Genomic DNA, 56,115 nt, shown 5'->3' on the forward strand with positions numbered 1-56,115 from the left:
GGGCTCGGGCGTCACCGCGGTCAGCTCGGTCAGGATCAGGCGCGCGCCACGGACCGGGAACTCGTCGAGCACCCCGCCCACCAGGCGCGCGACGCCGAAACCGATGCCGACCGAACCGATATAGGCCAGGCGCCGCCCCTCCACCGAGTCGGTGGGCATGTCGCTGCGGTACACCGGCAGGCGCAGCGCCAGGCCGTTCTGGTTGGGGCCCGAAAACAGCTCGATGCGGGTGCCCGAGGCGCTCGGCAAGCCGGAATCGCGCGCGCTGGCCAGCACGCGCCGGGTCGTGCCGCGTGCTTCCAGGTCCATGCCCAGCTTGGTGAGCGAGAGCGGGAGCAGGGGTTCGATATAGACCAGCACCGTATAGGTATTACGGTCGGGCTGGGCCACCAGCGGCTCGTAGTGGTGCACGCCGCGCCGCGCCAGGCGTCCACGCAGCTCCTCGTTCAGCGCCGGCAGGCCTGGCGTGTGGATGGCGCGCGCGTAATTGATGACTTCGATGCCCGGGAAGTTGCGCTTGGTGTCCAGCTGCTGCACGTACTGGCGGAACTGGTCGGCCGTGGTGTCGGGCGCGGCGCGGAACAGTCCGGCGGCGCCGCGCAACACATCGCTATAGCTCTTGATGCGGGCGTCGATCGTGTATTGGGAGGCGCGCGCCATGCTGCGAAAACGCGCGTGGGCATCGCTCTCGATCGCCTCGGAGGTGGCGAGCCAGGCGCCGGCGCCGAATGCCAGCGACAGCAGCAACCCCGTCACAAGGGTTGCCGGCGCGAACATTCCGGGAGGACGATCTGGAGGCATGCGGTGGTCTCGAAAATGCAGGGCGGCGCGTGAGCGTGCTCGACGTCAATACGGTAGGTTATTACGCTAAGCAATGTATGACGAGACAGTAGCTATCAGGTTTACTAGGTTTTACAAAAACACGACGTCTGGTGGTGAGGCTACAGATGAAAAAAAGGGGGCGCTGTCATCGTTAAATATGGATGAGCATTGAACTGCTGAGCTTACTGGCGGTCCAATCCCGGTCGCCATCGATCGGGAGCGCGCCATGAAAGCGCCGAAGTTCGCCAAGATGTTCGCCCAGCTGCCTCAGCTGAACCAGCCGCAGCGTCAGCAGGTGCTTGCCGCCCTGCATCCGGCAGCTGGGCTCGACCGGGTGGTCGCCCTCATTGGCGAGATCCGGTCAAAGGGACGGCGCTGCCCCGATTGCGCCTGCGAGCGTTGCCACCGCCATGGCCAGGCCAACGACCTGCAACGCTTTCGCTGCTGCGCGTGCGGCCGCACCTTCAACGACCTCACCGGCACGCCGCTGGCGCGGCTCAGGCACAAGGGCAAGTGGCTCGATTATCTCGACACGGTGCTCGATTCACGCACAGTCCGCTCTGCGGCCAAGCGTGTCGGCGTGCACCCCAACACCACGTTTCGCTGGCGCCATCGCTTTCTCGACCGGGTCAAGGACGACCGGCCCGAGCGCCTGGTCGGCATCGTCGAGGCCGACGAAATGTTCCTGCTCGAATCGCAGAAGGGTTCACGCAAGCTCGATCGCAAGCCCCGCAAGCGCGGCGGCAGGGCCGCCCTGCGTGGGATTTCGCATCACCTCGACTGCATCCTGGTGGCGCGAGACCGCAGCGGGCAAACCATCGACGCCGTGACCGGTCGCGGCGCCTTGAAGGTGACCCAACTGGTCAGGCACCTGCTGCCGAAACTCGATCCGCAGGCGCTGCTGGTCACCGATGCCAACGCCGCCTATCCGGCCTTCGCCCGTGCCCATGGCATTGCGCACCAGGCCGTCAATCTCAGCGCCGGGGAACGCGTCCGCAATGGCGTCGAAGGCGCCATCCATGTGCAGAACGTGAACGCCTACCATCAGCGCTTCAAAGAATGGCTGGCGCGCTTTCATGGTGTGGCGTCACGCTGGCTCCCCAACTACCTGGGCTGGCATTGGGCGCTCGATGGCGGCCGAGTCACTTCTGTCGAACAATTTCTGCGTCTTGTATTCAGGGTCATCAACAGGTAACGATGACAGCGCCAAAAAGGGCGCCGCGACCATGGGCCGGGGCACCTTCGGGCTGGTCAGTGACCAGCGGGCGATCAGTTGAAGCTCAGGCCGTTATTGCTGGCGTTGCTGACCTTCTTGCCTTGCAGGTCGACCGTGAAATGGTCGCTCGGCTTGGCCGAGCCCAGGCCCTTGAGGATGGCGAACACCTGCTTGAACTGGTTCTGGAACGGCACGTGCACCGGGTTCTGGTCGGATGGCTTGTCGCCCACTTTGACGATGGCTGCCGGGGTGGCGGGGAAGGCGGCCATCAAGACCTTGTACTGGTTCACGCGCTGCTGGCCCATGTCGCGCAGGGCCAGTTCGCCCGCATACACGGTGCGGTGGAAGTCGCCATAGAAATCGTAGGCCGAGATGCTGGCGAAGTCGTCCAGGCGCAGACCGGCGGCGCTGGCCAGCTTGTCGGCGCGCGCGGTGGCGTCAGCCCAGTCGGTCGCCAGGGTCGAGGCCGGCGCCGCGGTGCCGGCTGCGGTACCCGGTGCGGCGCAGGCGGCCGTCAATGGAACGACGCCGGGCGCGTCCTTCAGCTGGGCCAGCGTCACCTTCGTCTGCAGCTGCGACAGGATCAGCATCTGCTTGCCGTTCAGGGCCATCGCCGCTTCCTTCATCTCGCATGGCCAGTATTCGTCCATGAAGCGCAGGCGCGACAGTTCACCGAAGTACTGATGGGTGTACTCGCCGTAGGAACGGGTCTCGAGGATGTCGCGGTCCCAGCGCTTGGCGGCGTCGGCGGGCGCCGAGCTGCCCTTCAGGTAGTCGTTCTCGACCACGTAGTGCGGGAACAGCTCGGCAAAGCGCGGCACCGTGTTCAGGGGCATGGTCTGGACGTCGATCGTGTCCTGGTTCTTGTAGGTGACGATCTTGTAGGCCGCGCCATACACCGCCAGCGACGGCGACTGCACGTTGACCAGGTAATTGCCGCCGGCATCCTGGTGGTCGTTGGTGCCGTTGAAGTGCATGTGGCCGCCGACGTGCAGGCGCAGGCCGGTCGCGGCCACGGCGTTGGCGACGGTCTGGTCCGGCACGCGCGCGGTCTGGAAGGCGCCCGACTTGAATACGGCCTTCATGGCCCCGGTCTGGTTGGCGTAGAAGTCCATGGTCGGGTAGTGCGAGAAGGCCATCAGCTGCTTGCCTTGCGCCTTGGCGCGGGCGGCAACCGACTTGATGTAGTCCATCAGGAACATCTTGTGGGTGATGACCTTGTTCCAGCCGGCGTTGCCGGCGCCATCGTAGCCCTTGAAGTCGTGCGGCTTGGCCGGATCGAATTTCGCGTTCGGGACGAAGACGTTGGCGTCGATCGAGAGCAGCCACAGGCCCTTGACCGGCTCCACCAGATAGGTGCTGTCGATCATCTCGGTGCACTTGGTGAAGGCCTTGCCCAGCTTGGCTTCGCCGGCCGCCTTGTAGGCGCCGCCCGAACCCTCGAGGCAGATCTCGAACTGGCGGTTCTTCACCGCGGCCTGGGCCAGCGCTTCGTCATACGTGTATTTGCCGCCGCTGTACTTGCTGAACGGGGTTTCCCACAGCAGGTCGGCCTTGTTCGGCATGAAGCCGAATTCCGCCATCTTGGTCATCAGGCGTTCGGTGCCTTGTTCCATGATCTGGTCGGTGCAGATCACGGTCGGGTCCTTGGCGACGCAGGCTGGATTGCCGGTGGCGAAGATCTTCTGTTCCTTGCCATCCTTGGTCAGGAAGTCGTTCTTGCCGGCTTCGTTGTCGTCGTAGGGCTCGACCGGATCGTGGTTGCCCGGCGCCAGGAAGAAGCGCATGCCCTTGGCCTGATAGGTCTTCATGATCTCGGCGATGCCGTCGACGTTCATCGGCTGGGCGTCGTCGGTATAGTCGCCCGGCAGCGCCACCACGCGGATGCCCTTGGCGTAGGCGTCGTCCAGCGCGGCGAAGAAGGCGAAGTAATTCTCGTTGAACAGGCGGGTCGAGGTCAGCTGCGCGTACATGGTGCGGATGGTCGCGTGCTTGCCGTCCTTGGTCGGGATGCCGGCGAACTGGCTGTTCTTGAAGTCGCCGTAGACGTTCTGGAAGTGCACGTCGCTCATGAAGGCGACCGGCGTCGGGACCGGAGGGGTTGGTGTCGGGTCCGGCGTCTGCACTGGCGGAGGCGTGGTCACCGGCGGTGCGGCGGGATCGCTGGGACTGCAACCGGCCAGCACGGCCAGGGAAAGGGCGGCGGCGCAGGAGGCAGCGCGGGTCAAACGATAGCGGGTCGAGCGTAAGGGGGACATGCAAGGCTCCGGACAGAAAGATGGCCGGGATGATTGCATTCTTGCATGACCGCTTTGTTACAACATCCGTGCAACGGCGTCACTCTTGTCGGCCATGCGAGCAAAAGCCGGACCATCTCAAAACGTCGTTCCCGCGGAGGCGGGAACCCAAGTCCTTTGCGCTGCCACTACGCTCGACGCGAGTGATGCGATCAGAAACTTGGGTTCCCGCCTGCGCGCACTGGTGTCCAGAATATTTATACGCAAAGTATGCATCGTCATCCCCGCGAAGGCGGGGATCCATGCTGAATCAAAGAATGTTCATGCTTTAGCGTAGTCTTGTCGCTTGTCGAAGGCGATTTTTGAGCCGCTGGTCGGTCGAACTTAGGTTCCCGCCTGCGCGGGAACGACGTGGTTTCTCCTATGAGGCGGCCTTTTTCAAGCGCCCGAAATTATTCCGGACACCAGTGCGCCTGCGCGGGAACGACGGTTTTGCGGCTAACGAGCGTGGTGGCGTCGGCGCTTGGCCGGCTTACTTGCCCCAGCTATCCTTCAAGGTGGTCACGCGATTGAACACCGGCTTGCCGGGTTGCGAATCGACGCGATCGGCCACGAAATAACCGTGACGCTCGAACTGGAAGCGCTGGTCGGCCACGGCATCCTTGAGCCCCGGTTCCAGGTAGGCAGTGATGGTCTCCAGGGCATTCGGGTTGAGCACCGACTTGAAGTCCTTGCCGCCCGCGTCCGGCTGCGGATCGGTAAACAGGCGGTCGTACAGGCGCACCTCGGCTTCAAGCGCACCTGCCGCGCTGACCCAGGTGATATTGCCCTTGACCTTGTAGTTATCGGCGCCCGGCGTGCCCGACTTCGAATCCTCGAAGTATTTCACGTGCACGGCGATCACCTTGCCGTCGGCATCCTTGTCGAAACCGGTGCACTCGACCACATAGCCGTACTTCAGGCGCACGCGGCTGCCCGGCTGGTCGCCCACTGGCGGGGTGAAGCGGAAATAACCCTTGGTCGGGGTTTCCATGAAGTCTTCCTGCTCGATCCACAGCTCGCGCGTGAACGGAAAGGTGCGCTTGCCCATGTCCGGATGATGCGGGTGGACCGGCGACGAGCATTCCACCGACTCGCCTTCAGGGAAGTTATCCACGATCAGTTTCAACGGACGCAGCACGGCGATGGCGCGCGGCGCCTTCGGATCCAGGTCGTCGCGCAGCGCGCCTTCCAGCGTGCCCATGTCGATCCAGCCGTCGGCCTTCGAGACGCCGATGCGCTCGCAGAACAGCTGGATCGATTCCGGCGTGTAGCCGCGGCGGCGCAGGCCGACGATGGTCGGCATGCGCGGGTCGTCCCAGCCGGTCACGGTGCCGTCGTCGACCAGTGCGCGCAGCTTGCGCTTGGAGGTGACAACGTACGTCAAGTTCAGCCGCGCGAATTCGTACTGGCGCGGCACCGGCTTGTTGAAGAAGCCGCCTTCGGCCAGGGTCGCGACCAGCCAGTCGTAGAACGGACGGTGGTCCTGGAATTCCAGGGTGCACAGCGAATGGGTGATGTTCTCGATCGCATCCGAAATCGGGTGCGTGTAGTCGTACATCGGGTAGATGCACCAGGCGTCGCCCGTGCGGTGGTGGTGCGCATGGCGGATGCGGTACAGGGCCGGGTCGCGGTTGGTCATGACCGGGGACGCCATCGCATCCTCGCTCATCCTGGCGCGCAGAATGTGCTCGCCGTCCTTGTACTTGCCGGCACGCATGTCACGGAACAGCTGCAGCGATTCCGCGGCCGGGCGGTCGCGGAACGGCGAGTTGGTGCCGGGCGTGCCGAAGTTGCCGCGGTTCTTCGCCATGTCTTCGGCGCTCTGGCTGTCGACGTAGGCATACCCCTTCTCGATCAGGTACTCGGCCATCTTGTACAGCTGCTCGAAATAGTCGCTGGCGTAGTACAGGTGTTGCTGGCCTTCGCGCTCCCACGAGAAGCCGAGCCACTTGACGCTATCCATGATGGTGTCGACGTATTCCTGGTCTTCCTTCTCCGGATTGGTGTCGTCGAAGCGCAGGTGGCACAGGCCGGCGTAGTCGCGCGCCAGGCCGAAGTTCAGGCAGATCGATTTCGCGTGGCCGATGTGCAGGTAGCCATTCGGTTCCGGCGGGAAGCGGGTAATGACCGGCGGCAGGCCGCCGCGCTGGTGGGTGCCTGCGGCCAGGTCGGATTCGACGATCGCACGGATGAAATTCGACGACGGTGCATTGCCCGGCGCCGGGGTATTCTTGTCGTTGCTCATGAAATAGTTCTGGAAGGGTAAGTTGGAGGGCATTTTACCGTACCCGGAGGCGGCTGAGGTTGCCCGCGTCGCGGGCCGGACATCGGCCCTCGCGCCACGTCCGGCGTTTTCTATAGGATAATCTCTATTTACGCATTCTTAAGATAGTTGCCGGGAGAGTTTCTGTTGGAAAATTTATATGCGATCCTCGGCGTCGCGCCGAATGCCACCGACGACGAGATCAAGAAGGTCTACCGTTCGCTGGCCATGCGCTACCACCCGGACCGCAACGGGGCGCCAGGCGCGGAAGCGCGTTTCAAGGCCGTCACCAAGGCCTACGAGATCCTCTCGGACCGTGCCAAACGCGAGGAATACAACCAGAGCGTGAACCACCGCATCGTGCTCGATGCCGAGGCCGAGGCTTTCGAACTGTGGCGCTCGCTGTTCGCGCTCAACGGCGTGAACCTGCCGGCGAACTGACCCGGCGCCCCACGGCGCCCTACGCACACATGGCAAGCACCGGATGCGGCCCACACTGCCGCGTCCCATCAACAGGATAGAACATGAAGAACGTACATCCCGAATTCTCTTTCCAGTCGCGTGAACTGGAAGGCCAGATCGAGGGCACCCTGGGCGACCCGCCCAATCGCAAGAACTACGACATGATGGTCGGCGCGCTGGTGTCCGAATACGCCGACGGCGGCGGCATCGACGACGTCAATATGATGGCGTTCGCGCTGGTCGACAAGATCCGCTTCCTGGATCCGAAGGGCCTGATGCGCGAAGCGGCCGACTACGCCGACGGCGACCCGGCGCGCGTGTTCGCCATGGCCGAGTGCAGTGGCGACGACGGCAAGGCGATGTACGAGGGCATGACCGCCAACTACCCGGAACTGGCGCGCCAGGCCATCATCACCGCCTTCCTGTTCAAGAACCAGAACCGCTGGGACGACGAAGACCAGTCGCTCGAGCAGCTCGGCCGCAACGACGACGGCGACGACGTCGACGACAACGGCGACGCCACCGACGACTTCACCGGCCTGTTCGACGAAGGAGACCGCGATGAGCGATGAGAGCAGCAAATCCAATCTGCCGGCCCTGATCAGCCAAGTCGGTGAGCTGGTGCTGGCCGGTTCGCTGGATCACGCCGAAGAGGTGTTTTCCAAGGCCGCCGACGAGCATGGCGACTACGCCGTGGCCCAGGTCCTGACCGAGCTGCCGCCGCAAGTGACCGCGCTGCACCTGTCGGGCTTCGACGGCGGCAAGACCTCGCTGGCCACCATGCTGGTGCCGCCCAAGGCCTGGGCCGACAGCCTGGCCTTCATCGCCGCCACCTGGCCCGACAACCTGATCGAGGACGATCCCGAGCGCATCGCCGAGAACCTGTTCAACCACGTGCACGGCGTGGTCTACGCCCAGGACGACGAAGAGCGCCGTAACGAGCTGCTCGAAGCCGCCTCGGCCACCGACCATGGCGCCACCGTGTTCGCCATCCTGTGGTCGCTGGCGCCGAAGGAAATCCTGGAGGTGGCGGGCGAGATCCTGTCGAAAGGCCGCTACGTCAGCGGCCAGACCAGCGCCGACAGCGACATCGTGCCGCTGGCGGTCGACCTGGCCAAGGCCACCGAAGACGGCTGGGAGCGTTCGCTGCTCGAGCTGTTCCCCGAGTTCCGCCACAGCGCCGAGATGGCCGAGATCGAGCTGCCAGACGATCCGGACGAAGAGTCCGAATTCATGCAGCGCTCGACGCGCGACCTCCTGCTGCGCCTAAGGAAGCAAGTGCCGTCGGTGCGCAGCATGCCGCGCCGCAGCCCGCGCCGCAGCATGGGCTCGGACATCTTCTCGTGACGGGAGCCGCCGCTGATATGCTGCCAGCCATCGTCATCGAACAACCGCCGCGCCTGATCCGCGCGATCAGGCTGCTGCCGGGCGAAGCCACGCCGGAAGAAGCGGCGATCCTGGCCGACGAGCTGTCCGGGATCACCGCCATGGTGGCCGAGAAGTTCACCAACGACCGCACCGCCGAAGGGATCGCGCGCGCGCTGCTGCTGACCGTGGGTGGCGTGTCCCTGGGTCTCGAGCACCTGATCCAGAGTGTGGACGAGGGCGACCTGGACGCGCTCGACATCCTGGTGGGGGAGGGCGCCGAACACGCCTTCCAGGCCGGTTTCCGCATGATCCGCGAGCTGGCCGCGCTGCCCGAGGACAGCCTGGTGAGCGAATACGACAACGACCCGGTGTATGCCCAGCGCCGCCTGAAGGAGCTGTTCGTCGACATCTGCACCGCCGATCCGGGCGAATCGTGGTCGGGCTACGAGCGCTTCCTGGGCCAGGTCCAGCAGCGCCAGCAGGTCCAGGCGACCGTCAAGGCCGCCGAGTGGCTGCGCAAGAACCACTACGAGGGCCCGGTCAAGGATCCGGACCTGAACTCGGAGGGCGTGATCGCGCTGGCCATCATCTTCGCGGCCGAGGGCGGCGCGCGCATCACGGCGCGCACCGGCCAGAGCGAGTTCGAGCGCTTCGTGAAGGCGCTGCGCAAGCACCAGCCGGACTTCGAGCAGGGCTGGGCCGAATTCCTGGCGCGCATCCCGCCGGCCCACCAGGCCGTCGTCGCCGAGCGCATCGACATCTACCGCAAGCATTGCACGGTGCTGGAACAGATCGGTACGAAAGCGACGATCGCGCAGCTGATGACCGAGCTCGAGAACTACGCCGGTTCCGAAGTGGATCCGGAATATCCTTGAACATGCCTGCATGAGCACCCCCGGCGCACGCATCGCCGCCGGCAGCCCGGCATTCCGGCGCATCAACCGTGCGATGGCGTTCGGGGGCTTTTCCATCTTCGCCCTGCTGTACTGCGTCCAGCCGCTGATGCCGCTGTTGGGTCACGACTTCGCGCTGTCGCCGGCCCAGAGCAGCCTGGTGCTGTCGGTGTCCACCGCCACCCTGGCGCTGGCGCTGCTGGGTTCTTCCAGCGTTGCCGAGCGCTTCGGCCGCAAGCCGGTCATGGTGGCCTCGATGATCAGCGGCGCGGTGCTGACCCTGGCTTGCGCGTTCGCCGCCAGCTATACGCAACTGGTCGCCGTGCGTGGCCTGATGGGCCTCATGCTGGGCGGCTTGCCGGCCGTGGCCATGGCCTACCTGAGCGACGAGATCGAGCCGACTTCGCTCGGCCTGTCGATGGGCATGTACATCAGCGGCAGCGCCTTCGGCGGCATGAGCGGGCGGGTGATCTCGGCCTTCGTCAGCGATGTCGCGTCCTGGCGCGTGGCGGTGGGCCTGCTCGGCGCGGCCGGACTGTACGCGGCCTGGGAATTCTCGCGCAGCCTGCCGCCGTCGCGTCATGGCGGCGCGCTGCCGGCGCGCGGGCCCGGCTTCGTCGACGGCCTGCGCATCCATCTGCGCGATCCGGGCCTGCCCTGGCTGTTCGCGCTGCCGTTTCTGCTGATGGGGGCGTTCGTGAGCCTGTATAACTACATCGGCTATCGTCTCTTGGGTCCGCCGTTCGGCCTGCGCCAGAGCGCGGTGGGGCTGCTGTCGCTGCTCTACCTGCTGGGCGTCTATAGCTCGATGTGGGCCGGCAAGCTGGCCGACCGCCTGGGCCGGCGCAATGTGCTGTGGCTGGTGATGGGGGTGATGATCGTGGGGCTGCTGGTGACCCTGGTCGATTCGGTCGTCGCCGTGGTGCTTGGCGTGGGCCTGGCCACTTTCGGTTTCTTCGCCGCCCACTCGGTAGCCAGCAGCTGGGTCGGACGGCGCGCCCAGCCGCCGCAGGCGCTGGCCTCGGGCATCTACCTGTTCTCCTATTATCTCGGATCGAGCGTGGTGGGGTGGTTCACCGGCTATGTGTACGAGCACTGGGCCTGGCCCGGGGTGGTGGCGCTGCTGGGCGCGATCCTCGGCATCGGCCTGCTGATCGCGCTGCGCCTGCGCACGCTGGCGCCGGTAGCGCCGCGCTGAGCATCGGCGGCTGACGCGGCTGATGCGGCTGCCGCCTGTTTCCGCCAGCCGGGTCCGAACAGCGCGCACAAATGAAAACGCCACGCTGGGCGTGGCGTTTGTTACCGATGGGCGGTGCGTCGATCAGCGACGCGCCGCGCGGTTCACTGGAGGGCGCGGGCCGGTGCCGGTCTTGCCGAGGTGGCGGAAGGTGATCCGGCCCTTGCTCAGGTCGTAGGGCGACAGCTCCAGGCTGACCTGGTCGCCGGCGATGATGCGGATGTGGTTCTTGCGCATCTTGCCGGAAGTGTAGGCGATCAGCTTGTGGCCGTTTTCGCAATCGACGCGATAACGCGAATCGGGCAGCACTTCAGAGACGACGCCATTCATTTCGATGAGTTCTTCTTTTGCCATGATTGGGCTCCTGTTAGATTGAATACGAGTATATCTGGCCGGCCTGGCGCGAAGGCGCCCGGGCCGGCGGGTGAGGCGGCCCGCGCAAGCAGGCTATGTAAGGTGACCGTGGCGGCGCGGCGCAGGCGCCATGCCGGGGAATGAGAAAGCCCGCACACGCGGCCGGCTTCAATTCGATGTCAGGTATGACGGTTACTTCGTTGGGTGCGACGGCCCGCGTTCCGCGTCGCGCTTCAGGGCTGCGCTGCTGGCGCAGTATTCGTCCGCAGGAACACGATATGGGGACGGAATCAGGAATTACCAGAGGCAATCTCGTGTCGCCAGCCCAACGCAAGAAGCGCAAGAGGCTTGATCGATGCCGCACAAGCGATAGTGTAGCACGGTTGGCGCTGTGCTGTCCCGGCCCAGCCTTGATGAGGATATAATCCCAGCAATATCCGTTGCGCCTTAGCTGCATCGCGCACGACACTTTCCATCCAGGCCATCCCCATCCCGTCCCTCGTGCGCAGGCGCGGATGCGCGTGAACCGGCCTACAGCCAGGGCTGTATTTCATGAACGACCGCACTTCGACCGGCATTCCCGGTCTCGACGACATCCTGGGCGGCGGCCTTACGCCGAAACGCCTGTACCTGGTCGAGGGTTCGCCCGGCGCCGGCAAGACCACCCTCGGCCTGCAATTCCTGCTCGACGGCGTCGCCCGTGGCGAGAGCGGGATGTACATCACGCTGTCCGAGACCACCGACGAGCTGGTCGCAGTGGGCCACAGCCATGGTTGGGACCTGGGCGCCCTGGCGATCGTCGAGCTGGCCGGGGACGACGACCTCGACCCCGACTCGCAGCAGTCGGTGTTTCATCCGTCCGAAGTCGAGCTGGGTGAGACGACGCGCAAGGTGATGGACCAGGTCGACGCCCAGCGGCCGGCGCGCATCGTGTTCGACAGCCTGTCCGAGGTGCGCCTGCTGGCCCAGAACCCGCTGCGCTACCGGCGCCAGATCCTTGCCCTCAAGCAGTTCTTCTCGGCGCGCGACTGCACCGTGCTGCTGCTCGACGACAAGACCGCCGAGTCCGACCAGCATCTGCACAGCCTGGCCCATGGCGTCATCAGCCTGGAGCAGATCACCAGGGAGTACGGCAAGGAGCGGCGCCGGGTCAACGTCATCAAGATGCGCGGCATCCGCTTCCGGGGCGGCTTCCACGACTACACGCTCGACACCGGCGGCATTGTGATGTATCCGCGCCTGGTCGCCGCCGAACACGTACGCGATTTCTCGCCGCAGGTCGACTCAAGCGGTTCCGATGACCTCGATGCGCTGCTCGGCGGCGGACTGGTGCGTGGCACGAATACCCTGCTGGTGGGGCCGTCCGGCATCGGCAAGACAACGCTGTCGACGCGCTGCCTGCTGTCGGCGCTGCAGCGCGGCGAGAAGGCTTCGTATTACCTGTTCGACGAAGGGCTCGGCACCTTCTTCGCCCGCAGCACCCAGCTCGGCCTCGACCTGCGTCCCTATCTCGACAACGGCCAGCTCACCATCGACCACTTCGATCCGGCCGAGCTGTCACCCGGCGAATTCGCCCAGAAGCTGCGCGACGCGGTCGACCAGCGTCGCAGCCGCTTCATCGTCATCGACAGCCTGAACGCCTATCTGCAGGCGATGCCGGGCGAGCACTTCCTGATCCTGCAGATGCACGAACTGTTGTCTTACCTGAACCAGCAGGGCGTGACCACGGTGATGATCCTCGGCCAGCACGGCTTGATGGCCGATGCGCGCACCGACGTCGACCTGAGCTACCTGAGCGACAGCACGGTGCTGCTGCGTTTCTTCGAGGCGGGCGGCAAGGTGCGGCGCGCGATCAGCGTGATCAAGAGCCGCACCACGGAACATGCCACGACCATCCACGAGCTGCTGCTGGGCCAGGGCGGGGTGGTCATCGGCGCGGCGCTGGATGGGTTCGAGGGCGTACTGTCGGGCATGCCAACCTACCGCGGGGACACGCCGCTGATGGCGCAGGCCGGGCATGCACCGGAGTAGCCTGCACGAAGAACGGATACTGATCTTCGCGCCCCTCGGGCGCGATGCCGAGGTCATGGCCTCGGTGCTGGAGCGCGACGGGCTCGGATGCGAGGTCGCCACCGATTTCGGCGCCCTGGCGAGCGCCATCGGCGAGGGCGCGGGCGCGGCCATCCTGGCCGAGGAAGCCCTGCACGGGGCCGATGTCGCGGCATTGCACGCCTGGCTGGGCCGCCAGGCGCCGTGGTCGGACTTTCCCTTCGTTGTGTTGCTTGGCAAGACGATCGGCCTGCAGCAGGGCGCGGCGCGCGCGCGCCTGGGCGACCTGGGCAACGTGATCCTGCTCGAGCGTCCGCTCAACGTCCAGACCCTGCGCAGCGCCACCGTGTCGGCGCTGCGCGCGCGGCGCCGCCAGTACCAGGCGCGCGACGTGCTGGCCGACCGCGAGCGCACCGCCGCCAGCCTGCAGCACAGCCGCCAGGAGCTGGTGGCGCTGAACGAAACACTGGAGTCGCGCATCGAGGAGCGCACCCGCGCCCTGGCCCAGGCCAACGACCGCCTGATGAACGAGATCATCGAGCGCGAACGGGTGCAGCAAGCGATGGCGCAGTACCAGAAGATGGAAGCGGTGGGGCGCCTGACCGGCGGCATCGCCCACGACTTCAACAACCTGCTCAACGTGGTCCAGGGCAGCATGGACCTGATCCTCCTGATGTCGAAGGACGAGGTGGCCAAGGGCCGCGCGGAGATCGCGCGCAAGGCCTGCCAGCGCGGCGGCAAGCTCACGCGCCAGCTGCTGGCCTTCGCCCGCAACCAGAGCCTGGACCTGCGCGAGACCGATATCGGCGCCCTGTTCGACGGCGTGCGCGAACTGGTCTCCACCTCGCTCGGTTCACGCATCCGGCTGCGCTTCGATGTCGATACCGCCTGCCCGCCGGTGCTGGCCGACGCCAACCAGATGGAGATGGCGCTGCTGAACCTGGCCATCAACGCGCGCGACGCGATGCAGGATGGCGGTGAACTGGTGTTCGTCGCCGCCTGCGGCGAACCGCCGCCGGGCTTCCTGCCGGCGGGCGACTACGTGCGCATCGCCGTCGCCGACAGCGGCGAAGGCATGGCGCCCGACCTGGTGGCCAAGGTGTTCGAGCCATTCTTCACGACCAAGGGCGTGAAGGGCACCGGCCTGGGCCTGAGCCAGGTGTACGGCATGGCGCAGCAGTCGGGCGGCGCCGCGCGCATCCTCAGCGAGCCGGGCGTGGGCACCACGGTGGAAATCTGGCTGCGCACGGCGGGCGGCAAGGAAGACGCCGAGCCGGCGCCGCCGGCGCGCATGCCGGCCGTCAGGCGGGCGGCGCGCATCCTGATCGTCGAGGACGACGACTTCGTGCGCGAGTCGATGGTGTCCTCGCTCGAAGCCCTCGGCCATACGGTGCGCCAGGCGCCCGACGGCGAGGCGGGCCTCTGTGCGCTGCACGACGAGCGGCCCGACCTGCTCATCACCGACTACCTGATGCCGGGCATGACCGGCGCCGAACTGGTGCAGCGCACGCGCGCGATGTTCCCCGGCCTGCCGACGATTATCGCCACCGGCTACGCCGACATGAAGGCGATCGAGCAGGTGATCGGCGATGGCGTGGTGTTGCGCAAACCCTTCCAGCTGGCCGAGCTGGCGATCAGCGTCGGCCAGGCGCTCGATCGCCAGCGCCAGGGAGACGGCGGGGCGACGGCTGTCCACTGACGGGCAAGCGTGCAAGCCACTTTCACCTGCCCAACTATAATTGCCGTTCATCGGGAGCCGGCAGGTCCCGGACCATCCACCCGAGAACGGCCCGCCGTGACAACTGCACCCGACCAGTTCGACTATGAAGCGCACCTCGCCGCCTGCGCGCGCGGCGACCGGCAAGCCCTGCGCCGCCTGTATGACCAGGAAAGCCCGCGCCTGATGGGCGTCGCCTTGCGCATCGTGCGCGAGCGCCAGGCGGCCGAGGATGTGCTGCACGACGCCTTCGTGAACATCTGGACCCGCGCCGCCGGCTTCGACGCCACCCGCGGTTCGGGCCGCGGCTGGATGTACACGGTCGTGCGCCATGCGGCGCTCGATGCGGTGCGCGACGGCGCCCGCGAAATCAAGGTCGATGAGGAAGCGTTCGACGCCTTGGGCACGGATGCCTTCGATCCCGGCATGCAGGACGCCTTCGAACTGCGCCAGGACATGGGGCGCCTGCACGACTGCCTGAACCGGCTCGACGTCGCCAAGCGCAACAGCATCCTGCATGCCTATGTCGACGGCTTCTCGCACAGCGAGATCGCCGAACGCCTCAAGTCGCCGCTGGGCACGGTCAAGGCCTGGATCAAGCGCGGCCTGAGTGCGCTGCGGGAGTGCATGGTATGAATCCGGTCCACGACCCCTACGAGCTGGCCGGCGAATACGTGCTGGGCACGCTGTCGCGCGAACGGCGCCGCGAGGTGGACGCCATGCTGCCGAACGACGCCACGCTGCGCGCCGCCGTCGCCTATTGGGAAGAACGGCTGCTGCCCCTGAACGCGCTGGTCGGGCCGGTGGCGCCGTCAGGCGCGCTGTGGCCGCGCATCGAGCGTAGTGTGACGACAGTGGGGCCGGTGGCCGCACCAGCGGCCGCCCGTCCGGGCTGGTGGGAACGCCTGGGCCTGTGGCGCGCACTGGCCGCCGGCGGCTTCGCTGCCGCGGCGATCATGGCGGCCGTGGTCGGCGTGCGCCAGTTCGAGGTCGAGGTCAAGCAGCCGCGCTATATGGTGGTGCTGGCCGCGCCGCAGAACGCGGGGCCGGGCTGGGTGCTGGAGCTGGTGGCCGACGACACGCTGCGCCTGGAGCCGCTGGTCACGACCGAGGTGCCCGCGGATCGCGCGCTGCAGCTGTGGACCAAGGCCGACGACTGGGAAGGTCCGGTCTCGCTGGGCCTGGTCAAGCCGGGAGAGTCGGTCGAGGTCAAGCTCGCCAACCTGCCGAAGGTGGTGCCGAACCAGCTGTTCGAAATCACATTGGAACCGGCCGCCGGATCACCGATCGGCCGTCCGACCGGGCCCATACTCTATATCGGGCGCGCGGTCAGGATCTGATCAGCAGCCCGCATGCTGCCGATCAGATTATCAGCGTAGCCAGATCGCGATATCACGCAGACCTGGCGTGCCACTGCCGATCACCGAAGTCGCCGGCGTCGCCGCGCCGTTCACCAGGGTTGCCGCACCGGTGGTGACATTGACCCGGTACAGCGAGCTTGGACCGCCGGCCGTGGTGCGCAGCGCCGCCAGCACCAGGCCGTTCTCGCCGCCGCCGATGTCCATGCCCCCATCGCCCGCCACCGTCACGCCCAGCGCTCCGACGTTGACCAGCGTGCCATCGTTCGGCGGATTCTGCAGCGCCAGCACGGAGCTCGCGCCGTCGACGTCGAACAACTGGGTCGATGCCCCATTCGGGATGCTGTTGGTGTAGGCGGCCGCCACGACGCGTGGGGCCACGCCGGCGCGGTTGATAGTGCCGTCGGTGGTGGTGGCGCCGGTGTCGACGTTGATGCGCAGGCTCTGGCCGCTGTCGCTGATCACGCGCAGGCGGTCGGCGGCCGGGTTGAAGTCGACCGCATACGACGTTCCCTGCATGGCGGTGTAGGGCGCGGTCGTGTCGCCGGCGTCGGCGCTGAGGGTCGCCTTGACGGTCGCGGCGCCGGTGGCCGGATCGATGGTGACCAGGCGCCCATTGCTCGTCAGACCGTACAGCATGCTGTCCTTCGGCCGCACGTCGATGCCGACCAGGGTTTCGCCGCCGGCCAGGCCGGTGATGGCGACATTGGTGTCGATGGTGTTGGGCGAAGCGACCTTGAAGCCCAGCAGGCGATTGTCGTCCGCCAGGCCCAGGATCACCGGCGCCGCCACGGCGCGCAGCGCGATGCCGCGGATGTCTTCGGTCAAGCCGAGCGCGCCGATCAGGTTGGTCGGGGCGCTGGTGGCGGCCAGGTTCACGCCATACAGGTTGCGTGCGCCGCCGACGGTGGCGACCATGTATCCCATATTCGTGCGCGCATCGATGTCGAAGCCGTTCGCCGCGCCGATGGTGACGCCCAGCGGCACCGGCTTGGCCAGGGTGCCGTCGTTCGGCGGGTTCTGCGTGTACAGGGTCGAATTGGCGCTGTCGATGCCGTACAGCGTGGTCGAGCCGGTGCCGGCGAACGAGTTGGTGTAGGCCGAGGCCGAGATCGCGGTATTGGCGGCGCCGCCATTGATGCTGCCGTCGGTGGTGGTGGCGCCGGTGTCGACGTTGATGCGCAGGCTCTGGCCGGTATTGCTGACGATGCGCAGGCGGTCGGCCATCGGATTGAAATCGACGCCGAAGCTGGCGCCGGCCAGGGCGCTGAACGGTTCCGTGGTGTCGGCGGCATCGGCGGCGAGGCGCGATTTATTGGTGGCGGCGCCGGTGGCGGCGTCCAGCGTGTACAGACGGCCGGTCGAGCCGACGCCGTACAGCTTGCCGTCTGCTGGACGCACGTCGATGCCGATCAGGTTCTCGCCGCTCTGGAGGCCCGTCACCAGCACATTGCTGCGGATGGTGCCCGGCGTGGCGCGGTCGAACGAGACCAGGCGGTTGCTGGCGGTCAGGGCGACCACGTCGCCGACCGTCGCGGCCGGCGGCGGCGGGGTGGTCGGGGTCGTGTCGGCGTGGTGGTCGTCGCTGCTGCTGCCGCAGGCGGCCAGCGCCAGGGCGATCGAGGAAACGAGAACGAGTTTGGAAAATTGTGGTTGGGTCATGATGTGTCCTCAGTAAGAATTGCTTGTTTGAATTCGTCAGGAGCGCATCGCGGCCGGGTCGGCCTGCAATGTTGGCGCTTGTACTACTCGCCAGATGCAGGAATGGATGCACCTTGTGAAAAAAATATTTTCACAAGGTGTGCGGCGTGGTGGACGTCACGCAATTCATGTCGGCGGGCATGCCGTCACGCTGTAGAGATGCCTCAATTCCGGCGCAGGCGCGCCACCAGCGGCGTCAGCAGCACGGCCAGCAGCGCGAAGCCCGCCGCGATATAGCCGATCTTGTCCAGGCCAAGCAGCGGAATCGCCGCGCCGCCCACCATGGCGCCGATGCCGATGCCGGCATTCGCGGCCGATACATTGGTGGTGCCGGCCAGCGCCTGCGAGTGGGTGGCCGATTTCATCACCCGTACCTGGCAGATGGGGAACAGCGCCGTGTACGCGATGCCCCACAGCGCCAGCACCGCGCAGAACAGGATCGTCGAGCCGGCGGTGGGCACCGCCAGCGCCATCGCCAGCGCCAAGAGGCCCGAGAACAGTGCCGTGGCCTTCAATGGCGCGCGGTCGACCACCTTGCCGCCCACCCAGTTGCCGATCAGGCCGATCGCACCGAAGCCCATCAGCCACCAGCCGACGTCGAGCGGCGCCACGCCGGCCACCCGCTCGAGAATGTCGGCCAGGTAGGTGTAGGCGGCGAACATGGCGGTAAATACCAGGATCGACAGGCCGACGTTGGCCAGGAAGTAGGGCTCGCGGAACAGGCGCGCCTGGGAACGGAAGTCCACGCGCTTGGCGCGCGCCACGGCCGGCATCAGGAACAGCAATGCGAGCGCCATCGCCAGCGACAGCGCGGTCAGGATCCAGAACGCATTACGCCAGCCGATGCTGTTGGCGGCGATGGTGCCGAGCGGGATGCCGAACAGCAGGGCAGCCGAGATGCCGAGGTAGACCCGCGCCACGCCTTGCCCGGCCTTGTCGGGGCCGGCCAGTTCGGCCGCGGTCTCGCTGGCGGTGCCCCAGAACACCGGCAGCGCCAGCGCCGGAATGAAGCGCGCCAGCGCCAGCACCCAGATGTTGGGCGCCAGCGCGGCCAGGGCATTGGACAGCGCGAACACGACCAGCACGCCGATAAACAGGGCCTTGCGGTCCAGGTGCGACAGCCAGGCCGTCAGCGGTGGACCGAACAGCATCACGGTGAAAGCGAACAAGGTCACCAGCTGGCCGGCGAGCGAGATCGAGATGCCGAGGTCGCGCGACAGGGCCGGCAGCAGGCCGACGATCAGGAATTCGGTGGTGACGATGACGAAGGCGGCGATCGCCAGGATCAATATGGACAGCGCGCCGGACGACGAGGATGCTGGAGCCGGTTGCGCGAGCGCGGAGGGTGAATGGGACATGGTTTTCTTATTGGAGATTGAGCAGGATCGCCATCGTATTTGAAAAATCATTTCCTATCTCGGGCATTTTTTCTATACTTGACGGAATATTTTTCCGTAATCAAGTATGCAAAACAGTGAACGCCTGAAAGGGGTCGATGTGTTTGTGGCTGTGGCCCAGGCCGGCAGCTTCATCCGCGCAGCCCAGCGCCTCAACCTGACCGGATCGGCCGTCGGCAAGGCCATCGCCCGCCTCGAGGCGCGCCTGAACGCGCGCCTGTTCGAGCGCAGCACGCGCAGGCTGGCGCTGACCGATGCCGGGACCCGTTTCCTGGCGGCCTGCACCCGGGTGCTGGGCGAGCTCGAGGAAGCCGAGCATGCATTGCACGCCGAGGGCGAGTTGTTGGCCGGGCGGCTGCGGGTCGACCTGCCGGCCACCTACGGACGCCTGGTCGTGCTGCCGGTATTGACGGCTTTCCTGCAGCGCTATCCGCGCATCAAGCCGGTGCTGTCCTTCACCGACCGCTATGTCGATCTCGAGGACGAAGGCATCGATGTGACGGTCCGCATCGGCAGCCCCGAGGCCTGGTCGCCCGCGCTCGGCCATTGCCTGCTGGGCCAGGACCGCAAGGTGTTCTGCGCGGCGCCTTCCTACCTCGCGGCGCACGGCGCGCCGGCCTCGGTCGAAGATCTGGGGGAGCACGCGGTCATCATGTACGGCAAGGCCGACAGCCGCGTCAGTCCCTTGCTGATCCGGCGCGGCAACGCCCTGGTCGAGCAGCGCGCATTCGACGCGCGGATCGTCACTGGCGACGCCGAAGTCCAGGCCGGACTCACCGTGGCGGGGCTTGGCATTGCCCAGATGTCGACATGGCTGATCGAGCGTCATCTGGCGGACGGCAGCCTGGTCGAGGTGCTGCCGGACTATGCCACGCCCGGCCTGACGATGCACGTGGTGTGGCCAAAGGCGAAACAGGACGTGCCGCGCGTGCGTGAGCTGGTCGACGTCTTGCGCGCGGCGCTGTCGGAGCCGATGGCGTAAAAGTGCGAATGGGAACGCACCGCCATTGTCCCGCGGAACAGGCGAAATCCATGCTTGATAAACCAGGGATCCATCCTAAGCTGGAAGGCTCCAGTGGTTTTTTCCACATCTTTTTCAGGAGGGCATCATGCTGCAAACCGCCGAAATCCAGCAACGTTTTAAAAGCGTCCAGCAAGTCGTGAACCAGGCCGAGCAGGTCTGCCAGAGCGATCAGAGCGTCCCCAGCGAAATCCGCGACTGTATCCACAAGATCGCCGAGGAAGCCGGGCGTGCGCAAAGTGTCATGCAATCGAACGACCAGTCGAGCATGATCCAGGCCATCGACGACCTGGAAGCCATGGGCGACGAGGCCAAGCGCGTCTGCACCTCGACCCGTCCGTCACCGCAAGTGCAATCCGTGATCGTGCGCGTGCACGACGAGCTGTCGAACCTGAAGCACCAGCTGCACTAAGCTTTAAACGATACCCCGTTCGCGCAAGGCCGCGATCTCTTCCTCGCTCCTGCCCAGCACGTCGCGCAATACTTCCGTCGTGTGCTGGCCCAGCAGGGGCGGGGCCATCCCGCTCGTTGCCGGCGTGGCCGACATCCGGATCGGATTGCGCACCAGCTTGATCTGGCCCGCGCTCGGATGCGGCAGGTCGATCGCCATCGCGCGTGCTTGCACCTGCTCGTTGGCGAACACTTCGCCGACGTCGTTGATCGGCCCGCAGGGGACGCCTTTTTCTTCCAGCAGCGCGATCCAGTCGTCGCGTTTTTTCAGCTTGACCATCTCGGCCAGCAGCGGCACCAGCAGCTCGCGGTTGTGCACGCGCAGCGGATTGGTGGTGAAGCGCGGATCGCTTGCCAGTTCAGGCCGGCCGCCGGCTTCGACGAATTTCTGGTACTGGCCGTCGTTACCGGTGGCGACGATGATGTGGCCATCGAGGCAGGCGAAGGTCTGGTAAGGCACGATATTGGCGTGGGCATTGCCCCAGCGCTTGGGCGGCTTGCCGCTGTTGAGGTAATTGCTGCCGACATTGGCCAGCATCGCCACCTGCGTATCGAGCAGCGCCATGTCGATGTGCTGGCCTTCTCCCGTGCGGTCGCGGTGGGTGAGGGCGGCCAGCACGGCCACCGTGGCATACATGCCTGTCATGAGGTCGGTGAGGGCGACGCCGGCCTTTTGCGGACCGCCGCCGGGCAGGTCGTCGCGCTCGCCGGTGACCGACATCAGGCCGCCCATGCCCTGGATCAGGAAGTCATAGCCGGCGCGGTGGGCATAGGGGCCGTCCTGGCCGAAGCCGGTGATCGAGCAGTACACCAGGTCGGGCCTGATTTGCTTGAGAGAGTCGTAGTCGAGGCCAAAGCGCTTGAGGTGGCCGACCTTGAAGTTCTCGAGCACCACGTCGCAATGGACCACCAGCTCGCGCAGCAGGGCCTGGCCTTCGCTGCTCGCGATATCGACCGTGAGCGAGCGCTTGCCGCGGTTGGCCGACAGGTAGTAGGCCGCCTCCAGCGTATCGTTACCCTGCGCATCCTTCGCATACGGCGGCCCCCAGGCGCGGGTGTCGTCGCCGGCGCCGGGGCGCTCGATCTTGATCACGTCGGCGCCGAGATCGGCCAGGTTCTGCGAGCACCAGGGGCCGGCCAGCACGCGCGAGAGGTCGAGCACGCGGATGTGGCCGAGGGCTTTCGGCAAGGAAGGGGAAGGTGGGCTGGATTGCGTCATGTCTCGATATTTTTTGTGCTATCGGAAAGCGTTGATTATAGCTATCCAGAAGCACGGCGCTTGCCAGCCGTATCCCGATGAGGCGCCGCGGCGCCTCATCCGTTGGCGATCAGGTCCCGGACTGTGCCGCAGCGATCGTGTCCGCCTCGGCCTGGGTATCCCCACCGGCCACCTGCTGCCGGCCTTCGGCCTCAGCCTGCAGCGCGCAGCGTTCGGCCTTGTCGGCAGTGCGCAGCTCAACGTAACGCCGCAGCGCGTCGTCCAGCGCAGGCAGCAGCGCGCCGCGCTCGCTGTGCAGCGAGGAATAGGCAGGCCGCGCCGCCGTGAAGCCGAATTCGGCTGCGGGTTTCGCTTCCAGCGTCGCCGCATCGACGCCGGCCAGTTCGGCCGCGCGCCGCGCCAGTTCGGCCCAGGTCAGCGCGCCCTGGTTGGCCAGGTGCCAGATGCCGGCTTCGCGGTCCACGGCCAGGTCGAGGCAGGCGTGCACCAGGTCGGGCACATAGGTCGGCGAGATGGTGAGGTCGCTGGCCGCCACGAAGGCGTTGCCGCGCTCCAGGGCATCGAGGGCCAGGGTCACGAAGTTGTAGCCGTCCCATGGGCCGAAGAAGGCGCTGGTGCGCACCACCAGCGCGCCCGGATGGTTTTCGAGCACGGCGCGTTCGGCATCGAGCTTGCTGCGGCCGTAGACGTTGAGCGGATTGGGCGTATCGGATTCGACATAGGGACGCTCGTTGCGGCCATCGAACACCAGGTCGCTCGAGAAGGTGGTCAGGTGGATGTCGTGACGCGCGCAGGCGGCGGCCAGGATGGCGGCGCCGTGCGTGTTCTCGCGCTGGCAGCGCTCCATCTCGTGCTCGGCGTCGTCCACCCGCACGTAGCCGCAGGTATTGACCACGGCCCAGGGCTTGTGCTGCGCCAGCGCGCGCTCCACCGAGTCGGCATCGGCGATGTCCATGTCCTGGCGCGTCAGCAGACGGTAGGCCAGGTTGCGCTTGTCGCAGATGCGGGCAAAGGCGCGGCCCAGGGTGCCGGTGGCGCCCAGGATCAGGATCGGCGCGGCGTCGCTACCCACCAGGCGGTGGCCGTCGGCCGCGATCGAGGTGAGGGCGGCGGGCGTGGCCACCGGCTGCTGGCACAGGAAGCGGCCCGGCCGGCGCCACCAGCCCTGGGCGCGCAGCACCGGGTGCGACAGCGGCGCGCCGTCCGACAGCTCGCGCATCATCTTCGCCAGCGCGGTCGGCCGCGGCAGTGGCGAGCGCACGTCGAGCGGGCCGGGTTCGTAGTAGCCGCGCTCGACCGTCACCAGGCTGTTCCAGTCGAACGAGCCGAGCAGGGCCCATACCGTCACCGCACGCACGTCGACGCCGTTGTCGCGCGACTGCTGGGCCGCTTCCCAGATCTCGAGCAGCCAGCGCATCTGGTCTTCGCGGTTCGCGTCGATGTGGGCTTCGGTGATGGCCAGCGGGATGCCATAGCGCTCCCAGATCTCGGACAGCAGCGGGGCGATGCCTGGCGTCGGCGTGGCCAGCACGCGCGAGGCTTCGATGTCGGCGCAGGGAATGCCGTCGGCGGTGCCGCGGTGGTTTTCGGGGAAGCGCTCGGGACGGTGATCCAGCCAGCGCTCGCTGGTGACGTAGTAATTGACGCCGATGAGGTCGGGCGGGCATGGATTGTCTCGGAACCACAGCAGGTCGTCAGCCGTGGCGCCGCTCTTGATCAGGTAGTTCCACAGCTTGTGCCCGGGGCCGACCATGCCGCAGAGCAGGTCCCAGCCCAGCCAGCGGCGCTCGTTGTAGAACTCGGCCACGTGGCTGAGCTCCGGCGTGCTGTAGGTCTTGCCGAGGTCGTCGGTCTGCACCAGTTTCGCGTCCGGGTTGACGGCGCGGATGGCGCGCATCGACAGCACGGTGGCGCGGCACTGGTTGAGCAGGGCCTGGATGAAGGTGCGGTCGTCGCGGCCGTGCGGATACCAGACACCGTACAGGCCGGCGAAGCGCGCCGTGGTGCAGATCTCGTTGACCGGGGTGTAGAACTCGAGCCAGGGGTAGCGCGCGGCGACGGCGCCGGCGTAGTCGGCCAGTTCTTGCGCGAAACCGGGATCGACCAGGCTCGTGTGGCGCGGACCGCTGCCATGGTGGATCAGCCCGGCGATTGGGGTGACGCCAGCCTCGCGCAGGGCGGCCAGGCGCTCGTCCGGCCAGCGCCAGTCGGCTTGATCGATGCCGTCGGGGGCGGTGCGTTCCCACAGGATGGGGTAGCGGATGGCGCGGATGCCGAGCGCGGCGAAGCGCTCGATGTCGCAGGCGCGCCCGCTGTGGCCGTTGCGGTCCAGCTGGCTGAAATAGCTGTCTTGCACGCGGTTGACCGTGCATTCGAGGCCGCCCCAGAGTTCGAGGGGCTGTGCTGGGCTGTTCGTGCTCTTGTTCATGGCTATTCTAATTCCTTAATTTTATGGCAACAAAATTTCGACAATGCGGCGCTACCGACGTTGACGCTGCGTGGGGAGAGCCTTGCCTGCCGAGTCACGGTACCGGTGGCGGTAGCGGTTGACAGCGGCGCGCCAACCTGCAACCATGCGGTCCATGATCTTTCCGAAAGCACATCTCATTCTTGCCTGGTGGCGCCGCTCCTAGCGCGCGGCCCCGGAAATGATGTGCATTTCAGCTAACGCCGCCTCGATTCGGGTGGCGTTCATTCATTGACGCAGGACGATCGAGGCATCTACCAAGGAATCTCGATGACCCTGCAACAAAACACTTCTTCCGATTCTGCTCCAATGAGCCAGATCATCCTGACCGGCGACCGTCCGACAGGTCCGCTTCACCTCGGCCACTTCGTGGGCAGCCTGCGCGATCGCGTGACCTACCAGCACCAGTATCGCCAATTCGTCATGCTGGCCGACTCGCAGGCGCTGACCGACAATATGGATGACTTGAGTAAGGTACACCGGAACGTGCTGGAAGTGGCGCTCGATTACCTTGCCGTAGGGATCGACCCGACCAAGACCACGATCTTCATCCAGTCGCAGATCCCGGAACTGACCGAGCTGACCTTCTATTACCTGAACCTGGTGACCGTCGCGCGCCTCGAGCGCAACCCGACCGTGAAGGCGGAAATCGTGCTGCGCGGCTTCGAGCGCGACATCCCGGCGGGCTTTCTGACCTATCCGGCCAGCCAGGCCGCCGACATCACCGCCTTCAAGGCCGGCGTGGTTCCGGTGGGCGAAGACCAGATCCCGATGATCGAGCAGTGCAACGAGATTGTGCGCCGCTTCAACCGCATCGTCGGCCGCGACGTGCTGGTCGAGGCCAAGGCCTTCGTGCCGGAAGTCGGCCGCCTGCCGGGCATCGACGGCAAGGCCAAGATGAGCAAGTCGCTCGGCAACACCATCAACCTGGGCGCCAGCGCCGACGAGATCCGCGCCGCGGTCAAGAACGTGTACACCGACCCGCTGCACCTGAAGGTATCGGATCCGGGCCATATCGAGGGTAATGTCGCCTTCACCTACCTGGACGCTTTTGACACCGACAAGGAAGGCCTGGCCGAGATGAAGGCGCACTACCAGCGCGGCGGCCTGGGCGACAGCATCGTCAAGAAGCGCCTGGAAGGCATCCTGCAAGACCTGCTGGCGCCGATCCGCGCCCGCCGCGAAGAGTTCGCCAAGGACCCGGCCCAGGTGATGAAGATGCTGCAGGAAGGCACCCTCAAGGCGCGCGAAGTGGCGGCCGCGACCACCGACGAAGTCAAGAAGGCGCTGGGCCTGTCCTACTTCTGATGAGGGTGGGGGTATCGCTGAGCGATACCTGCGGTAGCGCAACCCGTGCCTCTGATAACTATCAGTAGCACGGAGCTTGCGACGATGGCAAGCTGCGGGCTTGTCCATCGCCGAGGAGCGCTTCATGAGCAAAGGCTTGCGCCTGACCGAACAATGGATGCAGCGGGCCTTGTGGCTCGTCGCCTTCGTCTTCGCCGGTTTCCTGATCGGCCTGGGCGGCCTGGTCGTGCAGCAGTTGCGCGACGTCGAGGCGCCGCTGACGGTCGAGGAGTTCATGAACCCGGCCCAGGTCGGCAAGCTGCGTACCGAGATGGCCAGCGAGCAGGCGCGCATCGAAGGCGCGCGCACGCGCCTCGAGCAGGCCAGCCAGAAGCACACGGTGGCGCAGTCGAATACGCGCTCGGCGCGCTCGACCTTCGACAACTGGCTCGCGACCCGGCAGGCGACCGCGCGGCCAGAGCAAGACCCCGAACTGATCAAGCGTACCCAGGGCCTGGAGGCCCTGGAGCGCGCTGAACGCGCCGCCCTCGCGGCGGTGGAACGCGAACAGCAGACGATGCTGGACGCCACCCAGGCCTACGAGCGCGCCAAGCTGCGCTGGGACGCCCTGCAAGAACCGGCGCAGCAGGCCTTCGCCGACGAAGTCGAGGCGCGCGAGCTGCGCGTCTTTCTCTACCGCCTGGCATTGACCCTGCCGCTGCTGCTGGCGGCCGGCTGGCTGTTCAGGCACAAGCGCAAGACGGCCGACTGGCCGTTCGCCTGGGGCTTCATCATCTTTGCCCTGTTCACCTTCTTCTTCGAGCTGGTGCCCTATCTGCCGAGCTATGGCGGCTACGTGCGCTACATCGTCGGCATCATCCTGACGGTGGTCGCAGGGCGTTACGCCATCGTCTGGCTGCAGGGCTACCTGGCGCGCCAGAAACAGGCCGAGGCGCTGCCCGATGCCGAACGGCGCCAGGGCATGCGCTACGACCTCGTCCAGGCGCGCCTGGCGAAAGGCGTGTGTCCCGGTTGCGAGCGCGCCGTCGACCTCAAGGATGGCAAGACCGACTTTTGCCCGCACTGCGGCATCGGCCTGTTCAACCGGTGCGGCGCTTGCACGACACGCAAGAATGCGTTCGCGCGCTTTTGCTTTGCGTGCGGGACGGCGGCCAATACGACGCTGGCGGACTAGCCGGCCAGCGCCTTACAGCGGTATCAGTCGCGCAGGTCGGCCGGCACCTTGCCGCCATTCGCGGCCAGCTTGTTCATCACCTGGCGGTGCAGCCAGATATTCATCTTGGCCGAGTCACTGGTATCGCCGGTGTAGTTGAGTTCGGCGGCCAGTTCCTTGCGCGACGCCAGGCTGCTGTCCAGGCCGAGCAGCTTGAGCAGGTCGACGATCGAAGTGCGCCAGTTCAGTTGCTGGCCGGACGACTTCTGCATATCGTTCAGGATCTGCTCGACGTCGACCTGCTGGACCGGGGCAGCGGCGGCCGGAGCAGCGGCTGGCGCTGCGGCCGGTGCGCTCGGCGCCGGCGCGGCTTGCGGCTGGGCCGGAGCGGCGGGAGCCGCAGCCGGAGCGGCGGCAGGCGCCGCATCTTTCTTACCTGGGAAAATTTTGTGGAAAATATTGCTCAGGATACCCACGGGACCCTCCTTTTCTGGTGATTGTTTACGGATATTGTTTGCCATGTAGCCGAGCGCGACCGCCAGCGCGGCGCCGCCGGCAGCCTTGATCAAGGTTGGATGCTCGGCATAGAAGTCACTCATACGGTCGACAATGCCGGGATTCTCTTGTTGCGCCTTTTCGGCCAGTTCTTGCACTTGCTCAGGCGAGACTTGCGCCGCCTGTTCCGGCGTTACCTTCGATGGCGCGTTGCCGCCGAAGATCTTGCCCAATGCGCCGCCAGCGACGGAGCCGAGCAAGCCGCCACCGGCGCCGCCCAACAGGCTGTTGAGCATGCCGGCGCGCTGGTCGGGATTGCTCTGCCCGAACAACTGGCTGACCATCTGGGGGAAGGGCGGGGTCTGGTCTGAACGCAGGGCGCTGGCAATGCCCTGGGCGATGCTGGCGCGGGGCGCGTTCTGCGCCACCTGGTCGAAGTCGTCGGACGCCTTGCCATTGTTGGCAGTAGCGCCGGCACCGCCGATATACTGCTGCAGTAAGTTTCCTAAATCAAAAGCCATGTCATCTCCCACTTGATGTGATACCTGTGAAAGTTCAGGGTAGGCGTTCGGTATCACCTGCTCTGTTCGATGACGAACCCAGGGCGGGTATCCGCGCACGCTCGACCCGCATTTGCCCAGTGGACATTCGCGAGCCTTGAACGGTAAGCTGTCGTCATGCGCTATCTACCGCTCGCCCTCTTCCTCGCCATTTACCTGTTCGCCAGCGTGGCCTGGGACATGTCCCAGCTGGTCGGCGCCGCCTACCTGACGACCAGCCTGACCTGCTTCGTCGCCTACGCCATCGACAAGTCGGCAGCGCGTTCGCAGTCCTGGCGCACGCCTGAGTCGACGCTGCTGATCCTCGGCCTGGTCGGCGGCTGGCCGGGCGCCCTGCTGGCCCAGCAATGGCTGCGCCACAAGACCAGCAAGCAGTCGTTCCAGCGCAAGTTCCAGCTGACGGTGGCGCTGAACCTGGGCGCCTTCGCCTGGCTGGCCTGGCGCCTTGGCGTGCCGGCCTGACTGTCGAGAGGCGGCGCACATGTGGCCCTATCCCCGCATCCTGGCCCACCGCGGCGGCGGCGCCCTGGCGCCCGAGAACACCTATGCCGGCCTGCGCTGCGGGATGCAGGCGGGCTTTCGCGCGGTCGAGTTCGACGTCATGCTGGCGCGCGATGGCATTCCCGTGGTGGTGCACGATCCCGGCCTGGGCCGCACGGTCAAGGGCATGGGCAGCGTGTTCGAGTACGATGCAGCCGATCTGGCGGCGATGGATGCCGGCGCCTGGTTCGCTCCGGCGTTTGCCGATGAGCCGGTGCCGCTGTTTACCGAATTCGCGCGCCTGTGCAAGGAGCAGGGCGTGTGGATGAATATCGAGATCAAGCCGGCGCCCGGCTTTGAGGCGGAAACTGGCGCGGTCGTGGCGGCGCTGGCCGCCGAGCTGTTCGTCGCCGAACTCGCGGCCGGGGACATGGCCCGGGTCCCGCTGCTGTCTTCGTTCAGCGACGTGGCGCTGGCCAGCGCGCGCCTGACCGCGCCGCAGCTTCCCCGCGCCTGCCTGATCAGCGCGCTGGGGCCGGACTGGGCGGTACGTGCGCGGGCGCTGGACGCGGTTGCCATCCACACCAATCATCAGCACCTCGGGCCGGAGATGGCGCGGGCGGTGAAGGACGGCGGCTTCGGCCTGTTCTGCTATACCGTCAACGATCCCGGCCGTGCGCGCACCTTGTTGGAGTGGGGCGTAGACGCCTTCTGCACCGATCGCATCGACCTGATCGGGCCGGATTTCGCCTGAGGGACTTTCGGCTCAGCAATATATTTGTCTGGCGGCCTCAAGAATGGTTGCCCGGGAGACGTTAAGTAAAGACGATCTCTTTGAAGCAGCTAGCATGGCACCCTCGACCACCATCATTCCGTTGTCCCCGCACGCCGAAGGCGCCCAGGCCGCTATCAGCCATTGGCTCGACCTCGTCGGCAAGTCGGTGCAGGCCGGCGCGCGCCGCCGCGATACCGATCCGACCGGCGAGGCCCGTGCGCGCATCCTGCAGGGAGCTGCCAGGACGATGTTGGCTCCAGTCGAGCCAAGGACCCGCGCGATCTCGAACCTGCTGCGCTGAATCCATTGTTGCTGGCAAGTTGTCAATATCAGTCGGACTAATATTGACGGCGGCGGCTAGGCTATAATCGTTCCTTTATTGGCACGCTGCCTCATTCCGCCCTTCCAACAGACATGAAATCCTCAGACATTCGCGAAAAGTTCCTGAAGTTCTTTGAATCCAAAGGCCATTCCATCGTGCGTTCCAGCCCGCTGGTGCCTGGCAATGACCCGACCATGCTGTTGACCAATAGCGGGATGGTGCAGTTCAAGGATGTGTTCCTGGGTCTGGATTCGCGCCCGTATTCGCGCGCGACCTCGGTCCAGCGCTGCGTGCGCGCCGGCGGCAAGCACAACGACCTGGAAAACGTCGGCTACACCGCGCGTCACCACACCTTCTTTGAAATGCTGGGCAACTTCAGCTTCGGCGACTATTTCAAGCGCGATGCGATCCAGTATGCCTGGGAACTGCTGACGAAGGTCTATGGCCTGCCGGCCGAGAAGCTGACCGTCACCGTCTATTTCGAGGACGACGAAGCCTACGACATCTGGGCCAACGAGATCGGCGTGCCGAAAGAGCGCATCATCCGCATCGGCGACAACAAGGGCGCGCGCTACGCCTCGGATAACTTCTGGCAGATGGCCGACACCGGCCCATGCGGCCCGTGCACCGAGATCTTCTTCGACCACGGCGCCGACATCTGGGGCGGCCCTCCAGGTTCGGCCGAAGAAGACGGCGACCGTTTCATCGAGATCTGGAACCTGGTGTTCATGCAGTTCAACCGCGACGAAGCGGGCAATATGACCCCGCTGCCGAAGCCGTCGATCGACACCGGCATGGGCATGGAGCGCCTGGCCGCCGTGCTGCAGCACGTGCACAGCAACTACGAGATCGACCTGTTCCAGAACCTGATCAAGGCAGCGGCGCGCGAGACCGGCATCGACGACCTGGGCAATAACTCGCTCAAGGTCATCGCCGACCACATCCGCTCGGCCTCGTTCATGATCGTCGACGGCATCATTCCGAGCAGCGAAGGCCACGGCTACGTCCTGCGCCGCATCATCCGCCGCGCGCTGCGCCACGGCCATAAGCTGGGCCAGACGAAACCGTTCTTCTACAAGCTGGTGGCCGACCTGGACCTCGAGATGGGCGAAGCCTATCCGGAACTGCGCAACGTGAAAGACCGCGTGGCGTCGGTGCTGAAGGCCGAAGAAGAGCGTTTTGGCGAGACCCTGGAAAACGGCATGAAGATCCTGGAAGCCCAGCTGGCCAAGGATCCGAAGAACCTCGATGGCGCCACCGCCTTTACCTTGTACGACACCTACGGCTTCCCGCTCGACCTGACCGCCGATATCTGCCGCGAGCGTAACGTCACGCTCGACGAGGCAGGCTTCGCCGCCGCCATGGAACAGCAGAAGAAGACCGCGCGCGCCGCCGGCAAGTTCAAGATGGCCGCCAACGTCGAGTACGCGGGCGAGAAGACCAAGTTCGTCGGCTACGACGCGCTGGCCCACAATACCCACGTGCTGGCGCTGTACGCCGACGGCGTGAAGGTCGACGAACTCAAGGCCGGCCAGGCCGGCATCGTCGTGCTCGACACCACCCCGTTCTATGCCGAATCGGGCGGCCAGGTGGGCGACCAGGGCGTCATCGGCACTGCCGGCGTGCAGTTCGATGTGGAAGACACGCTCAAGATCCAGGCCGACGTGTTCGGCCACCACGGCGTGCTGCGCGAGGGTTCGCTGAAGGTCGGCGCCACCGTCGACGCGCAGGTCGACACCGTCAAGCGCGGCCGCACCATCCGCAACCACTCGGCCACCCACCTGATGCACAAGGCCTTGCGCGAAGTGCTGGGCAGCCACGTGCAGCAAAAAGGCTCGCTGGTCGATCCAGACAAGACCCGCTTCGACTTCAGCCACCCGCAAGCCCTGACCGCCGACGAGATCGCGCAAGTGGAAGCCATCGTCAACCGCGAAATCCTGGAAAACCATCCAACCCAGTCGCACAATATGTCCTTCGACGACGCCGTCAAGCATGGCGCGATGGCGCTGTTCGGCGAGAAGTATGGCGATACCGTGCGCGTGCTGGACATCGGCACCTCGAAGGAGCTGTGCGGCGGCGTCCACGTGACCCGCACCGGCGACATCGGCCTGTTCAAGATCGTGTCGGAAGGCGGCGTTGCCGCCGGCATCCGCCGCGTGGAAGCGGTGACGGGCGAGGGCGCCCTGGCGCTGGTGCAGTCGATCAACCGCAAGCTGATCGAAGCGGCCGGTGCGCTCAAGACCAGCCCGGACGAGCTGACCGCCCGCATCGCCCAGGTGCAGGACCAGGTCAAGACGCTGGAGAAGGAAGTCGCCGCGCTGAAATCGAAGCTGGCGGCCGGCCAGGGCGACGAGCTGCTGGGCAAGGCAGTCGACGTCAACGGCATCAAGGTGCTGGCGGCAACGATGGAAGGCGCCGACGTCGCCACCCTGCGCGAAGCCATGGACAAGCTGAAGGACAAGCTGGGCACGGCCGCCATCGTGCTGGCCAGTGTCGTCGATGGCAAGGTCAGCCTGATCGCTGGCGTGACCAAGGATGCCACCGGTAAAGTCAAAGCCGGCGAGCTGGTGAACTTTGTCGCCCAGCAGGTGGGCGGCAAGGGCGGCGGTCGCCCTGATATGGCGCAAGCAGGTGGTACCGACCCATCGGGCCTGCCGGCGGCGCTGGCCGGCGTGGCTGGCTGGGTTGGCGAACGCGCCTGATCTTCCGCAAACGCTACCTTTAGAATTTAGCCTCAACACGTCGTCCCCGCGCAGGCGGGGACCCAAGTCCTTTGCGCAGCCACTACGATTTACGTAGACACAGCGCATGAAACCTTGGGTCCCCGCCTGCGCGGGGACGACGCGTTTGGGGTGGTAGGAAGGTGTAGCCCCGATCCCGACCGAAAGTCGTAACACTTTGTTTTCATGGTCATTCGGACTATTGCGTGCCTCATTTCGGACCGCATCTAAGGATCATGCTGCACCGCTGCAGTGCCGATTCGTGAGCATCCAGTACACACTCAATGTAATACGGTCAAGCAATTCACATTGCGGTTGCAATCTTGCAACAATGTGTGACTATTTTGGTGCGGTGCGTCATACTGCCCGAATTGGAGTAGTATGCGACTGAAGTTGGACCACTTAATCAAAGCAGGTAATGCGATGAGCGATATCACTTTTGAAACCGACACCATGGAATTCCAGAGAGACCTGGATGCACGCGGACTGAACTGTCCGCTGCCCATCCTCAAAGCCAAGAAGGCGCTCGCCGAGATGGAAACCGGCCAGGTGCTGCGCATCGTTGCCACCGACACCGGCTCCGTGCGCGATTTCCAGGCATTTGCCAAGCAAACTGGCAATGCCTTGCTGGCACATACCCACGAGAACGGCGAGTTCACCTTCCTGATGCGCCGCAAATGATGCGACAGGCTGCAGCCGATGTTGCAGCCGCATCCTTACCCTGAGACGGGGCGTCCAGCCCCGTCCGCTCCCCCTGTAAAAACCGAGATAGGCCGATTAGGTGTTTTCCTCTAACTAAAAATCGCACGATCGTGCTTTAATTTGGTCCGGAGCGTCGATTTCTCATATAATCTATGCCACTTATTTCGATCCATCCCATTTTTAAAGGCACCCTATGAAAGTCCTGGTACCCGTCAAACGCGTGGTCGACTACAACGTCAAGGTTCGCGTCAAGTCCGACAATAGCGGCGTCGATGTCGCCAACGTCAAGATGTCGATGAACCCGTTCGACGAGATCGCACTCGAAGAGGCAACGCGCCTGAAAGAGGGCGGCAAGGTCACCGAGGTGGTGGCGGTCTCGGTGGGCGTGGCCCAGTGCCAGGAAACCCTGCGTACCGGCATGGCGATCGGCGCCGACCGCGGCATCCTGGTGGAAACCGCCGGCGACACCGAGCCGCTGGCCGTGGCCAAGATCGTCAAGGCGCTGGCCGACAAGGAGCAGCCGCAACTGATCATCCTGGGCAAGCAGGCGATCGACGACGATTCGAACCAGACCGGCCAGATGCTGGCTGCGCTGCTGGGCTGGCCGCAAGCCACCTTCGCCTCGAAAGTCGTGCTGGAAGACGGCAAGGTCACCGTGACCCGCGAAGTCGACGGCGGCCTGGAAACCGTTGCCCTGACCCTGCCTGCGATCATCACCACCGACCTGCGCCTGAACGAGCCGCGCTACGTGACGCTGCCGAACATCATGAAGGCGAAGAAGAAGCCGCTCGAGACCATCAAGCCAGAAGATTTGGGCGTCGACGTCGCGCCGCGCCTGAAGACCCTGAAGGTCGTCGAGCCGGCCAAGCGCTCGGCCGGCGTCAAGGTGCCGGACGTGGCGACCCTGGTGCAGAAACTGCGCACCGAAGCCAAGGTCATCTGAGTCGTCTGTCGTTACTTAATACATAGGAATCAATATGGTCGCATTAGTCATTGCTGAACACGACAACGGCTCCCTGAAGGGCGCTACCCACCACACCGTGACGGCTGCCGCCCAATGCGGCGCTGGTGGTGCAAATGAGGTCCACATCCTGGTCGCTGGTTCGAACTGCGGCGCCGCCGCCGAAGCCGCCGCCCAGATCGCCGGTGTGGCCAAGGTGCTGGTCGCCGACGCGCCGCACTTCGCCGACGGCCTGGCCGAGAACGTGGCCGAGCAGATCCTGGCCATCGCCGGCGAGTACTCGCACATCCTGGCCCCGGCTACCGCCTACGGCAAGAACATCCTGCCGCGCGTGGCCGCCAAGCTGGACGTGGCGCAGATCTCCGAGATCACCAAGGTCGACTCGCCCGACACCTTCGAGCGTCCGATCTACGCCGGCAACGCGATCGCCACGGTGCAGTCGAGCGACAAGGTCAAGGTCATCACCGTGCGCGGCACGGCCTTCGATTCGGCAGCCACCGGTGGTTCGGCGGCCATCGAGAGCGTGACCGCCGTCGCCGACTCGGGCACCTCGACCTTCGTGGGTCGCGAGCTGGCCAAGTCGGACCGTCCCGAGCTGACCGCCGCCAAGGTGATCGTCTCGGGCGGCCGCGGCATCGGCTCGGCCGACAACTTCAAGATCCTGGAGCCGCTGGCCGACAAGCTGGGCGCCGCCATGGGCGCTTCGCGCGCCGCGGTCGACGCCGGCTTCGTGCCGAACGACTGGCAAGTGGGCCAGACCGGCAAGATCGTCGCCCCGACCCTGTACATCGCGGTCGGCATCTCGGGCGCGATCCAGCACCTGGCCGGCATGAAGGATTCGAAGACCATCGTCGCCATCAACAAGGACCCTGAAGCGCCGATCTTCTCGGTCGCCGACTACGGCCTGGTGGGCGACCTGTTCGAGGTCGTGCCGGAGCTGGTCAAGGAACTGGGCTAATTTCTGACTGGGGCGGAGCGTGCAAACTTGCAGCGCCTGCCCCGCCAACCTACTTTGGAACGTCGTTCCCGCGCAGGCGGGAACCCAAGTTTTCATGCGCTGCCTGGATGGCAAGCGTTCGTGGCTGTCCGATGAACTGAGGTTCCCGCCTGCGCGGGAACGACGGTTCAGCGTGTGCGGCTGACGATTGAAGACGCGGGTTCTCTTCTTGCCGCGGGAGCGGCGTTTTTTTATCGGCAAACGACATATTCTAGGAGACACAGGTGAGCTACAAAGCCCCGCTGAAAGACATGCAGTTCGTCCTCAATGAACTGGCCAACCTCGCCGAGGTCAATGCGCTGCCCGGCTGCGAGGACGCGACGCCCGATACCGTGGAAGCGGTGTTGGAAGAAAACGCGAAATTCTGCGGCGAAGTGATCGCTCCGCTGAACCATGCCGGCGACAAGGAACCCAGCTTCTGGAAGGATGGCGCGGTCACCACGACCAAGGGCTTCAAGGAAGCCTTCCGCGCCTACGCCGACGCCGGCTGGCAGGGCGTGCAGCACCCGCAGGAATTCGGCGGCCAGGGCTTGCCCAAGCTGGTGGCCACGCCGTGCATGGAGATGCTGCATGGCGCGAACCTAGCGTTCGCGCTGGTCGCGCTGCTGTCCGACGGCGCCATCGAGGCGCTGCTCACCGCAGGTTCCGACGCGCAGAAAGCGCGCTTCCTCGAGCCGCTGATCTCGGGCCAGTGGACCGGCACCATGAACCTGACCGAGCCGCAGGCCGGCTCCGACCTGGCCGCCGTGCGCACCCGCGCCGAGCCGCAGGGCGACGGCACCTATAAAATCTTTGGCACCAAGATCTTCATCACCTATGGCGATCACGACATGACCGAGAACATCGTCCACCTGGTGCTGGCGAGGACGCCCGATGCGCCGCCGGGCGTGAAGGGCATCTCGCTGTTCATCGTGCCCAAGTTCCTGATCAATGACGATGGTTCATTAGGGAGCCGCAACGACGTGCACTGTGTCTCGATCGAGCACAAGCTGGGCATCAAGGCCAGCCCGACCGCCGTGCTGCAGTTCGGCGACGGCGGCGGCGCGATCGGCACCCTGGTGGGTGAAGAGAATCGCGGCCTGGAATACATGTTCATCATGATGAACGCGGCCCGCTTCGGCGTGGGCATGCAGGGCGTCGGCCTGGCCGAACACGCCTATCAGCAGGCGGTGACGTTTGCAAAAGACCGCATCCAGTCGCGCGAAGTGTCGGGATCAAGCGGTCCCGTGGCGATCATCAACCACCCGGACGTGCGCCGCATGCTGATGTCGATGCGCGCGCAGACCGAGGCCGCGCGTGCGCTGGCCTATGTCGGCGCCGGCATCTCGGACCTGGCCCATCACCATCCCGATGCGGCGACCCGCCAGGCGAACCTGGCCGTATATGAATACCTCGTTCCGGTGATCAAGGGCTGGTCGACCGAGATGAGCGAGAATGTCGCGCGCGACGGCGTGCAGGTGCATGGCGGCATGGGGTTTATCGAAGAAACCGGCGCGGCCCAGCATTACCGCGACGCCAAGATCCTCACCATTTATGAGGGTACGACGGCGATCCAGGCCAACGACCTGGTGGGGCGCAAGACGGTGCGCGACGGCGGTGCGGTGGCCAGGTCGCTGGTCGCGCAGATCCGCGCGGTCGAGGCGCAGCTGGGCGATGCACAGGGCGAGGATCATGCTGCGATCGCGCGCAGCCTGCGGGAAGGCGCGACCGCGCTGGAGCAGGTCGTCGATTACGTGGTCGCCAATGTCAAATCGGACGTGCGCGCCGTGTTTGCCGGCAGCGTGACGTACCTGAAGCTGGCCGGTATCGTCCTGGGCGGCTGGCAGATGGCGCGCGCGGCGCTGGTGGCGCAAGGCAAGCTCGATGCGGGCGAGGGCGACGCCGCCTTCTATCGCGCCAAGATCGCCACCGCGCGCTTCTTCGCCGATCACATCCTGTCGCAGGCGCCGGGGCTGCGCACGTCGATCGTCGACGGCGCGGCGGGCGTGCTGGCGCTGGACGTCGAGCAGTTCTAACCGTAGGCGCCGCCGGTAAACAGGATGTCGAACAGCCGCGCCATCGTCCCGATCAGGACGATGGCGCCGGTCAGCATCGTGATCACCAGCAGCACCGGCAAGATCCAGTTCGAGCGCGATTGCCGGCCGCTGCCGGCGTTGTATGTCGCATCCCACTTCTCGTCGGGTGTCAGCCCGATCACCAGCGCTTCGATGAAGCCGGCAATGCACGACACCAGCAGCGGCAGGATCACATAGAAGGGGTGCGGCTTGACCGCGCCATACAGGATGCCGGTGATGGGCAGCGCGCACAGGTGCAATAGCCCGAGTCGGTCGGCGCCGCCCTTCAGGTAGAAGCGATGGGCGCCGAATCCACCCAGCAGCAGGGCGAGCAGGGTGGCGACGGTCTTGTTGTTGTGCGTAGCGGCCATGTCATGTTGTTCATTAGTTCAGGACAGCAAGAGTATGGTCGAGATTTGCAGGAATGGCACGTTTCACGCGACAAGCTGCGGATTTGGGCGGATGGCCGGTGGCGGTGTGGTGAAAAATCAGCGATAATGGCTGATTCTTCTGGGACTGCGCGCCCGTTGTCATTAACGCTTGCTGCTGTTCGGTGTCGCGCGCTATAATCGTCGACTTTCTCCGTCCAGAACAACTTTTTCGGAAATATTATGGTCGTTATTCGTTTGGCTCGTGGTGGCGCTAAAAAGCGTCCGTTCTTCAATATCGTTGCAACCGATTCGCGCAACCGTCGCGATGGTCGTTTCATCGAGCGCATCGGTTTCTACAACCCGATGGCTTCGGGCGCCGAAGTCGGCCTGCGTATCGCTGCTGACCGTCTGGCTCACTGGCAAGGCGTTGGCGCACAACTGTCGCCAACCGTCGCTCGCCTGGTCGCCCAGCAAAAGCCAGCTGCTTAATTTTAAGCAGGCAAGCTTGTAGTGAACGATTCAGCAGTAGCGAGCGGGGTGCAAATCCCCGATGACCTGACTCCGGTCGGTTATGTTTCCGGTGCGTATGGCATTGTGGGCGGCATCCGTGTCTCCCCGCATTCGCCCGAGGCCGATGCGCTGCTGAGCGTGAAAACCTGGTGGCTCGACAAGCCGACCCTGCACGCCGTCTCGGTACGGAGTGCAAAGCTGCACGGTGGCGATGTTGTCGCTACCCTGGTCGGCATGCGTGACCGCGATGAAGCCGAGGCGCTCAAGGGTGCAACGGTGCAGGTCGCGCGCAGCGAGTTTCCAGCGCTCGAAGAGGGCGAGTATTACTGGTCCGACCTGATCGGCCTGGATGTGGTCAACCTGCAGGGCGAAGCCCTGGGCAAGGTGACCGACATGATGCACAACGGCGCGCAATCGATTTTGCGCATCACTCCGGTCGCTGATCCAGCGTCCGAAGGCAAGGCGCAAGAGCGCCTCGTGCCGTTCGTGGACCAGTTTGTCAAGACCGTCAGCCTCGAGCAACAACTGATTACGCTGGATTGGGGTCTCGATTTTTGAGCCCGTCCGTGAGAGGAGCAAGTCGCGATGCAGTTTGACGTCGTCAGCTTGTTCCCTGAAATGTTCGCCGCATTGACGCAGTCGGGAGTCACCCGACGCGCCTTCGAGCAGCAACGCTGGGGCCTGCAGATCTGGAATCCCCGTGATTTCACGCAGGACCGCCACCGCACCGTGGACGATCGCCCTTATGGCGGCGGCCCCGGCATGGTGATGATGGCCAAGCCGCTCGAAGCGACGATCAATGCAGCGAAGCAAAGACAAATCGAGCTCGGCCTGCCAAGTCCGCGCGTGGTGTTCATGTCGCCGCAAGGCAAGCCATTGACCCACGAGCGCGCGATGGCGCTCAAGGACGAGCCCGGCCTGGTGATCCTGTGCGGCCGCTACGAAGCGGTGGACCAGCGCCTGCTGGACCGCTGCGTCGATGAGGAAATTTCTCTCGGCGACTTCGTGCTGTCGGGCGGTGAATTGCCGGCCATGGCCTTGATGGATGCGGTGGTGCGCCTGATTCCCGGCGTGCTGGGCGACGATGCCTCGGCGGTCGAAGACAGCTTCGTCAACGGCCTGCTCGATTCGCCGCATTACACGCGGCCGGAAGTGTACGAAGACATGCCGGTGCCGCCGGTCCTGATGGGCGGCAACCACGCCGAGATCGTCAAGTGGCGCCGCCAGCGCATGCTGGAAGCGACCGCAGCGAAGCGGCCCGATCTGCTGGACAAGGCGCGCGCCGCCGGTCAGCTGAGCGAGAAGGACGAGCGCTTTTTGGCAGGTTTGGAAAAACCTGCCTTGTAAGATACTGGCAGGGTTGGTCGAACCTGCAGGTTAAAGAATATGTGCCGGCAATAAAGGCACATGCAACGGCGGACGCGTTGTCCGTCGTTCAACCCCATCCTCTACTGGGCGAAGGTAGTGCCAGCAAGATGGTTTTTGGAGTCATAAAAAAATGAATCTGATTCAACAACTCGAGCAAGAAGAAATCGCGCGCCTCGGCCGCGAGATCCCTGATTTCGCACCTGGCGATACCGTTATCGTCAGCGTCAACGTCGTCGAAGGCAACCGCAAGCGCGCCCAGGCATACGAAGGCGTCGTGATTTCGCGTCGTAACCGTGGCCTGAACTCGAACTTCATCGTTCGCAAGATCTCGTCCGGCGAAGGCGTCGAGCGTACGTTCCAGCTGTACTCGCCGCTGATCGCTTCGATCGAAGTCAAGCGTCGTGGTGACGTCCGTCGTGCGAAGCTGTACTACCTGCGCGAACGTTCGGGCAAGTCGGCACGTATCAAAGAAAAACTGCCACAGCGTCGCGTCAAGACCGTCGCTGCTGCCGAGTAATCGTACTCGTGCTCAGAAAAAGGCATCCGCAAGGATGCCTTTTTCTATTCTGGCGCAGTATTGCAAAGGATTCAGTTTGGCCAAATTCGTTTTCGATCCGACCCAGTTGCCGGTGACCAGCCTTGCCGGCGAGGCGCCGGTGGCGCCTGCGCGCCTGATCCCGGCCGCGCTGCGCGCACGCTTTGCGCAAACCCTGCCATGGGAAGAGGAAGCGTCGGACGAAGGCCGCGGCATGACGGGCGCCACGCTGCGCCGTGCATCCGTGCTGGTGCCGCTGGTGGCGCGCCCCGAGGGCGTGACCGTGCTGCTGACCTTGCGGACCGACCATTTGTCCAGCCATGCCGGCCAGATCAGTTTTCCCGGCGGCCGGGCCGAAGAACTCGATTCGTCCCCGATCGAGACGGCGCTGCGCGAAACCGAGGAAGAAGTCGGCCTGCACCGCCGGCATATCGAGATCATCGGCGTGCTGCCTGATTACACCACTGTCAGCGCCTATCGCGTGACGCCGGTGGTGGCCCTGGTCCAGCCGCCATTCGAGCTGCAGCCCGATCCGGGCGAAGTGGCCGAAGCGTTCGAAGTGCCCCTCAGCTTCCTGATGGATGGCCTGAACCATCAGCGCCGGGTATTCGAATTGCCGCAAGGGGCGGGCAGGCGCGCCTTTTATACGATGCCTTACGAACAATATTTTATCTGGGGCGCGACTGCCGCCATGCTGCGCAACCTCTTCCATTTCTTGCGTGCGTAATCTTTTATTACAGGTCCGGATTTGATTCTGGCGGGCTTCTCCGTTATCGTAACGGGGCAGTCGTATTGCCATAACAAAAAAGGGTTCCTGAATGACATTCTTTTCCATCCTGTGCGCACTGCTCATCGAGCAACTGAAACCGCTGCGCGCCGATAACCAGGTGTATGGCGGCGTCAAGTCGCTCGCCGTGCGTATCGAGACCTGGTTCAATGCCGGTGAGCAAAAGAATGGGCGCATGGGCTGGATCCTGATGATGAGCGCGCTGATGCTGCCGACCTGGCTCGTCTACTGGTTCTTCATGCACTACAACCTGGTGTTCCTGGCCTTTGCCTGGAATGTCCTGATCGTCTACCTGACCCTCGGTTTCCGTCACTACAGCCATTACTTCACCTCGATCCAGTTCGCGCTCAATTCCGGGGATGAGCCGAGGGCGCGCGCCCTCCTGGCCGAATGGACGAGGCTGGACACGGTCGGGATGGATAGCACCGAAATCACCCGCATCGCGGTCGAGAAGGCATTGATCACCACGCACCGCAATGTGTTCGGCGTGTTCTTCTGGTTCCTGATGCCGCTGGGGCCGGCGGGCGCCGTGATGTACCGCGTGTCCGAATACCTGTCGCGCGCCTGGAACGAGCCCGACCATATGCGCAACGAAGCCTTCGGCCAGTTCGCCGCCAAGGCCTTCTATTGGATCGACTGGGTACCGGTGCGTCTGACGGCGGTGGCATTTGCCGTGGTCGGCAATTTCGAGGACGCCGTCTATGCCTGGCGCAACTTCGCCAACCGCTGGACCGACGAGGCGCGCGGCATCATCCTGTCGGCTGGCGGCGGTGCGATGGGTGTGCGCCTCGGCACGCCGAACGAAAATGCGCCACAATTGCTACCGGCGGACGCCGCCACGGTGGACTTGAGCGAAAGCGATGTGGACGTGCTGCCGGGTGAGGAGCCGAACGTGCGCGCCCTGCAGAGCACGGTTGGACTGGTGTGGCGCGCCCTGATCTTGTGGATGATCCTGTTGCTGCTGACCTCGAGCGTGGCCTGGCTGCGCTAAGCCTGGCTGAGCTGAGCGGCCACAGGCAGTGTGGCGCGCCGGGCCTCGTCCTCAAGTCTTCTATAAGATATAATACTGCCTGAGCCGAGCAAAGCTGTATTGCACTGAGCCGAATTTGCTCTCACCCACGCAGTATTTTCTGTCTGAGCCCGCAGGACTATGACCGACCAAGCGCCACCCACGGAAGCAGAACTCGCTGGCGAGTTTTTTATCCTGGGCATCACGAATAAAGGCAAGACGTTCCGCCCGAGCGACTGGGCCGAGCGGCTGTGCGGCGTCATGTCCTGCTATTGTCCGGGTTCCGGCGGTCCCAATGCCCACCTGAAGTTTTCGCCCTACGTCTACCCGACCGTGGTCAACGGCACCAAGGCCGTCGTGGTCAACCGCAGCCTGCAGAAGATCGAACCGCTGGCCTATCACTTCGTGGTCAGCTTCGCCAAGGACAACGATATGCAGGTGGTCGACGCCTGTTTCGTGCCGCTGCCGGGCGAAAAGAAGCCAGGCGCCGCCTGAACATCCCCGCAAGCTAGCCGCCATTGGCGCTTTGATCGAAGTCAAAGCGCCAATTTTGTTTTGGCTTAGCCTCACCCGGATCAGGGCAGGGGAGGGCATCATGCGCATCGGCGAAATCTGTACCACTGACACCATCTGCTGCACCCGCGACGAGACCGTGCAGGGCGCCGCCATGCTGATGCGGCGTCACCACGTCGGCGACCTGGTCGTGGTCGACACCGACGGCGGCGGCAACGTCCCGCTCGGCATCCTGACCGATCGCGACATCGTGCTGGCCGTCGTCGCTCCCGGGCTCGATCCGGCCAGCCTGCTGGCCGGCGACATCATGAGCGACGACCTGCTCACCGCCAGCGGATCCGACGACGTCTACGAGACCATCGAGCACATGCGCCTGCGCGGCATCCGCCGGGTGCCGGTCGTGGATGCCCAGGGCAATCTCTGCGGCATCGTCAGCGCCGACGACCTCCTCGAGTTCCTGGCCGAAGAGATGAGCGAGCTGTCACGCATCGGCTCCTGGCAGCAATCGCACGAGCGCCGTGTGCGCCAGTAGCTGCTTGCCGGCAAGTTATGTCAACTGAGTAAGTGGTTAGGTCACGAGCAAGACGCCCGTCTGCTACCATCTTGGAGCAGGCGGGACGGTTGGCGTCCCGCCGAGTAGACGGGACACCATGAATTCGAGATTTCAGTTGCGCGGGATGGCCGCGCATGTAGCAGCGGGCTGCCTGGCCCTGGTCATGATCGCGCCGGCGACCGCCGCCGCCCCTGCAGCCCCAGGCGCCAACAAGGCCGCCACCGGCGCGGCGCTCCCCAAGGGCGTCACCCTCGGCCCGTCGGTCGAAGGCATCACCGAATACCGGCTGGCGAATGGCTTGAAAGTGCTGTTGTTCCCGGACGCTTCGCGGCCGACCGTGACCGTGAACGTCACCTATCTGGTCGGCTCGCGCCACGAGAACTATGGCGAGACCGGCATGGCCCACCTGCTCGAGCACCTGCTGTTCAAGGGCGCGAAGAACAACCGCGACATCACCAAGCAGTTTTCCGAGCGCGGCATGCAGTTCAACGGCACCACCTCGCTCGACCGCACCAATTACTACGAGGTGTTCCAGGCGTCAACGGAAAACCTGGACTGGGCCTTGCAGATGGAGGCTGACCGCATGGTCAATTCCTTCGTCTCGGCCAAGGATCTCGCGTCCGAGATGACCGTGGTGCGCAACGAGTACGAGGCCGGCGAGAATGAACCCGGCAACGTGCTGTTCAAGCGCATGCAGAGCGTCGCCTATGACTGGCACAGCTATGGCCGCTCGACCATCGGCAACCGCAGCGACATCGAGAACGTGCGCATCGAAAACCTGCAGGAGTTCTATCGCACCTATTACCAGCCCGACAATGCGGTGCTGCTGGTGGCCGGCCAGTTCGACGAGCGCGCGACCCTCATCAAGATCAACCGCCTGTTCGGCGCGATTCCGAAACCCAAGCGCACGCTGCCGGCCTTCTGGACGGTGGAGCCGACCCAGGACGGCGAGCGCAGCTTCGCCGTGCGGCGCCAGGGCGATATGCAGTTCGTGGCGGTCGGCTACAAGATCCCGTCCGACCTGCATCCAGAGGCCGAGGCGCTCGGCTTCGCTTCCGAAATCATGGGCGACGCGCCGAATGGCCGCCTGCACAAGCTGCTGGTCGAGACCGGCAAGGCCAGCCAGGTGTTCAGCTTCGGCCAGACCGGCTATGCGCCGGGCCTGCAATTCTTCGGCGCCGTGGTCAAGCTGGGCGAGCCGATCGAGCCGGTACGCGAGGCGTTGATCCAGGCGGTCGAGGAACTGGCCAGCAAGCCGCCCACCACCGAGGAGCTGGAACGGGTGCGCCGCTCCTGGCTGAACACGGTCGAGCGCAGCCTGAACAATCCTCAGGCGGTGGGCGTGGCCCTGTCCGAGCCGATCGCCCTGGGCGACTGGCGCATGTATTTCGTGGGCCGCGAGCGCGTGCAAAAGATGACGGCCGAACAGGTTGCCGCCAGCGCGGGACGCTATTACCTGCGCAGCAACCGCACGGTCGGCACCTTCATCCCGGAAGAAGCATCGAAGCGCGCCGAACTGCCGCCGGCGCCCACGGTGCTTGATGCGATGAAGGACTTCAAGCCCGCCGTCTCGAACCTGGTGTCGGAGAATTTCGACCCGAGCCAGCAGAACATCATGAAGCGCACCACCTTGACGACCGCCGGCGGCGTCAAGCTGGCCTTGCTGCCGAAAAAGAATCGCGGCGAAACTGTGACAGTCGACCTGCGCCAGCACTTCGGCGACGAGAAAAGCCTGTTCGGCAAGGGCACGACCCAGGCCCTGACGAACCTGATGCTGATGCGCGGCACGACCCGCTATACGCGCGCCGAACTGGCCGACGCCTTCGACAAGCTCAAGATCGCCGGCAGTCCCACCCATTTCCAGACCACGCGCGCCAACCTGCCCGAGGCGCTCAAGCTCGTGGCCCATGTGCTCAGGGAGCCGGCTTTCCCTGAGTCCGAATTCGAGCAATTGCGCCAGCAACTGCTGGTCGGCATCGAAGCGGGCCGCAACGAACCGCAAAGCGCGGCCGTACGCGCGCTCAGCCAGCACTTCAACCGCTATCCACGCGGCGACATCCGTTATTCGCCGAGCCTGGAAGAGCAACTTGAAGAAGCCAAGGCGGCGCGTCTCGCGGACGTCAAGGCCTTCCACGGCCAGTTCTACGGCGCCAATCCGGCCGAGATGGCCATCGTGGGCGACTTCGATGCGCAGGAAATCGCGCCGCTGGTCAATACCCTGTTCGGCGCCTGGAAAGCGCCGCAGGCCCACGCGCCGGTGATGGTCGCGCATGCCGAGGTGGCGCCGGTGGCGCGTACCCTGAATACCCCGGACAAGGAAAACGGCTTCTATATCGCGCGCCTGAACCTGGACCTGAACATCGACGACGCGGACTATCCGGCCCTGACGCTGGCCAATTACATCTTTGGCGACGGCGGCCTCAAGTCGCGCCTGATGGACCGCATCCGCCAGCAGGATGGCCTGTCGTATGGCGGCGGCTCGGACGTGTCGCCGGGCACCCTGGACCGCGCCGGCAGCTTCACTATCAATGCGATCGCGGCGCCGCAGAATCTGGCGAAACTCGATGCGGCGGTGCGCGCCGAGCTGGCGCGTGCGCTCAAGGATGGTTTTACTGCCGAGGAACTGCTAGGGGCCAAGTCGGGACTGATGCAGCAGCGCCTGCAATCGCGCTCGAACGACGGCGCGCTGGCATCCGGCTGGACCTCGTTCCTGTACCGTGGCAAGACCTTCGAGGCCTCGGCGGAACTCGAGCGCAAGCTGGGGGCCGTGACTTTGCCTGAGCTGAATGCCGCATTCCGCAAGGCGATCGATCCGGCTAAGCTGTCGGTGTTCATGGCGGGCGACCAAACCAAGGCGAGCGGTCCGGCGACACCCGTAGTTACTATGCCGTAACTACAACAGTTTCCTGACAAAAACTCTCTGGATTGTGACAATGCACGAAGCCATGCGTTAAAATGTTTCTTTTCGGAAGCAAAAGTTTCATCCAGGGAGCATCATGAAGGCCATCAGCAAGCAGCAGCCGGCAAGCGGTTTGTCGTTCACCGGCAAGGTCGTTTTGGTCACCGGAGCCGCCAGTGGAATCGGTCGCGCCATCGCCCTGGCGTTTGGCCGTGCCGGCGCCAGCGTCGTCGTGGCCGACGTCTCGATCGACGGTGGACACGCCACCGCGGCGATGATCGTCGAAAACGGCGGCAAGGCGCTGTTCGTCCAAAGCAACGTCACCCGTGCCGGCGATGTCGAAGCCCTGGTCGACAAGACCATCAATTACTATGGCCGTCTCGACTTCGCGATCAACAATGCCGCGGTCGAGGAAGAGCGCCAGCCGCTGGCCGACGGCGACGACGAGCAGTTCGACCGCATCATGAACGTCAACGTCAAGGGCGTCTGGCTGTGCATGAAATACCAGCTGCGCCAGATGCAGAAGCAGGGCCACGGCGCGATCGTCAACATGGCCGGCATCGCCGGCCTCGTCGGCAGCCCGAACCATGCCATCTACGGCGCCAGCAAGCACGCTGTCGTGGGCCTGACCAGGAGCGCCGCCGCCGAGTACGCGCGCGAGGGCATCCGCGTCAACGTGCTGTGCCCGGCCGCGGTCAAGACGCCGATGCTGGCGCGCGCCTTCGAGCGCGATCCGGGCATCGAGAAAAAGCTCAAGGCTGCCCATCCAATGGGGCGCTTCGCCGAGGCGGGCGAGGTGGCGCAGGCCGCCCTGTGGCTGTGTTCGGACATGGCGTCCTACGTCAATGGCCACGAGATGGTGGTCGACGGAGGTTTCACCGCCGTTTGAGCAGGTTTTCCTGTCGGAAATCTTTACACTGCGGGGCGTATTTGCGTCCTGCGAAATCCCAAGTCCCTGTTTTTAATCAAGTATTTCCTAGTGGCATAAATTATGCTTATTGGTTGCATGTCGTGTATGTACCCAATGCCTTTCCACTTAGTGAGACCAACTTGAAAAAGACTTTTGCCGCACTGGCACTCGCCGCCGCCCTGCTTCCCGTCGCAGGCGCCCATGCCGCCGTGATCAGCTTTAACGACAGTATCGGAATCACGGAAACGGATTGGTCCGAGACGCTGCGTTTCAGCAAGTTCAACACCAAGCTCGGCACGCTCAATTCGATCAAGTTCGACTTGAGCGGCCTGGTCAGCGGCGCGGGCTTCGCCGAAAACCGGGGCAGCAACGCGGCGAAGGTCACCCTGACACTGGGTTCGACCATCGAGTTGACCCGCCCCGATGGCAGCACGCTGGTCGTGGCCAACCCTGTATTCGACCAGCTGTACAGCCTTGGCCGCTATGACCGTGTTCTCGACTTCGCTGGCACCTCCGGCGTCCATACCGGGACGATCGAGGCAAGCAAAGCCGAATCCTTCCTGAGCAGCAGCGCCAGCGATTTCGCCCTGTTCTCGGGCAAGGGTTTCATCGAGCTCGGCCTGAGCGCGCTGGGTACCTCGTTCGCGAAGGGGCCAGGCAATGTGATGACCGGGTTCGACACGCTCGCATCCGGTGCGGTGCAGGTCACGTACGATTACACGCCATTTGCCGAAGTCCCGGAGCCAGCCACCCTGGCGACCATGCTCGCCGGTTTCGGCCTGATGGGCGCAGTGCGCCGCCGCCGCGCAAGGAACAAGGCGTAATCGCGAGACGCGCGGGCACGCTGCCCGCAACGGAAAAACCGTCATTGCCGTCCCCGGCATGACGGTTTTTTTCATGAAGCGCCGCTTCAGTTGTGGATGTACTTGGCGAACACGTCGCTGAAGTCGCGTTTGGTGTGGGTATCGAGCATGGCCGTGTTCAGCGCTTCCAGCAGTTCGCCGTACTGGCTGACCAGGCTGCCCGCGCCGGGCGCGATATTGAGCTTGTGGACCGAGGCCGTGGCGTCCAGCGTGCGCAGCGCATTGTCGCGGCACACGGCATCGCGCCGTTGCTGCTTGCCGATGGTGGTCAAGGCCTTGTAGATGTCCTTCAACTGTTCGATGAAGGATTTTTTGACGTCGATCGAGAACTTCGTGTCGTTGACGTTGAACTTCAGTTCGATGTCCATGTCCAGCGTGCCGGCAGTTTCGATGCTGACGTTGGTGATGAGGTTCGACGAATACTCGTAGCGCTTGATCGAGCGCTTCGAGGACACGGCTGAATCGCCGTCGACGTGGATCAGGGCAAGATTGGTGAAGCAGTACTCGTCCTTCTTGCTCTTGATCAGGAAGAAGATCTGCTCACCGTCTTCCGTGAACAGGTAGTCGTCCGCATCGACCTTGCTGTAGTCCGCCGGTCCGACGATGACACCGATATCGCTCAGCCCCAGTGCTTCCGCCGCCATTCTCTTGAACATGATCGTCCTCGTGTGGTGAAAAAGGATAGATTAGCATTCCCCCAGCAGTCTGCGCGCATCAGGCTGCAGTGAGTTCGGCCACGAAGTCGTAGGTATCGCCGCGAAAGTACGAGCGGCAAAACTCCACCGCGCGCCCGTCGCGCAAGAAACCCAGCCGCTCCACGCACAGGCCGGCATCGCCCTCGCGCGCATCCAGCAGGCGCGCCTGCTCCGCACCCAGCAGCAGGGCCGACAGGCGCTGCAGCGCGCGCACCGGACGATTTCCACTGGCCTCCAGCGCCTCGTACATCGAGTCGCCCACTGCCTCGAGCGAGGGCAGGGCGAAGGCGGCGATGGTTGCGTACTCCAGGCACATCGGCGCATCGTCGGCATAGCGCAGGCGGTTGAAGCGGTACACCGGCGTGCCCGGCGACAGCCGCAGGCGCAGCGCTTCCTCGGGCGTGACCAGGCCTTCCGAGCGCTTGAGCCAGCTGCTCCTCGGCGCCCGGCCACGGGCGCGCATGTCTTCCGAGAACGAACTCAGCTTGGCGAAATTCTTTTCGATGCGCGTGTTCAGAAAATTGCCCGAGCCGGCACGCCGCACCAATAGACCGTCGTCGACCAGGCTGTCGATCGCCTTGCGCACCGTGATGCGCGAGATGCCCAGCTCCAGCGCCAGCTGGCGTTCGGCGGGCAGGGCGCTCGAGGGGCCGTAGATGCCGTTGTCGATCGCTTGGCGCAGCGCGCGCTGCAGTTGCTGGTAGAGCGGCAGCTTGCCGGCGCCGCCGGCGAGGCTGGCCTTGGCGGCGTCGTGCATCAGTTGGACGAGGGGATTCATTCAGCGGGCATGGGGACTGGGACGCCCATCATACCGCAGGCCGCCCGCCGCTCAGGGCAGGGGATGGACGAGGTTCACAAGCACCGACAGCCCGACGAAGCAGGCGGCGGCAAGGATTTCGTGGCGCCGCGTCTCCAGGCGCACGCCGGTGACGGCCCAGGCAATCAAGGCGCAGGCGACCAGCGGCGTCAGGAAGTTCGCGTCGAGCGCCTTGCCCAGTTCGCCATGCACGAGCTGGTGCATGCCCTCCGTCATGCCGCTGAACAGATTCTTGATGCCCAGGTGGCGCTCGAGGAGGCCGGGCGACAGGCCGAGCAGTGCTTCGGCGCGTACCAGCGGATTGGCCGGCAGCCAGGCCAGGGCGGCGCTCGCCAGCAACAGGCCCAGGCGCCCGCCGACCGTGCCGGTCATGCGATACGCGGCTTGCGGACGATGAGGTAGATCGGCACCGCGACGATGCAGATCAGGAACGAGAACAGCCCCCAGCCGATGCCGCTCATGCCACGCGCCTTGGCATCCTTGCCGATCAGTACGCCGATAATCGCTGCGATGATGAGTCCGCCAACTGCTTCCATCAGATGATCCCCAGTAGTGTGTTTCCATAATTCTACTGAGAATCAACTGTGTAAAACTCGCCAATAGTCACGGCCAGCGCCGGGCCGTAGTCCATCATTTCGGACGCGGATCCTTCAAGGGCTGGCTGACCACGGCGACCCGGCCCGCGCGCACTTCGCGCACCGCGGTGGCCACCGCGCGCGCCACATTGCGCGTCTCTTCCTGCACCGCGGTGTCCTTGTCGAAGGTCTCATGGCTGTCGGCATACGATTCGTAATAGCCGATGTAGCGGTCGAGCTGGCCGAAGCTGCCCGAGTTGATCAGGCCCATCCACTCGAGCCAGTCCGACAGCGAGCGCCGCGTGCCCTCGATGCCGGCCACGTCGCCGTGCACCAGCAGGCCGAAGGCGCGGCCGGCCAGGTGTTTGGGGTAATCCCAGCCGTCGCGTTCGATCTGCTTGGCCGTTTCGGCATCCTTGCCATGGGTCGATGTCGGGTCGGGATTGCCGCCGTCGGCGCACACCAGGCGATCGATCATCAGTTTCAGTACCGCCGGGGTCTGGTACCAGTAGACCGGGGTGATGATGATGACGCCATGGGCCAGCACCCAGCGCTCGTAGATCTCGTTCATCCAGTCATTGACCTGGCGCTCGGCGTGGTTCGGGTAGCAGCTGCACGGCCAGTGGCACAGCGGCATCGCGGTCGACACGCAGCCCTTGCACGGGTGGATGTGGCGGTCGTAGTCCGAATTGAGCAGGGAGAGGTCGAGCACGTCGGCCTCGAATCCTTGTTCCATCAACACGTCCTTGGCCATTTGCGTCATGCGCCAGCTTTTCGAGATCTCGCCGGGACATGTGCCGTCGTTGCGGGCCGAGGCGTTGATGAGGAGAATGCGGTTGCGCGAGTCGGGATCCTTCTGGCGCCGCTCGGCGCCGAGCAGGCGGTCGCGCGCCTCTTTCCATTCGACCGACAGGTCGTAGCCGGGGTCGGCGAAGCCGGGGCCGGCCTTGACCGTGTGCGGGGCCTTGCGGCCGTCCTGGTACGCATCCCAGGCCACGTCCTCGATCGCCGCCAGTTCGCGGTCGAGCGCGTCGTAGCCGGGGTCCTGGAACGCCTTGCGAAAGCGCAGGTGGAATTCGTTGCGTCCCAGCTTGGCGGGCGCCTGGCCCTTGCGTACCGTCGTCGTCATGCTGCCTCCGATGCAAATAATGCAATTATCGGGCGGACGCAGGCGGCGCTAATGTACGGGGGCGCACCTTGGGCAGGTAAAACCGACGGTCGACAGCGGGGCAGGATGAACCGTCCATACGAAAAAAGCGGGCCGGGCAGCGAGCCCGGCCCGCTTTCGCGGGTCCGTCGTGAGACGAAGGATTATTTCTGGTTCAGGTGAACGATCCAGTATTTCGCCAGGTCGCCCGCGCCGCCGCCGCCCTTGACGGTCTGGAAGGTCTGGATGGCTTCGGCTTTCTTGCCGGCCAGCGCCTGCGCCATGCCCAGGCGCAGCTTGGCTTCTTCAGCGTTCTTCAGGCCACCCTTGGCGATGCCTTGCTGGATGAAGCCGACACCCTTGTCGCCCTGGTCCATGGTGGCGTAAGCCCAGCCCAGGTTGACCAGGCCGGCGCCGGTCTTGGCCTTGGCGGCCGAGGCTTCGCCGGCGGCGATGTTCTTGGCATCGTCGGCCGCGCCCTTGGTCGCCTTGTCGCGCAGGGCGGCGTGGGCCTTGGCGTTCGAGCCCTGGCCCAGCACGCCAGCGGCGTAGCCGGCGTCCATGGCTTTCTTGGCTTCGCTCGGGAAGCCGTCGCGCAGGGCCAGTTCGGCCAGGTCGACGTATTCTTCCGGCGCCATCTTCTTGACGGTGGCCGCTTCCAGGCGATACACGTTGATCATATTGGTCTGCGCATCGAAGCCGGACTTGCGGGCCACGCCGCGGTTCAGGACGTCGGTCCAGAAGTCGTCGTTCGGGTAGTGGGCCACCAGTTTTTCCAGCGCGATAAGGTAGCCGGCATCGTCCTTGACCTTGTTGGCCGACGAGGCCAGCAGGCGCAGGTCTTCCTCGCTCGGCTTCTGGCCGGCCTTCTCGGTCGCTTCGATCGCCGGCAGCAGGGCCGCCTTGGCGCTGGCAAAGTCGCCGCCCAGGTAATAGGCGCGGATCAGGGAAGGCGCGACTTTTTCAGGGGTCGGGCTTTCTTTCTGGTAGCGCTTGAACCACTCGATCGCCTTGGTGTAATCCTTGGCGTTGTAGTGCATATTGCCCAGTGCCAGGATGAAGTCGGCCTGTTCCTGGCCTTGCAGGCGGCCGGAATTGATCACCGCTTCGAGCGCCGGCATGGCGATTTCATTGTTGTTGGTCGCCGAGCCCAGCGACAGCTTCATGCGGTTGACGACGTAGTCTTCGTATGGCGTGCGGTTCGGGAAGGCTTCGGCCTGCTGGACGCGGCTCTGCACTTCGGCGTAATTCTTTGCATCCATCAGCGGCTTGATCGCGGCCGGGTCGAGCAGCTTGAACAGCTCTGGGCGGACGGTGTCCGCCGGCGCGGCGGCGGCGGCAGGCTTCTCTTGCGCATGGACGGCGGTGGTCAGGGCCGGGGCCGAGAGGCCGACGGCGGCCAGCATCAGGCAGAGGCGGGCAAGACGGAGTTGGGACATTCTGTATCCTTCTATCTAGACAAAAAATCGACGAAGCGCGCTTTCGGCACGTTCTTTCGCTACGCATTTTTACCAATATAGCAAAAATGCCAATCTCGGACAAAGCGTGCATTGTCCCATAGTCAGCCATTTTCTGGCTCGCCAATTGTGCCGTAGAGCCCGCGTGCGCGCCCAGCGTCGTTACATCGCGTTACCTCGTCGACGGCAACCGCGTCGCATTGGCCAGGTCACGCACGGTCGAAGCCCGGAACCGGGCAGGTGCCCGGCGCCGCGATGTCCCCGGCCAGCCAGGCCACGGCCGCTTCCAAAGCGGGTGGGGCGAAGCCATAGCTCATCAGGGCCGGGGCCGGGAAGTCCAGCGCCTGGTAGGGGTTCCACAGCGCCAGGTGCAGGTCGGGGCGCCAGCCGGCGCGCGCGTTCGGGCCATAGCGGCGGCGCGAGGTCGAGGCCAGGATCGTGACGCGCCCGTCCTGCGGCAGCGCCGACCAGTCGAAGTGTTCGCTGTCGGCGAAGGTGACCAGTTCGACGTCGTACAGGGTCGCCAGCGCCTCGGCGATGCGTGCCGCCGGCACGCCGGCTTCCGAGATGCCGTCGCTGACCACGTCGGCGCGCGCGACCAGGCGCACGCGGCTGCCGCGCGGGGGGCGTTGCGGCTGGCCGAGTTCGGTCAGGCCGGCGCGCCAGGCGCGCGCCATCAGCGCGCGGTCGTCCTGCTCGCGGGCATAGGCGATGGCGCGAGCGGGATGCGCGTCCGCCAGCCTCGCAAGACGCGCCAGTTTCGCCTCGACGTCAGGCAGCGGCAGCACGCCGTCGCGGATCGCCGCGGCGATCGCGTGCACGGTCTCGACCTGGGTCTCGCGGGTGCCGATCGCCATCACCATGTCGGCGCCCGCCACCAGCGCGTTGACGGCGGCCTGGCCGGCGTCGTAGCGTTGCGCGATCGCATGCATGTCCATGCCGTCGGTGATGATCACGCCGTCGTAGCCGAATTCCTCGCGCAGCACGCCGGTGAGGATGGCGCGCGACATGGTGGCCGGATTGACCGGGTCCAGCGCCGGATAGACGATGTGGGCCGTCATGACCGCCGGCGCCGGGGTGGCCGCCCTGGCTGCGATCCGGAACGGCGCGAACTCGAAGCGTTCCAGCTCGGCGCGCGGCTTGTCCACGTGCGGCAGGTCGCGGTGCGAATCGACGTGCGTATCGCCGTGGCCGGGGAAGTGCTTGACGCAGCAGGCCACGCCTTCGCTCTCGCTGCCTTCCATCCAGGCCAGCGCAATGCGGGTGGCCTGCTCCGGGTCGGCGCCGAACGAGCGCTCGGCGATGACGGGGTTGTGCGGGTTGTTGTTCAGGTCCAGCACCGGCGCGAAGTTCCAGTTGAAGCCCAGCGCGCGCACCGCGCGCGCCACCGCCGCGCCGACTTCGCGCGCCAGTTGGGGATCGTTGGCGGCGCCCAGCGCCATTGCGCTTGGCGGCGCCGGCACCCAGGTCGAGCGCACCACGGCGCCGCCTTCCTGGTCGAGCGCGACCAGGGCCCGCGCGCCCATCGCGTCCGCCAGGGCGCCCGTGAAGCGGGTCAGTTGAAAGGCGTCCACCATATTCTGACGGAACAGGCACACGCCTCCGATCCGGTGGGTGCGCAGGAAGGCGTCGGTGTCGGCATCGAGTTCGGTGCCGAACAGGCGCACCATCATCAATTGGCCGGCCAGGCCGAGGTAATCAGTCATGGTGCGGGACATAAGATTCGTCGTCAGTTGGTCTTGGTGACCTTGCTCAGGTGGCGCGGCTGGTCCGGATTCATGCCGCGCGCGGCCGACAGCTTGGCCGCCATCGTATAAAAGGCCTGCACCGCCGCGATCGGGTCGAGGTCGGGGATGGCGGCGGTGGGTAGCGTGAGGTCGCGGCTGGCGACGTCGCTCGGGGCGGCCAGCAGCACGCGCGCGCCGCGGCCGCGCATCTCGTCGGCCAGGGCCACCAGCCCGGCCTGGGTCGGGCCGCGGGTGGCGTAGACCAGCAGCGGATAACCCTCTTCGATGAGGGCCATCGGGCCGTGCTTGATCTCGGCGCCGGAGAATGCTTCGGCCTGCAGCGCCGAGGTTTCCTTGAACTTGAGCGAGGATTCGAGCGCCAGCGGGAAGCTGATGCCGCGGCCCACGACCATGATGTTGCGGGCCGGCGCCAGCACCTCGATCGCGGCCGACCAGTCCACTTCGGTGGCGGCGCGCAGCGCGTCGGGCAGGGCGGCGATGCCGTTTTTCAGTTCCTTGTCATCCTGCCAGTCGGCGACCAGGCGCGCGCCGGCCACCAGGCTGGCGATGAAGCTCTTGGTCGCGGCCACGCTTTTTTCAGGGCCGGCATGCAGCGGCATGGTCCATTCGGCGGCGTCGGCCAGCGGCGATGCGGGGTCGTTGACCAGGGCCACGGTGGTGGCGCCGCCGTCGCGGAAGTAGCGGATCGGCTCGACCACGTCGGGGCTCTGGCCCGATTGCGAGATCGCCACCGCCAACGTGTCGCGCGCGACGATCGGCGACTTGTACAGGGTGATGAGCGACATCGGCAGCGACGTGACCAGGCGGCCCATGCGCGCCATGATCAGGTAGGCCAGGTAGTTGGACGCGTGGTCCGAGCTGCCGCGCGCCACCGTCACCGCGCTGTGCAGCTGCGTGGCGCGCAGCTTCGCGCCCAGCTCGGCGTAGCGCTCCACGTCCTGAGTCAGCTGGTGGGCGATGCAATCGGCGGCCGACAGGGCCTCCTGCAGCATGAGCGACGAGGTGGCGGCGGTAGTCACAGGAGTTCTCCTTCGATATGGACGGCTTTGATGTTCAGGTCGCGGTCGAGGACCACGAAGTCGGCATGGCAGCCCGGCGCCAGGCGGCCGCGCAGGGTTTCGCCGAGGTAGTCGGCGGCATTGGTGGAGACGCGGCGGCTGGCGTCTTCGATCGACAGGCCGATGCTGACCAGGTTGCGCAGCGCCTGGTCCATGGTCAGCGTGCTGCCCGCCAGGCTGCCGTTGGCCAGGCGCACGCCGCCCATGCATTTGTGGACCACCTGGCGACCGAGCATGTATTCGCCATCGGGCATGCCGGCGGCGGCGGTCGAATCGGTCACGCAGAACAGCTTGGGGATGCAGCGCAGCGCGGTCCGGATCGCGCCCGGATGCACGTGCAGCAGGTCGGGGATGATCTCGGCGTACTCGGCATGCGCCAGCGCCGCGCCGACCATGCCGGGATCGCGGTGGTGCAGGCCGGGCATGGCGTTGAACAGGTGGGTGAAGCCGGCCGCGCCATGCGCGAGGGCGTCGACGCCGACTTCGTAGCTGCCGGTGGTGTGGCCGACCTGGACCCGGATGCCGGCGTCGCTGAGCACCCGCACCAGCTCCATGTGGCCGTCGATCTCGGGCGCCACCGTGATCAGCTTCATCGGCGCCTGGGCGTCGAAGCGCTTCACTTCATCGAGGCTGGCTTCGCGCGCATACGGCGGCTGGGCGCCCAGCTTGCCGGAGTTGATGTACGGGCCTTCCAGGTGCACGCCCAGGATGCGCGCTTCTCCCTTGCCGCGCGCGGCGCAGGCGCGGCCGATGGCCGAGAGGGCGCGGTCGATGTCCTCGACCGGCGCGGTCATGGTGGTGGCCAAGAGGCTGGTGGTGCCGTGCTTCGCATGCAGGGCGGCGATCACGTGCGGGGCGTCGCCGCCTTCCATCATGTCGCGCCCGGCGCCGCCGTGCACGTGCACGTCGATGAAGCCGGGCAGGATGTAGTCGTCGCCGTTGGATGCGGGGTCGGTGGCGGCGCCGTCGATGGCGTCGATATGGGCGCCGTAGCGCAGCGTGCCGCGCACCCAGCCGTCGGGAGTGAGGATATTGCCGTTGATTGAGCGGGTCATGCCGGGGTGTCCTTCAAGTGCAGTTCGATCATGCGCAGCGCGCCCAGGGCCGAATCGCCATGGGGAGGACTGCAGCGGGCCAGCGTCTCGGCCGGCAGGTACAGGCGCAGGGTGTCGCCCAGGCCGCCGCACAGCGACAGCGGCAGGGTTTCGGCGGGGTCGAGCGCGCGCGCCATGGTGGCCACTTCGCGGCCCGCCTGCTCCAGGATGGCGCTGGCGACCGGGTCGAGGGCGCCATGGGTCACCACGAAGCGCGCCAGGCTCGCGTAATCGGTCTGGGTGGCCTTGCCGAGCCAGACCTGGATCGCGTCGCGCCCTCCGCCGCAGGCTTTGATGACGTCGCGCGCCAGCGCGCCGCCCTCGGCGCGGCCGTCGAGCACCTGCTGGACATGGGCGATCGCGCGCAGGCCCATCCAGGCGCCGCCGGCTTCGTCGCCGGAGGGGA

53 protein-coding genes (2 of these 53 cut by a window edge) are annotated in these 56,115 nt (G+C 65.3%); 33 read left to right on the top strand and 20 right to left on the bottom strand.

Annotated features, from left to right (window positions below; all coding sequences use genetic code 11):
* Window positions 1-756, bottom strand: the 5' portion of a protein-coding gene (locus tag AC3A6F_RS03410; protein ID WP_487678577.1) for a sensor histidine kinase. The gene continues 1,050 nt to the left of window position 1, outside the view; 756 of the gene's 1,806 nt are visible here — the first part of the coding sequence; the start codon lies at window positions 754-756; its stop codon lies off the left edge, out of view.
* A 292-nt stretch (window positions 757-1,048) separates the two neighbouring features.
* Here AC3A6F_RS03410 and AC3A6F_RS03415 point away from each other — a divergent pair, with 292 nt between their 5' ends.
* Entirely contained in the window at window positions 1,049-2,017 is a 969-nt protein-coding gene (locus tag AC3A6F_RS03415; protein WP_487678578.1) for an IS1595 family transposase, read from the top strand.
* Between the two features lie 74 nt (window positions 2,018-2,091).
* On the opposite strand, the gene AC3A6F_RS03420 is transcribed toward AC3A6F_RS03415, so the two are convergent.
* Both AC3A6F_RS03420 and AC3A6F_RS03425 read right to left on the bottom strand, forming a co-directional pair.
* A complete protein-coding gene (locus tag AC3A6F_RS03420; RefSeq protein ID WP_487678579.1) occupies window positions 2,092-4,296 on the bottom strand; it encodes a metallophosphoesterase in 2,205 nt (734 codons plus the stop codon).
* 511 nt (window positions 4,297-4,807) lie between these two features.
* Window positions 4,808-6,562: a glutamine--tRNA ligase/YqeY domain fusion protein gene (locus AC3A6F_RS03425; RefSeq protein WP_487678580.1), complete on the bottom strand. Its 1,755-nt coding sequence runs from the start codon at window positions 6,560-6,562 to the stop codon at window positions 4,808-4,810.
* 165 nt (window positions 6,563-6,727) lie between these two features.
* On the opposite strand from AC3A6F_RS03425, the gene AC3A6F_RS03430 reads away from it, so the two are divergent.
* The 5 genes from AC3A6F_RS03430 (at window position 6,728) to AC3A6F_RS03450 (ending at window position 10,501) form a co-directional block, all read left to right on the top strand.
* On the top strand, window positions 6,728-7,021 hold the full coding sequence (locus AC3A6F_RS03430) for a DnaJ domain-containing protein (protein WP_147933957.1): 294 nt from the start codon (window positions 6,728-6,730) through the stop codon (window positions 7,019-7,021).
* A gap of 83 nt (window positions 7,022-7,104) precedes the next feature.
* Window positions 7,105-7,614, top strand: a complete 510-nt coding sequence (locus AC3A6F_RS03435; protein ID WP_487678581.1) for a hypothetical protein — start codon at window positions 7,105-7,107, stop codon at window positions 7,612-7,614.
* Window positions 7,604-8,389, top strand: a complete 786-nt coding sequence (locus AC3A6F_RS03440; RefSeq protein WP_487678582.1) for a hypothetical protein — start codon at window positions 7,604-7,606, stop codon at window positions 8,387-8,389. Before AC3A6F_RS03435 ends, AC3A6F_RS03440 begins: the two co-directional genes overlap by 11 nt.
* Before the next feature lie 17 nt (window positions 8,390-8,406).
* On the top strand, window positions 8,407-9,285 hold the full coding sequence (locus tag AC3A6F_RS03445; RefSeq protein WP_320469528.1) for a hypothetical protein: 879 nt from the start codon (window positions 8,407-8,409) through the stop codon (window positions 9,283-9,285).
* 10 nt (window positions 9,286-9,295) lie between these two features.
* Complete coding sequence (locus tag AC3A6F_RS03450) at window positions 9,296-10,501, top strand: MFS transporter (protein WP_487678583.1); 1,206 nt, start codon at window positions 9,296-9,298, stop codon at window positions 10,499-10,501.
* Between the two features lie 123 nt (window positions 10,502-10,624).
* On the opposite strand, the gene infA is transcribed toward AC3A6F_RS03450, so the two are convergent.
* Entirely contained in the window at window positions 10,625-10,894 is a 270-nt protein-coding gene (gene infA / locus AC3A6F_RS03455; RefSeq protein WP_123071346.1) for a translation initiation factor IF-1, read from the bottom strand.
* 552 nt (window positions 10,895-11,446) lie between these two features.
* On the opposite strand from infA, the gene AC3A6F_RS03460 reads away from it, so the two are divergent.
* From AC3A6F_RS03460 to AC3A6F_RS03475, 4 genes are all read left to right on the top strand, one after another.
* Window positions 11,447-12,925 (top strand): ATPase domain-containing protein, encoded by a 1,479-nt coding sequence (locus AC3A6F_RS03460; protein ID WP_487678584.1) that lies wholly within the window; start codon window positions 11,447-11,449, stop codon window positions 12,923-12,925.
* Window positions 12,912-14,642 (top strand): response regulator, encoded by a 1,731-nt coding sequence (locus AC3A6F_RS03465; protein WP_487678585.1) that lies wholly within the window; start codon window positions 12,912-12,914, stop codon window positions 14,640-14,642. Before AC3A6F_RS03460 ends, AC3A6F_RS03465 begins: the two co-directional genes overlap by 14 nt.
* A 96-nt stretch (window positions 14,643-14,738) precedes the next feature.
* A complete protein-coding gene (locus AC3A6F_RS03470; RefSeq protein WP_487678586.1) occupies window positions 14,739-15,296 on the top strand; it encodes a sigma-70 family RNA polymerase sigma factor in 558 nt (185 codons plus the stop codon).
* On the top strand, window positions 15,293-16,000 hold the full coding sequence (locus AC3A6F_RS03475) for an anti-sigma factor (protein ID WP_487678587.1): 708 nt from the start codon (window positions 15,293-15,295) through the stop codon (window positions 15,998-16,000). Before AC3A6F_RS03470 ends, AC3A6F_RS03475 begins: the two co-directional genes overlap by 4 nt.
* 30 nt (window positions 16,001-16,030) lie before the next feature.
* On the opposite strand, the gene AC3A6F_RS03480 is transcribed toward AC3A6F_RS03475, so the two are convergent.
* Both AC3A6F_RS03480 and AC3A6F_RS03485 read right to left on the bottom strand, forming a co-directional pair.
* Window positions 16,031-17,680, bottom strand: coding sequence for a DUF4394 domain-containing protein (locus AC3A6F_RS03480; protein WP_487678588.1), 1,650 nt, complete (start codon window positions 17,678-17,680; stop codon window positions 16,031-16,033).
* A 203-nt stretch (window positions 17,681-17,883) separates the two neighbouring features.
* The gene (locus AC3A6F_RS03485; RefSeq protein WP_487678589.1) at window positions 17,884-19,077 is read right to left on the bottom strand and encodes an MFS transporter; all 1,194 of its coding nucleotides are present in this window, start codon (window positions 19,075-19,077) and stop codon (window positions 17,884-17,886) included.
* A gap of 106 nt (window positions 19,078-19,183) precedes the next feature.
* On the opposite strand from AC3A6F_RS03485, the gene AC3A6F_RS03490 reads away from it, so the two are divergent.
* Together AC3A6F_RS03490 and AC3A6F_RS03495 are read left to right on the top strand one after the other, a co-directional pair.
* Entirely contained in the window at window positions 19,184-20,098 is a 915-nt protein-coding gene (locus AC3A6F_RS03490; RefSeq protein WP_487678590.1) for a LysR family transcriptional regulator, read from the top strand.
* Between the two features lie 127 nt (window positions 20,099-20,225).
* Window positions 20,226-20,549, top strand: coding sequence for a hypothetical protein (locus AC3A6F_RS03495; protein WP_487678591.1), 324 nt, complete (start codon window positions 20,226-20,228; stop codon window positions 20,547-20,549).
* A gap of 3 nt (window positions 20,550-20,552) precedes the next feature.
* On the opposite strand, the gene AC3A6F_RS03500 is transcribed toward AC3A6F_RS03495, so the two are convergent.
* Window positions 20,553-21,806 carry a CaiB/BaiF CoA transferase family protein gene (locus tag AC3A6F_RS03500; RefSeq protein WP_487678592.1) on the bottom strand — a complete coding sequence of 418 codons (1,254 nt, stop codon included), beginning with the start codon at window positions 21,804-21,806 and terminating at the stop codon, window positions 20,553-20,555.
* Between the two features lie 109 nt (window positions 21,807-21,915).
* The gene (locus tag AC3A6F_RS03505) at window positions 21,916-24,234 is read right to left on the bottom strand and encodes a family 1 glycosylhydrolase (RefSeq protein ID WP_487678593.1); all 2,319 of its coding nucleotides are present in this window, start codon (window positions 24,232-24,234) and stop codon (window positions 21,916-21,918) included.
* A 309-nt stretch (window positions 24,235-24,543) separates the two neighbouring features.
* On the opposite strand from AC3A6F_RS03505, the gene trpS reads away from it, so the two are divergent.
* A complete protein-coding gene (gene trpS / locus AC3A6F_RS03510; RefSeq protein ID WP_487678594.1) occupies window positions 24,544-25,581 on the top strand; it encodes a tryptophan--tRNA ligase in 1,038 nt (345 codons plus the stop codon).
* Between the two features lie 124 nt (window positions 25,582-25,705).
* A complete protein-coding gene (locus AC3A6F_RS03515) occupies window positions 25,706-26,755 on the top strand; it encodes a serine endopeptidase (RefSeq protein WP_487678595.1) in 1,050 nt (349 codons plus the stop codon).
* Window positions 26,756-26,778: 23 nt separating this feature from the next.
* On the opposite strand, the gene AC3A6F_RS03520 is transcribed toward AC3A6F_RS03515, so the two are convergent.
* Window positions 26,779-27,210: a DUF3597 domain-containing protein gene (locus AC3A6F_RS03520; protein WP_487678981.1), complete on the bottom strand. Its 432-nt coding sequence runs from the start codon at window positions 27,208-27,210 to the stop codon at window positions 26,779-26,781.
* 696 nt (window positions 27,211-27,906) lie between these two features.
* On the opposite strand from AC3A6F_RS03520, the gene AC3A6F_RS03525 reads away from it, so the two are divergent.
* The 8 genes from AC3A6F_RS03525 to AC3A6F_RS03560 all read left to right on the top strand — a co-directional run bounded on the left by AC3A6F_RS03525 (window position 27,907) and on the right by AC3A6F_RS03560 (window position 36,761).
* Window positions 27,907-28,251, top strand: a complete 345-nt coding sequence (locus AC3A6F_RS03525) for a DUF1294 domain-containing protein (protein ID WP_487678596.1) — start codon at window positions 27,907-27,909, stop codon at window positions 28,249-28,251.
* Window positions 28,252-28,270: 19 nt separating this feature from the next.
* Complete coding sequence (gene ugpQ / locus AC3A6F_RS03530; RefSeq protein ID WP_487678597.1) at window positions 28,271-29,023, top strand: glycerophosphodiester phosphodiesterase; 753 nt, start codon at window positions 28,271-28,273, stop codon at window positions 29,021-29,023.
* Between the two features lie 94 nt (window positions 29,024-29,117).
* Window positions 29,118-29,345, top strand: a complete 228-nt coding sequence (locus tag AC3A6F_RS03535) for a hypothetical protein (protein ID WP_487678598.1) — start codon at window positions 29,118-29,120, stop codon at window positions 29,343-29,345.
* Between the two features lie 113 nt (window positions 29,346-29,458).
* The gene (gene alaS / locus AC3A6F_RS03540; RefSeq protein ID WP_487678599.1) at window positions 29,459-32,068 is read left to right on the top strand and encodes an alanine--tRNA ligase; all 2,610 of its coding nucleotides are present in this window, start codon (window positions 29,459-29,461) and stop codon (window positions 32,066-32,068) included.
* A gap of 471 nt (window positions 32,069-32,539) precedes the next feature.
* Window positions 32,540-32,767 (top strand): sulfurtransferase TusA family protein, encoded by a 228-nt coding sequence (locus AC3A6F_RS03545; protein WP_040777452.1) that lies wholly within the window; start codon window positions 32,540-32,542, stop codon window positions 32,765-32,767.
* A gap of 214 nt (window positions 32,768-32,981) precedes the next feature.
* On the top strand, window positions 32,982-33,731 hold the full coding sequence (locus tag AC3A6F_RS03550; RefSeq protein ID WP_147933939.1) for an electron transfer flavoprotein subunit beta/FixA family protein: 750 nt from the start codon (window positions 32,982-32,984) through the stop codon (window positions 33,729-33,731).
* Between the two features lie 34 nt (window positions 33,732-33,765).
* A complete protein-coding gene (locus AC3A6F_RS03555) occupies window positions 33,766-34,707 on the top strand; it encodes an electron transfer flavoprotein subunit alpha/FixB family protein (RefSeq protein ID WP_487678600.1) in 942 nt (313 codons plus the stop codon).
* 263 nt (window positions 34,708-34,970) lie between these two features.
* A complete protein-coding gene (locus AC3A6F_RS03560) occupies window positions 34,971-36,761 on the top strand; it encodes an acyl-CoA dehydrogenase (RefSeq protein ID WP_487678601.1) in 1,791 nt (596 codons plus the stop codon).
* Here the strand turns inward: AC3A6F_RS03560 and AC3A6F_RS03565 are convergent.
* Window positions 36,758-37,171, bottom strand: a complete 414-nt coding sequence (locus AC3A6F_RS03565) for an NINE protein (protein ID WP_487678602.1) — start codon at window positions 37,169-37,171, stop codon at window positions 36,758-36,760. The genes AC3A6F_RS03560 and AC3A6F_RS03565 overlap by 4 nt on opposite strands.
* 240 nt (window positions 37,172-37,411) lie before the next feature.
* On the opposite strand from AC3A6F_RS03565, the gene rpsP reads away from it, so the two are divergent.
* From rpsP to AC3A6F_RS03620, 11 genes are all read left to right on the top strand, one after another.
* Window positions 37,412-37,660, top strand: coding sequence for a 30S ribosomal protein S16 (rpsP, locus tag AC3A6F_RS03570; RefSeq protein ID WP_123071958.1), 249 nt, complete (start codon window positions 37,412-37,414; stop codon window positions 37,658-37,660).
* 48 nt (window positions 37,661-37,708) lie between these two features.
* Window positions 37,709-38,239 carry a ribosome maturation factor RimM gene (rimM, locus tag AC3A6F_RS03575; protein WP_487678982.1) on the top strand — a complete coding sequence of 177 codons (531 nt, stop codon included), beginning with the start codon at window positions 37,709-37,711 and terminating at the stop codon, window positions 38,237-38,239.
* Window positions 38,240-38,266: 27 nt separating this feature from the next.
* The gene (trmD, locus tag AC3A6F_RS03580) at window positions 38,267-39,028 is read left to right on the top strand and encodes a tRNA (guanosine(37)-N1)-methyltransferase TrmD (protein ID WP_487678603.1); all 762 of its coding nucleotides are present in this window, start codon (window positions 38,267-38,269) and stop codon (window positions 39,026-39,028) included.
* Window positions 39,029-39,179: 151 nt separating this feature from the next.
* Window positions 39,180-39,566: a 50S ribosomal protein L19 gene (gene rplS / locus AC3A6F_RS03585; RefSeq protein ID WP_487678604.1), complete on the top strand. Its 387-nt coding sequence runs from the start codon at window positions 39,180-39,182 to the stop codon at window positions 39,564-39,566.
* A gap of 34 nt (window positions 39,567-39,600) precedes the next feature.
* A complete protein-coding gene (locus tag AC3A6F_RS03590; protein WP_487678605.1) occupies window positions 39,601-40,311 on the top strand; it encodes a CoA pyrophosphatase in 711 nt (236 codons plus the stop codon).
* 91 nt (window positions 40,312-40,402) lie between these two features.
* Window positions 40,403-41,362, top strand: a complete 960-nt coding sequence (locus tag AC3A6F_RS03595) for a CobD/CbiB family protein (protein WP_487678606.1) — start codon at window positions 40,403-40,405, stop codon at window positions 41,360-41,362.
* 159 nt (window positions 41,363-41,521) lie between these two features.
* A complete protein-coding gene (locus tag AC3A6F_RS03600) occupies window positions 41,522-41,875 on the top strand; it encodes a DUF3579 domain-containing protein (RefSeq protein ID WP_487678607.1) in 354 nt (117 codons plus the stop codon).
* A 100-nt stretch (window positions 41,876-41,975) separates the two neighbouring features.
* Window positions 41,976-42,425: a CBS domain-containing protein gene (locus tag AC3A6F_RS03605; RefSeq protein WP_487678608.1), complete on the top strand. Its 450-nt coding sequence runs from the start codon at window positions 41,976-41,978 to the stop codon at window positions 42,423-42,425.
* A gap of 145 nt (window positions 42,426-42,570) precedes the next feature.
* Window positions 42,571-45,339, top strand: coding sequence for a M16 family metallopeptidase (locus AC3A6F_RS03610; protein WP_487678983.1), 2,769 nt, complete (start codon window positions 42,571-42,573; stop codon window positions 45,337-45,339).
* Window positions 45,340-45,442: 103 nt separating this feature from the next.
* The gene (locus tag AC3A6F_RS03615; RefSeq protein WP_487678609.1) at window positions 45,443-46,234 is read left to right on the top strand and encodes an SDR family oxidoreductase; all 792 of its coding nucleotides are present in this window, start codon (window positions 45,443-45,445) and stop codon (window positions 46,232-46,234) included.
* 161 nt (window positions 46,235-46,395) lie between these two features.
* Window positions 46,396-47,079 (top strand): choice-of-anchor E domain-containing protein, encoded by a 684-nt coding sequence (locus AC3A6F_RS03620; protein ID WP_487678610.1) that lies wholly within the window; start codon window positions 46,396-46,398, stop codon window positions 47,077-47,079.
* Between the two features lie 86 nt (window positions 47,080-47,165).
* Here AC3A6F_RS03620 and AC3A6F_RS03625 read toward each other — a convergent pair whose 3' ends face one another.
* The 10 genes from AC3A6F_RS03625 to AC3A6F_RS03670 form a co-directional block, all read right to left on the bottom strand.
* Complete coding sequence (locus AC3A6F_RS03625) at window positions 47,166-47,774, bottom strand: PH domain-containing protein (RefSeq protein ID WP_123071948.1); 609 nt, start codon at window positions 47,772-47,774, stop codon at window positions 47,166-47,168.
* A gap of 58 nt (window positions 47,775-47,832) precedes the next feature.
* A complete protein-coding gene (locus AC3A6F_RS03630; protein ID WP_487678611.1) occupies window positions 47,833-48,591 on the bottom strand; it encodes a GntR family transcriptional regulator in 759 nt (252 codons plus the stop codon).
* A 51-nt stretch (window positions 48,592-48,642) separates the two neighbouring features.
* A complete protein-coding gene (locus AC3A6F_RS03635) occupies window positions 48,643-49,002 on the bottom strand; it encodes a hypothetical protein (RefSeq protein ID WP_487678612.1) in 360 nt (119 codons plus the stop codon).
* Window positions 48,999-49,166: a hypothetical protein gene (locus tag AC3A6F_RS03640; protein WP_005668903.1), complete on the bottom strand. Its 168-nt coding sequence runs from the start codon at window positions 49,164-49,166 to the stop codon at window positions 48,999-49,001. Before AC3A6F_RS03640 ends, AC3A6F_RS03635 begins: the two co-directional genes overlap by 4 nt.
* Window positions 49,167-49,260: 94 nt before the next feature.
* Entirely contained in the window at window positions 49,261-50,334 is a 1,074-nt protein-coding gene (locus tag AC3A6F_RS03645) for a flavodoxin family protein (protein WP_487678613.1), read from the bottom strand.
* Between the two features lie 182 nt (window positions 50,335-50,516).
* Window positions 50,517-51,791 carry a tetratricopeptide repeat protein gene (locus tag AC3A6F_RS03650; protein ID WP_487678614.1) on the bottom strand — a complete coding sequence of 425 codons (1,275 nt, stop codon included), beginning with the start codon at window positions 51,789-51,791 and terminating at the stop codon, window positions 50,517-50,519.
* Window positions 51,792-52,018: 227 nt separating this feature from the next.
* The gene (gene nagZ / locus AC3A6F_RS03655; RefSeq protein ID WP_487678615.1) at window positions 52,019-53,515 is read right to left on the bottom strand and encodes a beta-N-acetylhexosaminidase; all 1,497 of its coding nucleotides are present in this window, start codon (window positions 53,513-53,515) and stop codon (window positions 52,019-52,021) included.
* Window positions 53,516-53,538: 23 nt separating this feature from the next.
* Complete coding sequence (locus AC3A6F_RS03660) at window positions 53,539-54,549, bottom strand: SIS domain-containing protein (protein ID WP_487678984.1); 1,011 nt, start codon at window positions 54,547-54,549, stop codon at window positions 53,539-53,541.
* A gap of 23 nt (window positions 54,550-54,572) precedes the next feature.
* Complete coding sequence (gene nagA / locus AC3A6F_RS03665) at window positions 54,573-55,670, bottom strand: N-acetylglucosamine-6-phosphate deacetylase (RefSeq protein WP_487678616.1); 1,098 nt, start codon at window positions 55,668-55,670, stop codon at window positions 54,573-54,575.
* Window positions 55,667-56,115 carry the 3' portion of a glucosamine kinase nucleotide-binding domain-containing protein gene (locus AC3A6F_RS03670; protein WP_487678617.1) on the bottom strand. It continues 430 nt past the right edge of the window, so the window shows 449 of its 879 coding nt (coding positions 431-879); its start codon lies beyond the right edge, outside the window; it ends in the stop codon at window positions 55,667-55,669. The genes nagA and AC3A6F_RS03670 overlap by 4 nt, the downstream gene beginning before the upstream one ends.

This window comes from Massilia sp. Soil_C_3 (assembly GCF_057657035.1).

What these genes read in the sequence shown, in the direction of transcription:
- AC3A6F_RS03415 (WP_487678578.1), top strand. Translation starts at nt 1,049, where the DNA reads ATGAAAGCGCCGAAGTTCGCCAAGATGTTCGCCCAGCTGCCTCAGCTG.
- AC3A6F_RS03420 (WP_487678579.1), bottom strand. Translation starts at nt 4,296, where the DNA reads ATGTCCCCCTTACGCTCGACCCGCTATCGTTTGACCCGCGCTGCCTCC.
- AC3A6F_RS03425 (WP_487678580.1), bottom strand. Translation starts at nt 6,562, where the DNA reads ATGAGCAACGACAAGAATACCCCGGCGCCGGGCAATGCACCGTCGTCG.
- AC3A6F_RS03435 (WP_487678581.1), top strand. Translation starts at nt 7,105, where the DNA reads ATGAAGAACGTACATCCCGAATTCTCTTTCCAGTCGCGTGAACTGGAA.
- AC3A6F_RS03440 (WP_487678582.1), top strand. Translation starts at nt 7,604, where the DNA reads ATGAGCGATGAGAGCAGCAAATCCAATCTGCCGGCCCTGATCAGCCAA.
- AC3A6F_RS03445 (WP_320469528.1), top strand. Translation starts at nt 8,407, where the DNA reads ATGCTGCCAGCCATCGTCATCGAACAACCGCCGCGCCTGATCCGCGCG.
- AC3A6F_RS03450 (WP_487678583.1), top strand. Translation starts at nt 9,296, where the DNA reads ATGAGCACCCCCGGCGCACGCATCGCCGCCGGCAGCCCGGCATTCCGG.
- infA (WP_123071346.1), bottom strand. Translation starts at nt 10,894, where the DNA reads ATGGCAAAAGAAGAACTCATCGAAATGAATGGCGTCGTCTCTGAAGTG.
- AC3A6F_RS03460 (WP_487678584.1), top strand. Translation starts at nt 11,447, where the DNA reads ATGAACGACCGCACTTCGACCGGCATTCCCGGTCTCGACGACATCCTG.
- AC3A6F_RS03465 (WP_487678585.1), top strand. Translation starts at nt 12,912, where the DNA reads ATGCACCGGAGTAGCCTGCACGAAGAACGGATACTGATCTTCGCGCCC.
- AC3A6F_RS03475 (WP_487678587.1), top strand. Translation starts at nt 15,293, where the DNA reads ATGAATCCGGTCCACGACCCCTACGAGCTGGCCGGCGAATACGTGCTG.
- AC3A6F_RS03480 (WP_487678588.1), bottom strand. Translation starts at nt 17,680, where the DNA reads ATGACCCAACCACAATTTTCCAAACTCGTTCTCGTTTCCTCGATCGCC.
- AC3A6F_RS03485 (WP_487678589.1), bottom strand. Translation starts at nt 19,077, where the DNA reads ATGTCCCATTCACCCTCCGCGCTCGCGCAACCGGCTCCAGCATCCTCG.
- AC3A6F_RS03490 (WP_487678590.1), top strand. Translation starts at nt 19,184, where the DNA reads ATGCAAAACAGTGAACGCCTGAAAGGGGTCGATGTGTTTGTGGCTGTG.
- AC3A6F_RS03495 (WP_487678591.1), top strand. Translation starts at nt 20,226, where the DNA reads ATGCTGCAAACCGCCGAAATCCAGCAACGTTTTAAAAGCGTCCAGCAA.
- AC3A6F_RS03500 (WP_487678592.1), bottom strand. Translation starts at nt 21,806, where the DNA reads ATGACGCAATCCAGCCCACCTTCCCCTTCCTTGCCGAAAGCCCTCGGC.
- AC3A6F_RS03505 (WP_487678593.1), bottom strand. Translation starts at nt 24,234, where the DNA reads ATGAACAAGAGCACGAACAGCCCAGCACAGCCCCTCGAACTCTGGGGC.
- trpS (WP_487678594.1), top strand. Translation starts at nt 24,544, where the DNA reads ATGACCCTGCAACAAAACACTTCTTCCGATTCTGCTCCAATGAGCCAG.
- AC3A6F_RS03515 (WP_487678595.1), top strand. Translation starts at nt 25,706, where the DNA reads ATGAGCAAAGGCTTGCGCCTGACCGAACAATGGATGCAGCGGGCCTTG.
- AC3A6F_RS03525 (WP_487678596.1), top strand. Translation starts at nt 27,907, where the DNA reads ATGCGCTATCTACCGCTCGCCCTCTTCCTCGCCATTTACCTGTTCGCC.
- ugpQ (WP_487678597.1), top strand. Translation starts at nt 28,271, where the DNA reads ATGTGGCCCTATCCCCGCATCCTGGCCCACCGCGGCGGCGGCGCCCTG.
- AC3A6F_RS03535 (WP_487678598.1), top strand. Translation starts at nt 29,118, where the DNA reads ATGGCACCCTCGACCACCATCATTCCGTTGTCCCCGCACGCCGAAGGC.
- alaS (WP_487678599.1), top strand. Translation starts at nt 29,459, where the DNA reads ATGAAATCCTCAGACATTCGCGAAAAGTTCCTGAAGTTCTTTGAATCC.
- AC3A6F_RS03545 (WP_040777452.1), top strand. Translation starts at nt 32,540, where the DNA reads ATGGAATTCCAGAGAGACCTGGATGCACGCGGACTGAACTGTCCGCTG.
- AC3A6F_RS03550 (WP_147933939.1), top strand. Translation starts at nt 32,982, where the DNA reads ATGAAAGTCCTGGTACCCGTCAAACGCGTGGTCGACTACAACGTCAAG.
- AC3A6F_RS03555 (WP_487678600.1), top strand. Translation starts at nt 33,766, where the DNA reads ATGGTCGCATTAGTCATTGCTGAACACGACAACGGCTCCCTGAAGGGC.
- AC3A6F_RS03565 (WP_487678602.1), bottom strand. Translation starts at nt 37,171, where the DNA reads ATGGCCGCTACGCACAACAACAAGACCGTCGCCACCCTGCTCGCCCTG.
- rpsP (WP_123071958.1), top strand. Translation starts at nt 37,412, where the DNA reads ATGGTCGTTATTCGTTTGGCTCGTGGTGGCGCTAAAAAGCGTCCGTTC.
- trmD (WP_487678603.1), top strand. Translation starts at nt 38,267, where the DNA reads ATGCAGTTTGACGTCGTCAGCTTGTTCCCTGAAATGTTCGCCGCATTG.
- rplS (WP_487678604.1), top strand. Translation starts at nt 39,180, where the DNA reads ATGAATCTGATTCAACAACTCGAGCAAGAAGAAATCGCGCGCCTCGGC.
- AC3A6F_RS03590 (WP_487678605.1), top strand. Translation starts at nt 39,601, where the DNA reads ATGCCTTTTTCTATTCTGGCGCAGTATTGCAAAGGATTCAGTTTGGCC.
- AC3A6F_RS03595 (WP_487678606.1), top strand. Translation starts at nt 40,403, where the DNA reads ATGACATTCTTTTCCATCCTGTGCGCACTGCTCATCGAGCAACTGAAA.
- AC3A6F_RS03600 (WP_487678607.1), top strand. Translation starts at nt 41,522, where the DNA reads ATGACCGACCAAGCGCCACCCACGGAAGCAGAACTCGCTGGCGAGTTT.
- AC3A6F_RS03605 (WP_487678608.1), top strand. Translation starts at nt 41,976, where the DNA reads ATGCGCATCGGCGAAATCTGTACCACTGACACCATCTGCTGCACCCGC.
- AC3A6F_RS03610 (WP_487678983.1), top strand. Translation starts at nt 42,571, where the DNA reads ATGGCCGCGCATGTAGCAGCGGGCTGCCTGGCCCTGGTCATGATCGCG.
- AC3A6F_RS03615 (WP_487678609.1), top strand. Translation starts at nt 45,443, where the DNA reads ATGAAGGCCATCAGCAAGCAGCAGCCGGCAAGCGGTTTGTCGTTCACC.
- AC3A6F_RS03625 (WP_123071948.1), bottom strand. Translation starts at nt 47,774, where the DNA reads ATGTTCAAGAGAATGGCGGCGGAAGCACTGGGGCTGAGCGATATCGGT.
- AC3A6F_RS03630 (WP_487678611.1), bottom strand. Translation starts at nt 48,591, where the DNA reads ATGAATCCCCTCGTCCAACTGATGCACGACGCCGCCAAGGCCAGCCTC.
- AC3A6F_RS03635 (WP_487678612.1), bottom strand. Translation starts at nt 49,002, where the DNA reads ATGACCGGCACGGTCGGCGGGCGCCTGGGCCTGTTGCTGGCGAGCGCC.
- AC3A6F_RS03640 (WP_005668903.1), bottom strand. Translation starts at nt 49,166, where the DNA reads ATGGAAGCAGTTGGCGGACTCATCATCGCAGCGATTATCGGCGTACTG.
- AC3A6F_RS03645 (WP_487678613.1), bottom strand. Translation starts at nt 50,334, where the DNA reads ATGACGACGACGGTACGCAAGGGCCAGGCGCCCGCCAAGCTGGGACGC.
- AC3A6F_RS03650 (WP_487678614.1), bottom strand. Translation starts at nt 51,791, where the DNA reads ATGTCCCAACTCCGTCTTGCCCGCCTCTGCCTGATGCTGGCCGCCGTC.
- nagZ (WP_487678615.1), bottom strand. Translation starts at nt 53,515, where the DNA reads ATGACTGATTACCTCGGCCTGGCCGGCCAATTGATGATGGTGCGCCTG.
- AC3A6F_RS03660 (WP_487678984.1), bottom strand. Translation starts at nt 54,549, where the DNA reads ATGCTGCAGGAGGCCCTGTCGGCCGCCGATTGCATCGCCCACCAGCTG.
- nagA (WP_487678616.1), bottom strand. Translation starts at nt 55,670, where the DNA reads ATGACCCGCTCAATCAACGGCAATATCCTCACTCCCGACGGCTGGGTG.